The 57671-nt window shown below is 66.7% G+C and carries 43 protein-coding genes (2 of these 43 only partly in view); 20 read left to right on the top strand and 23 right to left on the bottom strand.

Annotated elements, in window-relative coordinates; translation table 11 throughout:
• The 5 genes from BLT19_RS17370 to BLT19_RS18060 form a co-directional block, all read right to left on the bottom strand.
• Positions 1-366 carry the 5' portion of an AMP-binding protein gene (locus BLT19_RS17370; RefSeq protein ID WP_091492951.1) on the bottom strand. Its footprint begins 1365 nt before the window's first position, so 366 of the gene's 1731 nt are visible here — the first part of the coding sequence; the start codon lies at positions 364-366; its stop codon lies off the left edge, out of view.
• 4 nt (positions 367-370) lie between these two features.
• Positions 371-2104: a fatty acyl-AMP ligase gene (locus BLT19_RS17365; RefSeq protein ID WP_091492948.1), complete on the bottom strand. Its 1734-nt coding sequence runs from the start codon at positions 2102-2104 to the stop codon at positions 371-373.
• A 68-nt stretch (positions 2105-2172) separates the two neighbouring features.
• Complete coding sequence (locus BLT19_RS17360; RefSeq protein ID WP_091492946.1) at positions 2173-4449, bottom strand: glycosyltransferase; 2277 nt, start codon at positions 4447-4449, stop codon at positions 2173-2175.
• Positions 4446-4991: an acyltransferase gene (locus tag BLT19_RS17355; protein WP_231917712.1), complete on the bottom strand. Its 546-nt coding sequence runs from the start codon at positions 4989-4991 to the stop codon at positions 4446-4448. Before BLT19_RS17355 ends, BLT19_RS17360 begins: the two co-directional genes overlap by 4 nt.
• The gene (locus BLT19_RS18060) at positions 4988-5977 is read right to left on the bottom strand and encodes a glycosyltransferase family 2 protein (RefSeq protein WP_091492943.1); all 990 of its coding nucleotides are present in this window, start codon (positions 5975-5977) and stop codon (positions 4988-4990) included. Before BLT19_RS18060 ends, BLT19_RS17355 begins: the two co-directional genes overlap by 4 nt.
• A 334-nt stretch (positions 5978-6311) precedes the next feature.
• Here BLT19_RS18060 and BLT19_RS17345 point away from each other — a divergent pair, with 334 nt between their 5' ends.
• From BLT19_RS17345 to BLT19_RS17325, 5 genes are all read left to right on the top strand, one after another.
• Entirely contained in the window at positions 6312-7301 is a 990-nt protein-coding gene (locus tag BLT19_RS17345; RefSeq protein WP_157681899.1) for a hypothetical protein, read from the top strand.
• Between the two features lie 10 nt (positions 7302-7311).
• Positions 7312-8892, top strand: a complete 1581-nt coding sequence (locus tag BLT19_RS17340; RefSeq protein WP_091492938.1) for an O-antigen ligase family protein — start codon at positions 7312-7314, stop codon at positions 8890-8892.
• Entirely contained in the window at positions 8889-9749 is an 861-nt protein-coding gene (locus tag BLT19_RS17335) for a glycosyltransferase (RefSeq protein WP_091492936.1), read from the top strand. Before BLT19_RS17340 ends, BLT19_RS17335 begins: the two co-directional genes overlap by 4 nt.
• Positions 9746-11467, top strand: a complete 1722-nt coding sequence (locus tag BLT19_RS17330; protein WP_091492933.1) for a lipopolysaccharide biosynthesis protein — start codon at positions 9746-9748, stop codon at positions 11465-11467. Before BLT19_RS17335 ends, BLT19_RS17330 begins: the two co-directional genes overlap by 4 nt.
• Before the next feature lie 73 nt (positions 11468-11540).
• The gene (locus BLT19_RS17325; protein WP_091492931.1) at positions 11541-12752 is read left to right on the top strand and encodes a hypothetical protein; all 1212 of its coding nucleotides are present in this window, start codon (positions 11541-11543) and stop codon (positions 12750-12752) included.
• 24 nt (positions 12753-12776) lie between these two features.
• On the opposite strand, the gene BLT19_RS17320 is transcribed toward BLT19_RS17325, so the two are convergent.
• From BLT19_RS17320 to BLT19_RS17295, 6 genes are all read right to left on the bottom strand, one after another.
• Complete coding sequence (locus tag BLT19_RS17320; protein ID WP_091492928.1) at positions 12777-13838, bottom strand: alpha/beta hydrolase family protein; 1062 nt, start codon at positions 13836-13838, stop codon at positions 12777-12779.
• 141 nt (positions 13839-13979) lie between these two features.
• Complete coding sequence (locus BLT19_RS17315; RefSeq protein WP_091492926.1) at positions 13980-15239, bottom strand: hypothetical protein; 1260 nt, start codon at positions 15237-15239, stop codon at positions 13980-13982.
• Positions 15232-16200, bottom strand: coding sequence for a glycosyltransferase (locus BLT19_RS17310; protein WP_091492922.1), 969 nt, complete (start codon positions 16198-16200; stop codon positions 15232-15234). The genes BLT19_RS17315 and BLT19_RS17310 overlap by 8 nt, the downstream gene beginning before the upstream one ends.
• Before the next feature lie 63 nt (positions 16201-16263).
• The gene (locus BLT19_RS17305; RefSeq protein WP_091492920.1) at positions 16264-17454 is read right to left on the bottom strand and encodes a glycosyltransferase; all 1191 of its coding nucleotides are present in this window, start codon (positions 17452-17454) and stop codon (positions 16264-16266) included.
• Complete coding sequence (locus tag BLT19_RS17300; protein ID WP_091492918.1) at positions 17451-18008, bottom strand: acyltransferase; 558 nt, start codon at positions 18006-18008, stop codon at positions 17451-17453. The genes BLT19_RS17305 and BLT19_RS17300 overlap by 4 nt, the downstream gene beginning before the upstream one ends.
• Positions 18005-19168 carry a glycosyltransferase gene (locus BLT19_RS17295; protein WP_091492915.1) on the bottom strand — a complete coding sequence of 388 codons (1164 nt, stop codon included), beginning with the start codon at positions 19166-19168 and terminating at the stop codon, positions 18005-18007. Before BLT19_RS17295 ends, BLT19_RS17300 begins: the two co-directional genes overlap by 4 nt.
• Before the next feature lie 255 nt (positions 19169-19423).
• Between BLT19_RS17295 and BLT19_RS17290 the strand changes: the two genes are divergently transcribed.
• The gene (locus BLT19_RS17290; protein WP_091492913.1) at positions 19424-20848 is read left to right on the top strand and encodes a PqqD family peptide modification chaperone; all 1425 of its coding nucleotides are present in this window, start codon (positions 19424-19426) and stop codon (positions 20846-20848) included.
• 4 nt (positions 20849-20852) lie between these two features.
• On the opposite strand, the gene BLT19_RS17285 is transcribed toward BLT19_RS17290, so the two are convergent.
• The 4 genes from BLT19_RS17285 to BLT19_RS17270 all read right to left on the bottom strand — a co-directional run bounded on the left by BLT19_RS17285 (position 20853) and on the right by BLT19_RS17270 (position 25111).
• Positions 20853-21764 carry a nucleotidyltransferase family protein gene (locus tag BLT19_RS17285; RefSeq protein WP_091492910.1) on the bottom strand — a complete coding sequence of 304 codons (912 nt, stop codon included), beginning with the start codon at positions 21762-21764 and terminating at the stop codon, positions 20853-20855.
• A 223-nt stretch (positions 21765-21987) separates the two neighbouring features.
• Positions 21988-22629 carry a hypothetical protein gene (locus tag BLT19_RS17280; RefSeq protein WP_091492908.1) on the bottom strand — a complete coding sequence of 214 codons (642 nt, stop codon included), beginning with the start codon at positions 22627-22629 and terminating at the stop codon, positions 21988-21990.
• A 138-nt stretch (positions 22630-22767) separates the two neighbouring features.
• A complete protein-coding gene (locus tag BLT19_RS17275; protein ID WP_157681898.1) occupies positions 22768-23571 on the bottom strand; it encodes a helix-turn-helix domain-containing protein in 804 nt (267 codons plus the stop codon).
• Between the two features lie 229 nt (positions 23572-23800).
• Positions 23801-25111 carry a UDP-glucose dehydrogenase family protein gene (locus BLT19_RS17270; protein WP_091492902.1) on the bottom strand — a complete coding sequence of 437 codons (1311 nt, stop codon included), beginning with the start codon at positions 25109-25111 and terminating at the stop codon, positions 23801-23803.
• Positions 25112-25320: 209 nt separating this feature from the next.
• Here BLT19_RS17270 and BLT19_RS17265 point away from each other — a divergent pair, with 209 nt between their 5' ends.
• The 4 genes from BLT19_RS17265 (at position 25321) to BLT19_RS17250 (ending at position 30873) form a co-directional block, all read left to right on the top strand.
• Positions 25321-26433, top strand: a complete 1113-nt coding sequence (locus BLT19_RS17265) for a glycosyltransferase (RefSeq protein WP_231917711.1) — start codon at positions 25321-25323, stop codon at positions 26431-26433.
• 17 nt (positions 26434-26450) lie between these two features.
• Positions 26451-27578: a glycosyltransferase gene (locus tag BLT19_RS17260; protein WP_197672996.1), complete on the top strand. Its 1128-nt coding sequence runs from the start codon at positions 26451-26453 to the stop codon at positions 27576-27578.
• A gap of 101 nt (positions 27579-27679) precedes the next feature.
• Entirely contained in the window at positions 27680-28654 is a 975-nt protein-coding gene (locus BLT19_RS17255) for a glycosyltransferase family 4 protein (protein ID WP_157681714.1), read from the top strand.
• A 944-nt stretch (positions 28655-29598) separates the two neighbouring features.
• A complete protein-coding gene (locus BLT19_RS17250) occupies positions 29599-30873 on the top strand; it encodes an oligosaccharide flippase family protein (protein WP_091484725.1) in 1275 nt (424 codons plus the stop codon).
• Between the two features lie 3 nt (positions 30874-30876).
• On the opposite strand, the gene BLT19_RS17245 is transcribed toward BLT19_RS17250, so the two are convergent.
• The 3 genes from BLT19_RS17245 to BLT19_RS17235 all read right to left on the bottom strand — a co-directional run bounded on the left by BLT19_RS17245 (position 30877) and on the right by BLT19_RS17235 (position 38605).
• Positions 30877-32277, bottom strand: coding sequence for an O-antigen ligase family protein (locus tag BLT19_RS17245; protein ID WP_091484723.1), 1401 nt, complete (start codon positions 32275-32277; stop codon positions 30877-30879).
• Positions 32278-32376: 99 nt separating this feature from the next.
• Positions 32377-33471 carry an acyltransferase family protein gene (locus BLT19_RS17240; protein WP_091492900.1) on the bottom strand — a complete coding sequence of 365 codons (1095 nt, stop codon included), beginning with the start codon at positions 33469-33471 and terminating at the stop codon, positions 32377-32379.
• A gap of 199 nt (positions 33472-33670) precedes the next feature.
• The gene (locus BLT19_RS17235; RefSeq protein ID WP_172825661.1) at positions 33671-38605 is read right to left on the bottom strand and encodes a CBM96 family carbohydrate-binding protein; all 4935 of its coding nucleotides are present in this window, start codon (positions 38603-38605) and stop codon (positions 33671-33673) included.
• Between the two features lie 580 nt (positions 38606-39185).
• Between BLT19_RS17235 and BLT19_RS18295 the strand changes: the two genes are divergently transcribed.
• On the top strand, positions 39186-39620 hold the full coding sequence (locus BLT19_RS18295; RefSeq protein ID WP_407939837.1) for a YdcF family protein: 435 nt from the start codon (positions 39186-39188) through the stop codon (positions 39618-39620).
• Between the two features lie 32 nt (positions 39621-39652).
• On the opposite strand, the gene BLT19_RS17225 is transcribed toward BLT19_RS18295, so the two are convergent.
• From BLT19_RS17225 to BLT19_RS17210, 4 genes are all read right to left on the bottom strand, one after another.
• On the bottom strand, positions 39653-41137 hold the full coding sequence (locus BLT19_RS17225; RefSeq protein ID WP_456237933.1) for a sugar transferase: 1485 nt from the start codon (positions 41135-41137) through the stop codon (positions 39653-39655).
• Positions 41138-41376: 239 nt separating this feature from the next.
• A complete protein-coding gene (locus BLT19_RS17220) occupies positions 41377-43320 on the bottom strand; it encodes a DUF4012 domain-containing protein (protein WP_091492888.1) in 1944 nt (647 codons plus the stop codon).
• 49 nt (positions 43321-43369) lie between these two features.
• Positions 43370-43966 carry an arsenate reductase/protein-tyrosine-phosphatase family protein gene (locus tag BLT19_RS17215; protein WP_091492885.1) on the bottom strand — a complete coding sequence of 199 codons (597 nt, stop codon included), beginning with the start codon at positions 43964-43966 and terminating at the stop codon, positions 43370-43372.
• Position 43967: 1 nt separating this feature from the next.
• On the bottom strand, positions 43968-45509 hold the full coding sequence (locus BLT19_RS17210) for a polysaccharide biosynthesis tyrosine autokinase (protein ID WP_231917709.1): 1542 nt from the start codon (positions 45507-45509) through the stop codon (positions 43968-43970).
• A 39-nt stretch (positions 45510-45548) separates the two neighbouring features.
• Between BLT19_RS17210 and BLT19_RS17205 the strand changes: the two genes are divergently transcribed.
• The 9 genes from BLT19_RS17205 to BLT19_RS17160 all read left to right on the top strand — a co-directional run bounded on the left by BLT19_RS17205 (position 45549) and on the right by BLT19_RS17160 (position 57215).
• Positions 45549-46694, top strand: coding sequence for a hypothetical protein (locus tag BLT19_RS17205; protein WP_091492882.1), 1146 nt, complete (start codon positions 45549-45551; stop codon positions 46692-46694).
• A gap of 98 nt (positions 46695-46792) precedes the next feature.
• Positions 46793-48520 carry a polysaccharide biosynthesis tyrosine autokinase gene (locus BLT19_RS17200; protein WP_091492881.1) on the top strand — a complete coding sequence of 576 codons (1728 nt, stop codon included), beginning with the start codon at positions 46793-46795 and terminating at the stop codon, positions 48518-48520.
• Positions 48521-48546: 26 nt separating this feature from the next.
• Positions 48547-49389: a helix-turn-helix domain-containing protein gene (locus BLT19_RS17195; protein WP_091492880.1), complete on the top strand. Its 843-nt coding sequence runs from the start codon at positions 48547-48549 to the stop codon at positions 49387-49389.
• 338 nt (positions 49390-49727) lie between these two features.
• The gene (locus BLT19_RS17190; RefSeq protein WP_091492878.1) at positions 49728-50339 is read left to right on the top strand and encodes a Clp protease/crotonase-like domain-containing protein; all 612 of its coding nucleotides are present in this window, start codon (positions 49728-49730) and stop codon (positions 50337-50339) included.
• A gap of 693 nt (positions 50340-51032) precedes the next feature.
• A complete protein-coding gene (locus BLT19_RS17185) occupies positions 51033-52526 on the top strand; it encodes an HNH endonuclease signature motif containing protein (RefSeq protein WP_091492876.1) in 1494 nt (497 codons plus the stop codon).
• A gap of 639 nt (positions 52527-53165) precedes the next feature.
• Positions 53166-53612, top strand: a complete 447-nt coding sequence (gene rplM / locus BLT19_RS17175) for a 50S ribosomal protein L13 (RefSeq protein ID WP_091492869.1) — start codon at positions 53166-53168, stop codon at positions 53610-53612.
• A 29-nt stretch (positions 53613-53641) separates the two neighbouring features.
• Complete coding sequence (rpsI, locus tag BLT19_RS17170; RefSeq protein WP_091492866.1) at positions 53642-54121, top strand: 30S ribosomal protein S9; 480 nt, start codon at positions 53642-53644, stop codon at positions 54119-54121.
• A gap of 19 nt (positions 54122-54140) precedes the next feature.
• Positions 54141-55499, top strand: a complete 1359-nt coding sequence (glmM, locus tag BLT19_RS17165) for a phosphoglucosamine mutase (RefSeq protein ID WP_091492863.1) — start codon at positions 54141-54143, stop codon at positions 55497-55499.
• A gap of 102 nt (positions 55500-55601) precedes the next feature.
• Positions 55602-57215, top strand: a complete 1614-nt coding sequence (locus BLT19_RS17160) for a DHA2 family efflux MFS transporter permease subunit (RefSeq protein WP_231917903.1) — start codon at positions 55602-55604, stop codon at positions 57213-57215.
• 394 nt (positions 57216-57609) lie between these two features.
• Here BLT19_RS17160 and BLT19_RS17730 read toward each other — a convergent pair whose 3' ends face one another.
• A protein-coding gene (locus tag BLT19_RS17730; RefSeq protein ID WP_157681895.1) for a hypothetical protein crosses the window boundary here: on the bottom strand, positions 57610-57671 show its end. It continues 88 nt past the right edge of the window; only the last 62 of its 150 coding nucleotides appear in the window; its start codon lies beyond the right edge, outside the window — the gene reads right to left on this strand; the stop codon is at positions 57610-57612.

The following is a 57671-nucleotide window of genomic DNA, read 5'->3' as shown; positions in this document are numbered from 1 at the left end:
CCGATCGGTGAGGAACAGCACCGCCTCGGCCGAACGGCCGATGCCGGCCGCCTTCTCGGCGACGGCGGTGGCAGGGCCGTAGCCCGAGATCGGTGCCGGGACGAACCCGAGACCCGCGTACAGCACGCCGTAGACCGACTCCGTCCAGCCGAGACCGGGCGAGACGGCGATCAGCACCGTCTGGCCGACCTGGTGCCCCGCCGCGACCAGGCTTGTCGCGATGGCGCGGGCGTTGCGGTCGATGTCGGCGTAGCCGAGGTACACCGACGAGTCGGGCGTCGCGTAGTAGCGCACGCCGCGGTCGTTGCCGTGACGCGCGACCGTGGTGCGCAGCGCGTCGACGAGGGTCTCGGGAATGTCGCTCATCGGACTACCGGGCCTCTGCCTCGAGCGCGGCGAAGCCGACCGACAGCACGGCGGGAAGCTCGCCCTGCTCGATCTGGGTGCGGGTGGGCGTGCGTCGCACCTTGCCGGTGGGCGTGCGGGGCAGCGTGCTCTCCTTCACGAAGGCGACCGCAAGCGAGGGCAGCGAGCTGCGCTTGATCAGCGTCTCGCGCACCGAAGCGGCCAGCTCGTCGAGGGTGTCGCCGGACTCGGCCAGCGCCTCCTCGTTGTACTCGAGCACGATGCCGACCACCGACGGGTGACCCTGCAGCTCGAAGGCGGCGCTGATGCCGACGGCGGGGGAGACCTGGCGGGAGGCCGCCTCGAGGTCCTGCGGGTACAGGTTCCTACCGCGGACGATGATCATCTCCTTGAGGCGCCCGGTGACGTACAGCTCGCCGTCCAGGAATGCGGCGAGGTCGCCGGTGCGCATGAACGACTTGTCGGATCCGGGCAGCGACCGGCCGAACGTCTCGGCAGTCGCGTCGGGGCGACGGAAGTAGCCGGGCGAGACCATCGGCGAGGCGACCCAGATCTCGCCGACGGTGCCGTCGGGCACCGGCATGAAGGTGTCGGGGTCGACGATGACGACCGTCGTGTTCTCCTGGGGGCGGCCGCACGAGACCCAGGAGACGCTTCCCTCGCCCTCGGCGGGGATGAGCCTGCCTGCCTCGATGCCGGCGGCGTCGAAGTTGCGCATCACCATGGCCTCGCCGGGGAACTTGCCCGAGATGAGGTTGGCCTCGGTCATGCCCATGACCGGGGCGATCATGTCCTCGCGCACGCCCGCCGGAGCGAAACGGTCGAGGAAGGCGCGCACCGTCTCGGGGCGGACCGGCTCGCTGCCGGAGAACATCACCTGGAGGCTGGAGAGGTCGAGCTCGGCCAGCTGCTCGTCGGTCACGAGCTGGGTCACCAGTGCGAATGCGAAGTTGCCGGCTGCGGTCGAGGTGCCCTTGTGCTTGCTGATGAGCTGCAGCCAGGTGATCGGGCGCCGCTGGAACTGCTCGGTCGAGGTGACCACGGCCTTCGCCCCGCTCACACCCGGGATGATGACCTGCAGCATGAGGCCCATGATGTGGTGCATCGGGCTCCAGCCGACCAGCGTGGCGGTGGGGTCGGTGCCCCACAGCTGCGCGGCGGCGTTCGCCGTGCCCAGGACCGTGCCGTGGGTGGCGATGACGCCCTTCGGGTCGCCGGTCGAACCCGACGTGAACAGCAGGTAGGCGAGCGAGTCGCCGTCGATCGCCGGCGGCGTCCACGTCTCGGGGTCGCCCTCGGCGATGAGGTCTTCCAGCAGGAGCGCCGGCAGGGCCGGGTCGGAGGCGGCGTCGCCCAGCCGTGCGACCACGGCCTTGTCGGTGAGGAACACGGATGCCTCGGCCGAGCGCGCGATCGCCGCGACGCGCTCGCCCAGTGCCGCTCCGGTGCCGTAGCCGGCCACGGGCGCCGGCACGAGGGCGAGGCCCGCGTAGAGCACGCCCCACGCGGCATCCGCCCAATCCAGCCCGCTGGTCAGGCCGATCGTGACGGTCTGGCCGGGGGTGTAGCCGCGCTTGGCGAGCGAGTCGGCGATCGTGCGGGCGCGCAGGTCGAGGTCGGCGAACCCGCGGTACTGCGAGCTGTCCGGTGCGTCGTAGTACAGGATGCCGTTCTCGTTGCCGAGCTCACGGGCGTTCTGACGCAGTGCGTCGACGAGGGTGATGCGCGTGTGTGTCATTCGGTGGATCCTTCCGTGTGCTGTCGAACCTGCGGAGGGTCGACGATGGCGAGGGTGTCGTGCAGGAGTCAGGGGCGCCCGGTGTCGGGCAGTCCGGACATGAGTTCGTAGATGCGGCCGGCGGCGCGGTGCACGTCTCCGGAAGCAGGTGTGGTCGCGCTGACGAAGAGCGAGCGGCCGTAGACGATCGCCGACGAGGAGAGCTCGTCGGTGCCGAGACTGCCCGGGAACGGCACGACGTGCAGCACCTCGGCCCCGGCCCAGTACCTCGCCGACGTGGCGAAGATGAGCATCGTGCTGGTGCCGATCTGCCGACCGGTCGCGGCCTTCCCGACGCGGGGATCCGCACGTTCGGCCAGCTGGCCGCGCACCGAGGTGACGACGCTGCCCAGTTCGTGGTCGGCGTTGCCGGAGATCTCGACGTCGCGCACGTTGTTGCGGATCTGGCGCTCGCCGTCGGTGTGCAGGGAGACCGGGATGCGCAGCGACACTTCACGCTCGGCGCCGTCCCAGGCGCTCATCACGGCCGCGATCTGCAGGTCGCTGAGCGAGCCGCCGAGGCCTCGCGCCCGCTTGTTGGCCGATGAGAGATCGAGCTTGCGGAAGTCGGAGTGGCGCGGCGGCATCAGGCCGTCGCCGGCGAGCCGGCCGCCGTCGTCGAACCGGAACGGCAGCCAGAGGCGCGCCGCCACCCGCCGCGCACGTCGGCGGATCGGCTTGGCGCCGTACGCGCGGAGGGCCGCGAGGCTGCTCGCATGTCGTGCCCGCCATTGCCGCAGTGCCAGCACGGGCAACTCCAGCCGCCGTGCCGGGCGGAATCCGGCGAACGGATCGGTCGGCTCCGGCAGCTCCTCGGCCGGATCCGCCCGCAGCATGACGCTGACCGTCTCCACGCCGGTCTTGCCGTCGACGATCGAGTGGTGGGTGAGCAGCCCGAGCGCCACGCGACCGTCGGCCAGCTCGGTGACCTTCACCCGCCAGAGCGGATGCCGCAGGTCGAAATACGGGTCGCCCTCGCCGCCCAGGCGGCGTACGTCGGCGGTCTTGAAGTCCACGATCTCGGAGGCGAAGCACAGGTGGCGGGACAGGTCGAAGTCGTCGTCCGGCACCCACGCGGGCGGCGTGAGTCCGAGCAGCGGTCGCTGCAGGCGCAGGCGGAACGTGGGGGTGCTCGCCAGTGTCCGCGCCACGTAGTCGCGGATGCGGTCGCGGTCGATCCTGCCCTCGGCGTCGCGCAGGGGCTCGCCGTCCAGCACGAACACGTACGGAAGGTGCATGACCTCGTACGAGCTGCGCCGGGAGAGGTAGCCCTCCTCCCAGATCTGCATGAACTCGGCGGACGGCGCGGGCGAAGAGGAAGCGGCGCTCTGGCTCGGCGACCCGCTCGCCGGTGGCTGCTGGCCGAAGATCGTCTGCCGAGCCTTCGGGTAGCCGTCCCGCCAGGCCTTCCGTGAACGCCAGACGACCGCCCAGGTGCTGTCCGGGCGTTTGCGCAGGATCGCCGGTGCGGCCCGCAGCGCGGCACCGGCCTGCAGCAGACCCACGCCGATCACTGCGGCCGGCCGGCTCCACGCGGTGCGCAGCACCGTCGCCTTGCCCGCCATGACCATCGCCATCTTCCGGCCGCTGGAGGAGGTGGACCCGCCGACAGCGTGGATGATGGTGGCCTCGGGGACGATCACCGGGCGCATCCCGCGCTCGATCGCCCGTGCGGAGAACTCGGCGTCCTCGCCGTAGAGGAAGAAGCGCTCGTCCATCCCGCCGATGCGGTGCCAGTCCTCGCGGGAGGTCAGCAGGAGGCAGCCGGTGATCACCGGCACCTCGCGCACCGTGTCGCGCTGCCAGGTGCCGAGCGACTCCGGATCGAACAGCCGCGATCGCTTGAAGACGGTGCTGAGGCCGAGCGCGAAGCTGGTCAGCGACCACAGGGTCATCCGCCCCCAGCACGAGCTCGGATCGGTCGTGCCGTCCGGGCGCAGCGTGCGCCCGCCGTAGACGCCGTGCGCGGGATTGCGCTCGGCGAACGCCACGATCGCGTCCACCGCGGCCGGCAGCACGACGGTGTCGGGGTTCAGCAGCAGCACCCACGGGGCGGTCGAGGATTCGACGCCGAGGTTCACGCCGGCTGCGAAGCCCAGGTTGGCGCCCGCCTCGACCACGGTGATGTCCGGGAACGCCTCGCGCAGCGCGGTGGCGCTGCCGTCGACCGAGCCGTTGTCGACGACGACGATCTCGAGCGGCCGGGTGGTCGCTGTCCGAAGGCTCTCCACGCAGGTGAGCGTCTCGTCGCGCGTGTTGTAGCTGACGATGATGACAGCGACGCGCTCGCCGGGTGCCACGCTCATGCGGTGCCCTGCTTCGCCAGGGCCGGGTCGCGCCAGGAGATCACCTTGGCGGGCACGCCCCCCACGATGCTGCCGGCAGGAACGTCCTTGGTGACCACGGCCCCCGCCGCGATGATCGCGCCGTCGCCGATGGTCACCCCGGCCAGCACGACGGTGTTCGCGCCGAGCCAGACGTCATCGCCGATGAGGATGTCCTCTTCGATCTTGGGCTGATCCATGACGTAGGCGCCGGGCTCGATGCCGTAGTTGGAGGCCGTGATCGTGACGTGCGGCGCGAGCAGGCACTTCTTGCCGAAGACGATCCGGCCGGTCGAATTGCCCGCCCAGATCAGGCTGTGCTCGCCGATGTGCGAGCCCTCGCCGATCGTGATGCGCTCCGCGTTGCGGAAGGACACGTTGGGGGCGAAGCTCACGTTCGCGCCGCGATTCAGGAGCCGCACCTGCTGCACGTGCGAGTACGACGCGAAGTGCAGCAGACGGAACGCCTGGGCGTAGGTGCGCGGGTCGATCAACGACCGGGCTGCGCCGGCGAGTCTGCTCACGAGAGGGGCCTTCCGGTCGGAGTCGTGGCGGATGCCGCGGCCACCGCCGCGGGCGGCTGCACGTCCTGGAACCGCAGCCCGTCCAGCGGGATGCGGGCGGCCTCGCGGAACCCGTCGGCGAAGCCGCGCAGGTAGGCGGCCTGACCCGCGCGAGTGCGCGCGCTGCGCCAGCGGCGCACGTATCGCACAGCAGCGCGACGCACGGCGAGAGCGGTCAGCGACCTGCCGGGGGCGCCGGTCGAGCGGACCCATTTGCGGGCCATCGCACCGATGCCAAGGCCGTACGCGCGGTTGAGGGTGACGTAGTCGGCGTCGCTGCGCGTGAAGACGTGGCGCACGATCGCGCTCGGCACCTGGACGAGCGTCGAGCCCGAGGCGAGGATGCGGCAGAACGCGTCGAGGTCCTCCGCGCCGCCGAAGCGGCGGCCGGCGCCCAGCAGTGGGTCGAAGCCGCCGAGGCTCCGCAGCAGTGAGACGCGGAAGGCCATGAGGGCGCCGTGTCCGGCATCCAGTCCCTCATTCGTCCGCGAGAGCACCCGATTCGGCGCCGCTTCCGGCGCCGGGCGATCGTCGGCGATGTCGAGGAGGCGGCCGGTCGTGGCTCCGACCCCGTCGGCGGCGAAGGGGGCGACGAGGCGCTCGGCGAAGCCGGGCTGCACGTGGCAGTCGTCATCGGTGTAGATCGCGAACTCGCGCTCGGTGGCGGCGAGCCCCGCGTTGCGGGCGATGGAGAGACCGGGAATGTCGGAGCGGACGTAGCGCACTCCCGCATCGGCGACGACCTGCGCGGTCTCGTCGGAGGTCGACCCGGAGTCGACCACGATGACTTCGATCGCCGCGGGCAGGACCTTCCGGATCGTGGCCAGCGCCTCGGCAAGGTAGGCCGGACGGTCGCGGGTGCACAGGATCAGGCACACGCGCTCCAGCGCAGGACCGCTTGTCGAAGCGGTCCCGTCGTCTTCCCCGTACGACGGAATCACGTCCATGGCCTTTCCCCAAATGCGTGGCACGTACACAGGAGTCACGCGTCAGTGATGCATCCCCAAGACAGCATCCGCGAAGTCAGGCCCCCGACTTCAGAATCCCTTGTCGAGGCGAGTGATGCAAGTCGAGCCCCATTTGTGTCCCCGCTGTTTCGCATACCGTTACACGTCGGCAACAAAACCGTGTGAAGGTAGACTCTTCACAACGGCATCGCCATGCGCTGGACTGCGGGGGAACGTGCGTCACTGGCCCAAGCGTCATGAGCGTGCCGTCCACAGTCGTGAGCCAGCGAAGCCGAACGATTTGGGGAACGTTTCGGATTGGGGAATCTCGACGATGGATCAGCCTGTTTACCTTCGACGCCTTTTGCGTCAGAAGGTCCTTCTCATTATCGGCGCAGTGGTCGCCATCATCGCCGGCCTGCTCGCCGGCTTCACCATCCAGAACGGTGAGATCGTTCCGCGAGCGGACAAGGTCTACACCGCCTCCGGCACCGTGCTGCTGACCTCGCCGAACCCGCAGTACTTCCAGGTCGAGGTGCCCGGCGTCACGCAGGCGCTGCCGGCTGCCGGCGATCCGGCTGCCGCGCAGGAGCTGATCGTGCAGGAGTCCACGCCGATCAACCTCGCCTCGAACGCGATCGTCCTGGCCTACCTGGCCTCGTCCGACCAGATCACCGCCGACGTCGAGTCGGTCGTGGGCGAGCTCAGCGACGGCGAGGCGATCGCCGCCGTGAGCCGCACGACGCAGCCCACCGGTGACGAGACCTTCCCGGGCCGCCTCACGCTGCCCCTTCTGGACATCGCGGCCACCGCGCTGTCGCCGGATCGCGCCGAAGAGCTCGCCACTGCGGCCACCACCGCCTTCGAGACCATGGTCACGACCAGCCAGGACGAGCTCGGCGTCGCCGAGGACATCCGCCTGAACCTCGACGTGCTCAACGTGCCCGTCGCGGACGAGGGCGAAGGCAGCAACCCCGCGATCCCGGTCGTCGTGGTCGCCGTCGGCGTCTTCCTGCTCTTCGTCGCCGCAGCCCTCATCCTCGAGGCCGTCCGCGATCGCCGCCGTACCAGGAACGGCGAGCCCGACGACAGCGACGACGACACGGACTCGGCCGACGAGGACGATGCGGTTGCCTCGGCCCCGGCCGACGCGGACGAGTTCACCGTCGCCGACGACCGCGAGCTCGCGCCGGTCGGTGCATCGGCTCCGCTCGACGAGTCCGCGCCGGCGCGCTCTGCCCGCCGTCGGGCTCGCGCCCCCCGTGTCGATTCATCCGTGAACGCCTTCGCCGGCGCGCCCGCGGACGCTTCGCACAACGACTGAGAGTCGGCTCATGGCCGACCTCTTGACAGTGGATTCGCCGTCGCCGGATCTCGGCGCGCCTGCTGAGCGCGCCGAGACCGTCGACCGCGCCGCGCGCAGAAGGCGTCTGCGCAACGACATCCTGATCGCGCTGGGCCTTGCGGCCGTCGTTCTGCTCGCGGTGATCTTCCTGGATCCGATGATCGCCGGCGGCGTGCTGCTGATCGCGGCAGCCGCCTACGTCTTCCGCGGCATCGTGTTCCGCTGGTCGAGCATGCTGCTCGTGCTGGCCGGGGTGGTCATGTTCGTCCCGATCCGCCGCTACGCGCTGCCGATCGACGTCGGCTTCGCCCTCGAGCCGTATCGCGTGCTGATCAGCGTGCTGCTGGTCGCGATCGTCATCGGCCTGTGGAGCGGGAAGCTCGTCTGGAAGCCGATCGTCTGGGGCTGGCCGTTCGCGATCTTCCTGTGGACCATGTTCGCGTCGTTGATGTACAACGCCGTCTCGGTCACCGAGTCGGGTGCCATCACCGGCGGCTTCTCGAACATGTTCCAGCTGACGTTCTTCCTCTCGGTCGCCGTCATCGTCCGCCAGCTGATCAGCAGCGAGCAGCAGGTGCTGACGCTGCTGACGTTCCTCGTGATCGCCGGCGCCATTGTCGGCATCTTCGCGTTCTTCGAACGCATCAGCCACTTCAACGTCTTCCTGCAGCTGCAGAACTTCCTGCCGCTGGAGCTCCTTCGCGATGACGCCGAATCGGTGCGCGCCGGCGGCAACCGCTCGTACGCCTCGTCGCAGCATCCGATCGCCCTCTCCGTGCTGTTCACGATGCTGGTGCCGATCGGGATCTACCTGATGAAGTTCGGGCCCTGGCCCAAGCACCCGTTCAACCGCAAGGCGCTGTATTCGATCCTGCTCGCGATGATGATGCTGGGGCTGCTGAGCGCCGTCTCGCGCACCGGCGTCGTCGTGCTCGGCGCGATGTTCCTGTACACGCTGCTGCTCAGGCCGCGACTGGCCGGGATCCTGTTCGTGATCGGGCTCCCGTTCGCGCTGATCACGGGTCTGGTGCTGCCGAAGCTGGTCGAGACCACCGTGCTCTCGCTGTTCGACGTGCAGGGGCTGATCGCCGGACAGTTCTCCAGCATCGGGATGGCAGGTCAAGGCCGTCTCGCCGACGTCGAACCCGCCCTGGCCGAACTCTCGCAGCAGCCTTGGTTCGGCAGCGGCCTGGCCACCCGCGTGGTCGTCGGTGAGAATGCCAACGCGCAGATCCTCGACAACCAGTGGCTGGGCACGGCGATGGAGACCGGTGTGGTCGGCGTCATCGGGCTCATCGCGCTGCTGGTCTACCCGGTGTACCGCCTGATCCGCTTCTCGTTCACCTCGACGGCGCCGCAGAGCCGGGTGTTCCTGACCTTCGCGATCGGCGCATCGACGCTCGGCTACGCGGTGGGCGCGTACTTCTACGACGCCTTCTCGTTCATGCAGGCGTTCCTGATGCTCACGATCCTGCTGGGCGTCGCCGCGTGGGCGATGACCGACGGATCCGAGACGTGGCCGAAGTCCAAGATCCCGAAGGCCGAGAAGTCTCCGGCGGGCGTGCGATGAGCGCGATCTCCGTCGTCATCCCGGCGCACGACGAGGCGACCGTCATCGAGCGCGCGCTGACCGCCCTGGTCGACACGCACGCCGAGATCGTCGTGGTCGCCAACGGCTGCAGCGACCGGACCGCGGAGATCGCCCGTGATTTCGATACGGATGCCGTGGCTGCGACCGTCCGGGTGCTCGAACTGGAGCACGGCTCGAAGATCAAGGCGCTCAACGCGGGATCCGCGGACGTCAGTGCCTACCCGGTCGCCTACGTGGACGCCGATGTGATCGTCTCGGGCGCCGTGCTGACCGAGATCGCCGGCCGGATGGACGAGGTCGGCGCCCTGGTCGCCGCGCCGCGCATGATCGTGCTGCCCTCGCGCTCCTGGTGGGTGCGGCAGTACTACCGGGTGTGGGCGCTGACCGACTACCGCGCGTCGGGCCACATCGGCTCGGGCGTGTACATCCTCAGCTCCACCGGTCGGGCCCGCTTCGAGGAGTTTCCCGACGTGATCGCCGACGACCTGTACGTGCAGCGGCTGTTCGCCCCGCACGAGCGCTTCACGCCGGCCGGACTCACCTTCTCGGTGCACGCGCCCGGCACGCTGCGCGCGCTGCTGGGCCGCAACACCCGCATCGCGGCCGGGAACCAGGAGCTCGCGGTGCGCTTCCCCGAGCTCACCCCGCCGGCGACCTCGGTGGGCGGCGCTCGGTCGCTGCTCTCGCGCGTCTGGCGCCGGCCGTCGCTGTGGGCTGGCTTCGCGGTCTACACCGCGGTCTACCTCACGGCCCACCGCAGGGCCGCGCGACTCCTGCGCAGCCGTGCATCGATCTCGTGGAACCGTGACCACACCACGCGGGAGCAGACGACGTGAGCGGTACCCAGAACCTGGCCCACAAGGCATCGCGCGGCGTCGCGGTCACGATGGGCGGACTGTGGGGCCGCGCGCTCCTGCAGATGCTCTCGACCGTGGTGCTCGCCCGCCTGCTGACGCCGGCCGACTTCGGTCTCATCGCGATGGTCGGCTCGATCATGGGCATCGCCGAACTCGTCCGCGACTTCGGCATGACCGGCGCCATCATCCAGGCCAAGAACCTCAGTGACCGGGTGTGGAAGAGCCTGCTGTGGGTGTCGGCCCTCATCGGCATCGTGCTCTCGGTCGCGGTCGCGCTGTCGGCGCCGCTGGTCGCCGCGCTCTACAACGAGCCGCGCCTGGTCGCGATCACCCTCTTCATGGCGCCGGGTGTGTTCCTGAGCGGCCTCGTCATGCCGCTGCAGGCCATGGCCACGAAGAACCTGCGCTTCGGGCTGCTCGCGAGCCTGGACATCTCCACGATGGCCGCCGGCGTGGTCGCCGGCATCGTGGCGGCGCTGCTGGGCGCCGGCTTCTGGTCGCTCGTCATCATGGCCGGTGCGCAGTTCATCATCCGGCTCGTCGTGCTGTGGTCGCTCGTGCGCCCCAAGTGGGGCCCACCGCGCATCGTCAAGGAGACCTGGCCGCTGCTGGGCACCGGCGGCAGCATCTTCGGCGCCGAGCTGCTCGGCTACGCCGAGAAGAACCTCGACAACGTCATCATCGGTGCCACCCTCGGCCCGGCCGCCCTCGGTCAGTATTCACGCGCGTACGCGCTGTTCCTGTTGCCGCTGCAGCAGATGAACGGCCCGCTCGGCCGTGTCGCGCTGCCGGTCCTGAGCGCGCTCCGCGATGAGGGCGATCGCTACCGCCGGTACATCCGCAGCGCCGCCCTGGTGATCGGCTACCTGACGCTGCCCACGTACGCGGTGGCGGCCGGCGTCGCGCAGCCGCTCGTGCGCCTGCTCCTCGGTCCCGGCTGGGAGATGGCGGCGACGCTGTTCAGCCTGCTGGCCATCGCCGGTTTCGCCCAGGCGATCGGCCGGCTCCGCACCTGGCTGTACATCTCGCTCGGGCACTCGCACCGCCAGTTCGTCTACGACCTCGTCGCGCGCCCGATCGTGATCGCCGGATTCTTCTTCGGCATCTGGTGGGGTGGGCTGCCCGGCCTCGTGCTGACCTACGGCGCGCTGAGCCTCATCCTGCTCGTCCCCGGGTTCGGCTTCGCCATGCGCGGCACGTTCGTGCGGCCCGGCGATGTGGCGCTGCCGATCATCCGCCCCGCCATCATGGCCGTGCTCGCCTTCGCCGGATCGTGGGGTGCGTCCCACCTCGTGATCGACACGATCGCGATCGTGCAGGTGATCGTGGGCATGGTCGGATCGCTGGTCATCATCTCGCCCCTGTTCCTGCTCAAGAGCTACCGCGGCGACGTCGGAAAGCTGCTGGGCTTCGTGCGCAGCATCCGTGCTCCGAAAGCGCGTCCGGCGAAGACGGATGCCGCGGCCGACGACGCCGAGACGACCGAGGAGATGGCGGCCGAGCTCGCCAACACCGAGACGTTCTCGGAGACGGCGAACGAGGAGCAGAAGACCGACGAGGACCGTCTGATCGAGACCGAGGAGCTGACTCGCCGCGCACGGCGGGCGGCCGCGGCGGCCGCGGACGCGGGAACCGCGCCGGCATCGACCACGACGAAGACCGCAGATCCGCAGGGCGACGACTCCCGCCATCCTTGAGCCACAGGGCGTCCGCGCTTTGGCGCGTTCTGCGCGCTGAGGCAGGATGGAGGTTCGTCTCTGTGGAGGTTTCATGACGCGTCCGTTCAGTCGCCGGGCGTTCTTCGGTACCTCTATCGTGGCGGCCACCGGGTTCGCCGCGGTCGCGTGCGCCCCCGAAAAGCCGACGCCCACGCCGACGCCCACGCCGACGCCGACGACGAGGCCCGGCACGTCGACGCGTCGCGGGGTCAGCTCGTCGTACGGTCCGAACGGCACGCACTTCCCCGCCGAGGTGCCGTGGCCCGGTGAGGTCGCGGCGCTGGAGATCGACGCACGCTGCGACTGGGTCGACATCGCCCGCCGCGTGCAGACGCTGAGCGCAGAAGAGGTGATGGCGGGGGTGGTCATCCGGGTCGCGCCGGGCACGCTGTCGGGCGGCGGCTGGACCTCGTCGGCCACGCCGGCCCTCGCCCAGGTCGGCAACCAGACGTGGGGCCGCAACGTGCTCATCGTGCCCCGCGACGGCTTCGGCACGGTGCAGATCGCCGACGCCGGCGCGCGCTTCGACCAGTGCGCACGGCTGTCGTTCTTCGGCTTCGAGAGCGCCGGCGGCTTCGCCCTCACCCGCTGCGTCGACATCCAGGTCGGCTGGAGCCGCTTCGACGGCATGAGCATCACGCGCGGCGGTCGCAACCTCGCCCTGTACGAACTCGTGCTCGGATTCCGCCGCAACGCCGACGACACCAGCGCCGTCCGGCCCACCGAGACCTTCGAGATGACGAACCTGAGCCGGCACGGCTGCGTGTTCGGACCGTCGATCAAACCCGAGGGCAGCGACGCGCACTGCGACACGATCCAGCTCGAGGGCACCGGCACCGGTGCGTTCGGCCCGATCATCACCGTCGACTGCGTCGACTACGGCTCGTCGAACGCGACCGAGCTGCTCCAGGACAAGCTGCAGCGGGCCGAGTACCACCACAGCCTGATCCTGGGCGGTCAGCTGCCGTGGCGGATCTACCCGCTCCAGCCGGGCGATTACCAGGGCGACCCGAACGCGTTCGCCGGCGGCTGCCCCGATGTGCGGCTGTACGACTCGGTGGTCTCGGGCGCGATCGGGCGCATGGGCTTCACCGACGTGCAGAACACGCGGATCAGCTACGGGCCGGTCGATGCCCAGTACCCGGCGTCGGGAACGTGGACGGTCGACACCGGCGTGGCCGACTGGAGCGCGGCCGACATCATGGGCGTGCAGACGGTGAACGACTACGAGCGCGCGACGCTGCAGGCCCTCTGGGCCTGGTAGCGCCGGATCGGGCGCGCGAGCCCGTCAGTCGCGCAGCACGGCGTCGAGCGCGGCGATCGTGATGCCGACCTCTTCGTCGCGGCGCGGCTTGAAGTGGTGGTCACCGCCGTCGATGAGCACGATCTCCGCCGGGTTCCCGGTCGCCTGCCATGCGTCGACCGTCTGCTGCGACCACTCGGGGAACGTCGAATCGTCGTCGGTGCCGTGGATCATCAGCAGCGGCTCGGTGACGCGGTCGAAGAACGTCCGAGGGGAGATGTCGGCCCAATACTGGGCAAGCTGCGCCGGATCCGTGTCCTCGCCGAGGAACTCGTCCATCGCGCCGGGGTTCTCGGCCTCGATCGCGTCCATCGCCTCCTTGAAGTCCGACGGTGCCGCGGCCAGGGCCACGACGATGTCGGAGGCGCCGGGGGCGATGACCGCGGCATCCAGCACCAGCAGCCCGCCCAGCGAGTGCCCGACGAGTCCGACGTTCTCGGGATCGACCTCGGGTGCCGCACCGTCGCGCAGCGCGCGAAGCCCGTTGACGACGTCCAGCGCCATTCCCCAATCCAGCACCGTCATCCAGCCGAAGCCGGGGTCGACCTCGAGGCTGTCGGCGTCAGCGGCGTCGGAGTCCGCGTACCCGCGCATGTCGACCGCGAGCACCGCGTAGCCGCTCGAGATGAGCGCGCGCTGCTCGGGGATCAGGTCGGTGCCGGTGTCGTAGTCCTCAGGGTCGACGCTGCCGTGCACGACGACGACGGCCGGGAACGGTCCGTCGCCCTGGGGGGTCCGCAGCACGGCGGTGACGCGCTTGCCGCCGCTCATGTAGGCGACCTGCGTCGCCGTCTCGTCTGCGACCGCCTCGACGGGTCCGATGGTCTCGAAGGTCGGGCTCTCCGCGGGCATCGCGATCATGGATGGGATCGTGAGCGGGCCGGAGGCCGTGGCGGTCGGAGTGGGCGTGGCCGTCTCCTCGACGATCGGGGCGGACGGGGCGGCGCACGCCCCGAGAAGGAGCGTCACCGCCGCGACTGCGGAGACGGATGCGATGCGGATGCTGCGGCGTCGCGTGCGGCGGAATACGGCGGATCGGCTCGACAAGATCGCGCTCTCTCTGTGCGTTCGAAGCCCCAGTCGGACGGACGACCCGGACGGTCGTTCCGCTCTCTTCGAAGTTCTGACGGTATCAAACCGAGATGTCGGTTCCGTGTCGCGAACCTGTGCGGACCCTATCGATCACACTCACCAGGCCCACAGTGCGGTAAGGGTCGCCGGCTCGTAGTCGTCGACGGACTGGCGCGACATGATGTCGTCCCGATCCCAGCTTGCGACCGACGTGTCGACGGTCCAGCTGCCTGACCCGCTCGGCTGCTGCTTGTCCTGCGGCGGGTAGCTGAGGATCGTGTTCTGCACGTCGGTGAAGCCCATGCCGCCGATCGGCCCGGCGATGACCGAGTCGTAGGCGCGCACGTCTTCGCAGCCGCCGGAGAACGCGTTCGGGGTGCCCTCGTAGTCGCCGGGGCGGAGCGGGAAGACCTCCCACGGCAGGGTGTCGCCGAGCACCATGCAGTGACGGAACTCGGCGCGGGTCACCTGCGTGTGCAGGAGCATCGCGGCGTTCGACGACCCGTAGTCGACGCAGTCCACGTTCAGGAACGGACCGAACTCGCCGGTGCCGGTGCCCTCGAGCTGCATCGTGTCGCAGTGCGCGTCGCTGTCGGCGGGCTTGACCGAGGGGCCGAAGACGCAGCCGTAGCGCGAGATCCCGGTCATCGCGTTGGCGTCGGTGGGGCGGATGCCGACGGTGTCCTCCGGGTTGTAGCGGAAGCCGAGCACGAGCTCGTGCATCTCGAGGTCGGTGCCCCCGCGGGTGACGTTCAGGGCATCGAGCCGGCTCCAGCCCAGCTGCATCGACGCGCACTCGGTGAGGGTGAACGAGCCCCCGCTGAGGAAGCCGAACAGCGACAGGCGCGAGCAGGCGTCGAGCCGGATGCCCTCGGCGGCCACCGTGACACTGCCGAATCCGTCGGCCGGACAGATCAGCACGTTGCGCTGCCACGACGGGTCGCCCAGCCCAGCGAGCACCGGGTTCGACGAGGACTTCGCGCCGTTGCCCGGCAGCGTGCCCGGCGAGACCCGGATCACGGCCCCCGCAGCGACCTGCGCGGCGGTCAGGCCCCCGACAGCGGCACCGATCGCCTCCCACGAGCAGTCGACGACGAGGTCGGATGCCGCGGACTCGCCCGGCCAGGGCGTGCTGTCGGGAAAGTGGGTGCCGTTCGGACCGAACGACGGCGAGAGGGTCGGGCGGGCGGATGCTCCCGGCACGGCATCGGCGGATGCCGCGCCCGAGGGCGTCGAGGTCGGCGAAGGAGACGAAGGCGCCGAGTCCGACGAGGGAGCGTCCGAAGGCGCGCACCCGACGAGGACTCCGAGAGCCGCGGTCGTGGTGACCAGGAGTCCGCCGCGAAGGAAGCTGCGCCGATCGATGTCGCTACCCATGCCGCTCCATGACGGGCGTCAGGTGGAACGCCGGCGGCTGCACGGTTCGGACGCTCTGGCGGCTGGCGAAGACGATGTCCTCGGCGGTCAGGTCATCGACCTGGCGGAGCGTGGCGAGCTCGCGCCGGTCGAGCTCGCGCGCGACCTGCACCTGATGGTCGTCGATGTGCTCGCCGTGCTCCTTGGTGCGCGGGATCATGATCGGGTGCTTGCCGAGGCTGAGCGCGGTGAGCGCCCCGCCGACGCCGGCATGCGTGATCACGACGTCGGCGCGGGCGATCGCGGCCTTCAGATCGTCGTGCGGCATGCTCACCACGCCCTCGATCCCGAGGTGCGAGACGTCGGCGTCGCCGGTCTGGTACAGCACCTCGTCGAAGTCGGCCAGGAGCGGCACGACCTTGTCGAACAGGCGTGTGAAGGGGTAGCCCTCCTGCGTGCCGACCGAGACGACCGCGCGACGGGGAGTGCGGTCCGACACCTCGCCGGGCGCGAAGGAGTCGAACACCGAGCCGCGGTACTGCCAGCGGTCATCGGCCCAGGCCGGGTACTGGCAGAAGGTCTGGATGCGCTTGACGCGCGAGATGATCTTGCCCGTCATCGAGGGTCCGTCGGCGCGCGCGGCGCTCTCGATGTAGAACGTCGGGATGCCCTTTCTGGCCGCCAGCGGCAGGAAGGCGACGGCCGGGCTCGAGCCCGTGCTGATCGCCTGCACGAAGGTGTTCTCAGCCAGCACCTTGCGGGCCAGCGGCAGCATCTTGGCGAAGTTGCGCAGATCGCGCGGGGCGGTGAACGGCGCGTAGATGACCCGCCGACCCTCGAGCAGCGACTCGCTCAGCCCGTTGCGGAAGGTCACCCAGACCTGGCGCTCCGGGGCGATGCCCATGCGCTCGGCGAAGCCGGCCAGCTGCCTCAGGTGCCCGCCGCCGGAGCAGACGAGCAGTACGTCTCCATCGTCAGTCATATTCTTTTCCCCCAGTGTTCGTCATGTGCCGCGGTGAGCTCGGGTGCCCGCCGCATGGACGTCTCAGCCGGACCCCTCCAGCAGAGACAGAATTTCGTGGTGCCTGCTCGACCAGGCGTTCGCCAGGACGAAGGCGCGGCGCTCGGACTCGTCCTGCACGCCGAGCGCGAGCGCGGCGTCGGTCAGGTCGGTGAACTCCGCGACGGTCGGGGCGAGCAGCACGCGCTCGCCGAGTCCGTTGACGGGCAGCAGGTCGGTCGCCAGGACCGGTCGGCCCGCGGCCAGGTATTCGTACACCTTCAGTGGGCTCATCGCCTCGGTCAGCGGTGTGCGCCGGTGCGCGAGCAGGGTGAGTTCGGCGTTGCGCAGCACCGCGACGACTTCGCGGCGACCGACGAGGCCCCGGATGTGCACGTTGGGCAGCGCGCGCAGCTGCGCGACGTAGCCGGCGTCCGGTGCGGGCCCGATCAGCACGATGTGCAGGTCGGGCCGGGCCGTGGCCAGCGCCCGCAGTCCCTCCAGGTCGAGCCGGGAGTCGAGGGTTCCGACATAGACGGCCCGCGGGCCGGGGATGCGGGCGAACCATTCGGGAGCGGCGGGCTGGCTGCCCAGCCACTCGTCCGGCTCGATGCCGTTGGGCACCACGCGATGCGGCCCGGTCGGGCCGATGCGGTCGATGATCTCCTGCGAGACCGCCGCGACAGCGTGACCCCGCTCCGAGATGCGCCGGTATGCCTCGCGGTACGCCGGCCAGTACTTGCGGCGTGCCGGCGAGCTCAGCCAGTCATCGCGCGCGTAGTAGAGGCCGCCGCTGGTCCAGCTCAGATCCGAGAAGCCCGCCACCAGCGGGTTCGCGGTGATGAACGCCGGCTTCTGGAGGCCGGCTGCGGCCGCAGCATCCCGGATCTGCTTCTCGTACCCCGCGTAGGCCGCGGCGACCTCGTCGAGATCGGTCGGGTCTGCGCGCGCCCAGCGCATCGGGCTGACGTGGCGGATGTCGGCGGTGTTGCGGCCGCGGTGGCGGACGTCGATCAGCGCGCGCGCCCAGTTGGTCGCCCGCGAACGGTACGGGTCGGCCACGACCAGCTTGCGCACCTCGGGGCTGGTCATCAGCGTCGAGAGCAGGCGGTCCGGCGGGCGCATCATGCCGCGCTTGTGCGCGTCGGCGAACGATTCGTACGAGAACGTGAAGACGTAGTCGGATGCCGCAGGCGTGCGGACCTCGTCGAGGGGGGAGTGGTCGGCCATGGTCATGCGAGCTCCCGCAGGACTCGTGCCGGCACACCGGCGGCGACGGTGCGGGGCGGCACGTCGGCCCGGACGACGCTGTTCGCGCCGATCACACTCCCGGCGCCGATGGTCACGCCCGGCAGCACGACCACGTTCTGGCCGAGCCACGCGCCGCGCTCGATGAGCACCGGCGCGACCCGGCCGATGCCCTGGTCGCGGATCGGCATCGACGGGTCGTCGAAGCTGTGCGAGTGATCGGAGATGTAGCAGCCGCGGGCGATCGCGACTCCCTCTTCGATCTCGACGCGGGCGACCGCAGAGATCGAGGTCGTGTTCATGCGGACCCGGTCGTGCAGGACGATGTTCGGACCCTCCTGGCGCTGCTCGGGCACGATGAGCCACGATCCGGCGCCGATGAGGACCTTCCTGCCGACGCTGATGTGCTGGGCACCCGAGAGCCGGGTGGGCAGCAGGATCCGCGAGCCGTCGCCGAAGGCGGCGAAACCCGGTGCCGCGAGCTTGCTGAAGAGCAGGTCGCGGATGCGCTGCGCGCGAATCATGATGTCGAGTGTGTTCATGCCGGGATGTTCGCCTCGTCGGTCGACGCGGGCGACGCTGCCTGCTTGGTGGGGGGTTCGGTGATGTGGGCGAACGTCTCGACGGCCGGCGCGATCGGCGCGCGTTCGAGCAGCGACAGGGTGAGTGAGGCGAGCCGGGTGACGTAGTCGCTCTCGGACAGGCCGCGCGCCTCGGCGACGCCGGGATCGGCCTGCGGGGGAGCGGCGATGGCGGAGCGGATGGCGGCTTCGAATCCCGCCGCATCGCCGACGGCGACCAGCTGGGTCGCGCCGCCTTCGAGGTACTCCTCGATGCCGCCGGCCTCGGAGGCGACGACGGGCAGGCCGGCTGAGATCGCCTCGATCGCGACGGTGCAGCCGGACGCGTGGTGGTTGCGGATGAGCGGGATCGCCACGACGGTGGCCTCGGCATACGCGTTCTCGAGGATGTCGAGCTGGGTCGTCGATCGCACGACGACGTTCGCCGGCCAGGGCTGCGACTTTGCGTCAGCGGAGAGCGAGATGACGTCGAAGTCGACCTCGGGCATCCGCTTGCTCACCTCGACCAGCAGCGGCCAGTCGCGGTGACGGTCGTTGCCGATGGTGAGCACGCGCGGGGGGACCGGGAGGGCGGTGTCTGCCCCCCGCGCGCGTGCGAAGTGGGTTCCGAACGGCACGCGGATCACGGTGCGACCGGGTACCGACGACCGTGACAGGTCGCGGTTGTCGCTGCTGAGGACGACTTCGACCTCATGCCGGCGCAGCAGACTGCCGAACAGTCGTCGGCGCACCCCGGATATCGAACCCCACTGGTCCCAGAGCCACACCGACTGCGCCACCGTGACCGCGCGGTAGCGGCGCGGCTGCAGGGCCTTGAGGAAGGCGACCGCGAGGTGCTCGCGCTCGGTGTGGGTCCAGACCGCGTCGGCGGCCTGGATGATGCGGCGGTTGCGCCAGACGTGCACGAGATCGAAACCCATGACGCGGCGAACCGTCATGCGCAGCATCCGCGACATCCTTCCCTCGTTGTGATCGGTCGACCACGCCGTGGTGAACCATGCATCTGCGAGGTGGTACGCGTAGGGAGTCTCATCGACGAGTTCGCCGGCGTCGTGGCGCTTGCGCCAGGCTGTCGGATTCAGCCCGTACCGCAGAATGATCGCGACGCGTGGAGTCCCCATCCCCAAGTCCCCATCCCCCGTGTCACAAATCTAGGTGCACCCAGCGTCGAGTTGACGCCCCGTAACGCGATCGACCCGAAACGGATACAACCGCTTCACGTTGCGGTGCGAGCCGCGCTGGCTTCTGCTTCCCCAAGCACCGCGCAAGCTTCGTGAGTCCCCATGACCACGAATGCCCACAGTAGCAGGATCGAACTTCTGGTTGAAGAAGTTGCGCGGTGCGGGTCCGACGCGGTAGGGATCTACGCTGGATCCGTGGCCGCTGAACTGCTCGTCTCCGCCCTGGGCGGCCTGGTGCGGATCGATGCCTCGTCGCTCGGTGATGAGGATCGGTGCGCGGTCGCGGATGCGTGGCGCGACGCCCTGGCCGCGGAGGATGCCGCAGACGTGCATCCGAATGACGACGTACCGATCGTGCGCACGATGCACGACGTGGCGCAGGATGCGATGCTCTCCGATCTGTCTCAGCGGGTGACCCTCGCCGCCATCGAGCAGAGCCGAGGGCGGATGTGGATGCTGCACGCCGCCGGGCTCGCCACGGACGACGGTCGCGTGGTCGCCCTCATCGGCCCCTCGGGCCGGGGGAAGACGACCGCGTCGCGGGTGCTGGGAGCCCACTTCGGCTACGTCAGCGACGAGACCGTGGCGATCGACTCGGACGGCACCGTGCACCCGTACCGCAAACCCCTCTCGGTGATCGCGGACGGGCGTGACTACAAAGAGCAGCGGACGCCGAGCGAGCTGGGATTGCGCGCGCTGCCTGACGCGCCGCTGCGGTTGAGCGCCATCGTGCTGCTCGATCGTCGTCCAGACGGTCCTGACGTGCCGGTCGTGGAGCCCGTCGATCTGGGGGACGCGCTCACCGACCTCGTCGAGCAGACCAGCTATCTCGCCGTGCTCCCGTCGCCGTTGCAAACGATCGCTGCCCATGTCGCGTCGGTCGGCGGCGTCCAGCGTGTCATCTACCGTGAGGCGGAGACGCTGGTGCACACGATCGAGGCCCTCGCGGAGCGGCCGGGAATTGGGGGAGTGCCTCCCGCGCCCGTGGACCTCGAGCCGGCCCCACAGCTTTCCGCCGCTGCCGCGGACGATGCGCTCGCTGCGGTGCGGTACACGCGGACCGACGTGGTGGACGTGCACCCTCTCGCAGGCACTGACCGGCTGGTCCTGCTGCACGTCGGCGACGTGGGGAATGGCACCGTTCGCGTGCTCGGTGAGGTCGCGTCAACGATCTGGCGTGCAGCGAACCAAGCGACCCTCGAGACGCTCGTCGGGGCGACCGTCGCCGAATACGGATCGCCGGCGGGGGCGGACCCCACCGAGCTGGTGAGAAGCGCCGCGGACGAGATGGTCGACACCGGCATCCTGGAGCGGACCTTCGGCGTGGACTGGGCGATTAGAGAGGACGTCGCGTGGGTCGAGAGCGGCGACCGCGTGGTGGTGCTGGGACTCTCCGGCGACCCGCGGAGCCCGCAGAGTCTCGAGGGCTCGGCCGCCCTGATCTGGCTCGCGCTCGTCGACGGCGGCGACACGGCGACGATCGTCCGTTGGGTGGCCGGTGCGGCAGGCATCGTCAACCCCGCAGAAATCGCCGATGACGTGATGGCCTTTCTCGAGCAGCTCCTCGACAACCAGTGGGTGCAGGCTCGGCGCATCAGTGCCGACGCTTCATCGGCTTAGGGCGTCAGCGACGCCGAGAGGTCGCGCGTAGCGCGTCGGGCAGGGAGGCGATGCCTCGACCCCACCGTTGCACGCGTCCCTGCAGCAGACCCCACCGCGTGTCGACGACATCCGGCCGGGACAGCAGGAGATCGGCGCGGGTCGGCCAGATCGCGCGTCCGGTCACTGCGATGCGCTGCCTCCAGTTCGCGCGGCGAAACGCGACGATCCAGAAGTATGCGCCGTGAGAACCCGACCGCACTCGTTCGCGCCACTCCTGCAGTTCGCGGGACGCGAGATCCTCGGCTGGAATGTCGACATCCACGCCGAGTCGAGGCAGGACGGTCTCGAGTGTGCCGGCGCTTCCCGTCGCAAGCGCGAGCGCACCGAGCTGCAGGCGTTCATCGCGCGTCAGTGACACCCGGTACAGGCCGTTCAGCTCATCGGCGTGCCGCTGCTGACGAGCCGTACCGCGCAGAGAATGAAGAGCCAAGACGAGGATCGAGCCGAGACGGTCGGGGACGTCGCACGCGTAATGCGCGAACTCGAGCCGCGTGCGCCGTGCCCAAAGCGCCTCGAACACCTCGGCAGGGGGGCGTAGGAAGCCCGGGTAGTACGCGTGCAGATCGATGTCGCAGGGCCACTCTTGATGCAGGAAGGCACGCGAGTGCAGACTGATGCGCTCCGTGATGAAATCGCCCTCGCGTTGGGTCCATTCCCGCGCGACGAGGGCCGCGGACAAATCGTCCAGTCGACTCGGTTCGACAAGGACGTCCACGTCGGATGACGTGCGGTGCTCCCGCAGGCCGTGGCGATGCAGGGCGGGGCCCTTCAAGAACAGCACGCGGATCCCCGAGCGCTCGGCGACCGACTGCACCCAGGCGTGGCCCAGCTCGACCGCTTCGCCCAGACACAGGACGACGGGTTCGGCGGTCACCGCCCCACCCTATCCAGCCTTCGTGGCGACGTCGCCTCACGTGACGACCCCTCACCTCCCGTCCGAACAGGCGCCGGAACGTCAGCGTTGCCGGTGACGCAAACGAGCCCTCTCGCGCCGATCCGACGATCGGTACGAGCGGGCTCGTTTGCGCCCCCTATTAAGAGGAGTGGTTCGTGTGAAAGAAGGGTGAAAACGCGCTCCTATTAAGAGGAGTGTCCGGCTACAGAAGACCGGCGCCGACCGGAACCGAGATGGTGCTGGTCGCGGTCAGGGTGCGTCCGCCCACGACGACCGTCGCCGTCACCGGGAAGTTCGCCAAGGCCGAAATGTTGATGCCGGTGTTGGTTCCCGCGAGACCCCACACAACAGGAATGCTGAACGTGCCATTCGACGCCACGTTGACGGTGGTCGTGGTCGTGTAGGTCGTCCGCGGGAATCCGACGATCTGATAGGTGGAGGTTCGCGAGCCTGCCGGCGTCGGCGCTCCGTTGAACGAGTACACGCCGAAACCACGAGCCCTGCCGACCGTGATGTTGATACCCCCCGGCCGGTCGACGACGATCGACACGCTCGCCGACTGGTTAGCGATCGCACCTGCGCCGTTAGTGAGGGTGAGCTGCGTGGGCAGGGTCGGGGCCAGCGCAGCCGTCACAACGGTTGCGGAATCGAGCACCCGCAGCGACAGCAGCGAGCCGGTGATACCCGTCCACGTGAGGTTGGCGTTGCTAACCGACGCCGCAGCAAGCGGCATGGCGGCGGTCGCGGCGATGACCGGCACCGACCACGCAGCGGTCTTCATGACGCTGCGGCGGCTGAAGGTCTTGCTGGGCGTGCTCTCGGGTCGGGACTCGAGGTCAGTCATCGGATCTCCTTGAACGATCTTCGGGTGTGGGAGTGGGTCTGCCCATGACTCTGCCGAAGATCCCCTGAGCGCCGGTGGCCTCGTGTCGTCATTCGATCCGAGACCGTCGCGGAATGGACGTCGCGGGGCCGGTGAGGCTCAGCGAGCTCTGATCGCCTGGGGCGCCGGCGCGCCGACCGCCTGCAGCGCGCGGCGCATCGCAGAGGGGTTCGTAAACCCCGCGTGACCCGCAATCTCGGCGATCGTCAACGCGTCGTACTGCGCGTCGCGCAGGAGTGTCTGCGCCAGCTCGGCGCGGAGGTTGCGCAGTTCGGCGGCGGGGGTGGAACCTTCTCGTGCGAACAAGCGCTGCAGATGGCGCGGTGACATGTGGAGATCGCGTGCCAGGTCTTCGCTGCCGTATTCAGGGTCGGCACGGTTGAGGAGCATGAGCATCTTGGCGCGACTCATGGGGCGCTGCGCTTGCTGCGCAGGCACTTCCGTCTCCTTGCGTTCGAGCAGGACTCCGTAGACCATTTCGACGAGCAGGCGTTCCACCAGGTACGCGGAGACTTTCGTACGGACTTCTGCGCGGCGCGTCAGCGACTCGGCGAAGGCCTTCAATCCGCTCACGAGCGAGGTGTCGACCAAGGGCGCTGCATCGATGGAGGCAGGGACGGCCGAGTCGACGACGGAGTCGGTGTCCAGCCAGACGACTGTCGCCAGCGTGCCTGGCGTCCAGTCCAGCTCGGTCCGGTGCGTGCTGTGCAACAGGATGCCGCGTGCCGGCGCGTCGGCGCCGCTCAGCGCAACCCCGCCTTCGGTCGCGAACACGACTGCAGTGGTCGGTGTTGCGCGGCCCGCCGGCGCCCAGAGCCAGCTCGCCGACCGTGGTCGATGCGACGTGACGAGGGCAGACCGATACTCCTGCAAGCCGACGAGCCCGCTGGCCATCGCGTCCATACCGAGACAGTCGGCTATCGCCTTCCGTAGTGATCCCGCTGGCATTGCTTTGCTCCTCGCGCCTGAGTCCGTGAGACCGCGGCCGCGATGCGGCAGTCACGAAGATCATAAGCGAGCCGCGTTGCTGAAACTTGCAGACCGCCCTCGTGCGCTGCCTTGACGTCGCTGATGATGCGAGAAATGCAGGGACACAGAAGGCAATCTGCGGACCGAGCGGCGGATGCGGGGGTTAGGGGCGTCCCATGCCGTGGTAGGTCCAGCCGGCGGTTCGCCATGCGGTGGCGTCGAGGCAGTTGCGGCCGTCGATGATGATGCGACCGGTGGTGAGGGTGGAGGCGTGTTGGGGGGTGAGGTCTTTGCGGTATTCGTCCCATTCGGTGACGACCACGACTGCTTCCGCGTCGGCGATCGCGTCGTCGCGGTGGGGGGTGTAGTCGAGTTGCGGGTGGATGCGGCGGGAGTTGTCGATCGCTTCGGGGTCGGTGACGATGACGTCGGCGCCGAGGCCTTTGAGGCGGACGGCGACATCGAGGGCGGGGGAGTCGCGGATGTCGTCGGAGTGGGGTTTGAACGCGGCGCCGAGGACGGCGACGCGTTTGCCGTAGACGGTGCCGCCCAGGGACTGGACGACGAGGTCCACGGCACGGTCGCGGCGGCGCATGTTGATCGCGTCGATCTCGCGGAGGAACGCGACGGACTCGCCACGGCCGAGTTCTTCGGCGCGGGCGGAGAACGCACGGATGTCTTTGGGCAGGCACCCGCCGCCGAACCCGATCCCGGCGCCCAGGAACCGGCGGCCGATGCGGGCGTCGTGGCCGATCGCGTCGGCGAGCTGGGTGACATCAGCGCCGGTGACTTCAGCGATCTCGGCCATCGCGTTGATGAACGAGATCTTCGTGGCGAGGAACGCGTTGGCGGCGACTTTGACCAGTTCCGCGGTGGCCAGATCGGTGACCAGGAACGGGGTCCCCTTCCCCACCGCCGGGTGATACACATCCCGCAGGATGTCCGCCGCCCGCGCACCCTCGTCGCCCGCGGGCACGCCGACCACGAGCCGGTCCGGGTCGATGGTGTCTTGCACCGCCCACCCCTCCCGCAGGAACTCCGGGTTCCACACCAACGTCGCACCCGTCGCCGCCACCCGGGGGGTCAAATCCGCCGCGGTCCCCACCGGGACCGTCGATTTGCCCGCGACCACATCACCCGGCGACAGGAACGGGACCAGCGCATCGACCGCCGCGTGCACATACGTCAGGTCGGCGGCGTACCCGTCTTTCTGCTGCGGGGTCCCCACCCCCACGAAATGCACGGCCGCGCCCTTCGCAGCAGCCATATCGGTCGTGAACGACAACCGGCCAGACGCGATCCCCTCCGACAGGATCTCCCCCAACCCAGGCTCGAAGAACGGCGCACGACCCTCCGCCAACGCAGCCACCTTCACCGCATCAACATCAATCCCGACAACCTCATGACCAATCGAAGCCATCGCCGCCGCATGCACCGCACCCAAATACCCACAACCAACAACAGACAAACGCATGAGAACTCCTCGAGCCTTCAGAGATGATTTTCGCCGGCGACCGGTGGCGACGAAGAGTACGGATCACCATTATCGCCAGACCCAGGAGGCCTCATTTCGCCCCTCCGCGTCACGACCTTGAAACAGAGTGTTACGAGATCGCAGGTAGGGTGGGTGCCAGCATCTCGATGGCGCGGTGCTTTCCAGTCGACGTTGGAGAGCAGACCGTAGTGACAAAATCCGTGGCAATCATCGGCACGCGCGGCTATCCGAGCTACTACGGTGGCTTCGAGACCGCGGTCCGATACTTGGCCCCATACCTGGTCGATCAGGGGTGGGATGTTGACGTTTACTCTCGTCGCGGCGCCACGAAGCCTGAAGATGCCCGCTTGGACCCGCGAGTGAACGTTCGGTACACGCGCGGAGTCGAGATGAAGTCCGTCAGCACACTGACCTACGGATTGACGGCGAGCCTCGACGCAGCGCGGAGACGGCCCGATGTCGCTCTCGTGATGAATGTCGCCAATGGCTACTGGCTGCCGATTCTGCGCGCGGCAGGCATCCCGAGCCTCGTGAACGTGGATGGCATTGAGTGGGAGCGCGCCAAGTGGAGCGGGCTTGGGAAAGCCGTCTTCCGACGAGGGGCGCAACTCACGGCGCGCTACGGGTCCAACCTTGTGTTCGATGCTCACGCGATCGGTGACCGGTGGAAGCGGGACTTCAATCGCGATGGATTCTTCATCCCGTACGGCGGCGATGCGATGACGCCCGGCGACCTCGATCCCGGCTTGGTGCCGGGTGATTACGTCTTGATCGTTGCTCGCTTCGTTCCCGAGAACACGGTTCCCGAGTTTCTCGAGGCCGCTAAGATCATCGCTCGAAAGCATGACGTGGTCATCGTCGGCTCATCCGGCTACGGCGGCCCCATCGATGACGCGGCGAAGCTACTCGACGAGCAGGAGCCGCGGGTGCGTTGGCTTGGACACCTGAGCGATGACAAGCGGCTGGCCGCGCTTTGGCAAAACGCTGGCGCGTATTTCCACGGCCACAGCGTCGGCGGAACCAATCCTGCCCTCGTGCAAGCTATGGCAAACAAGGCTCCTGTGGTGGCCCGTGACACTGTCTACAACCGCGAGGTCTTGGAGGACGCAGGCGTGTTCGTGCAGCCGGATCCGGCTGCAATCGCGTCAGCCGTGATCGATCTCATCAGTGACTCCGCCAAGCGGCAACGATTGATTGAGCGTGGGTCGGAGCGTGCTGAAAGCATCTACTCCTGGGAGCGGGTGTGCGCGTCTTACGCAGAGGCGTTGGATGTGACGCGTCAAGCGGTTGCAGTTCGTTGAGCGAAACGAGGACGGTCATGGATCGCAAGACAGCGCTCATCGCGTTCCCCATGCACGGTCAGCACAAGCTGTCAAATGAGGGCTATCGCACCCGAGACGGACACTTCATCGAGTGGTTCGGGCGCAAGCTCGTTGGGAGCGGTGAAGTTCGTGTCGTTTCTCGACCGGAACCGCGTGCATTGGCGCCCTTGAGGCGATACCGAGCGACGTCAGTCGCGGCGAATACCGCTCCAGTCTCATCCTTCGTCTGGAAGTTGCCGTCGCTCAGAGATAGGCAGAGATGGTGGGTGGACTCGCTGCCGATGTACCACCGCGCGTTGCCTTCGGTGTCTGCGCCTGTTGTGACATGGAATCCTTTCCTCTCCCTCTCCTCTGCTTGGCCGTCGATCGTCGAGTCCGGTCAAGCCGTCGGCTTCGATCTCCTTGATGACTGGACGATTCATTATGCGTTCGAAGGCGTCAACCAAGAGGTTGACCGCGCATACCGCAAACTCTTCGACCAAGCCACGGTCGTCACCGCCAATGCGGAAGGCACAGTCGAACTCGCCAAACGTTACGGCCGAGACGACGTTGTATTTCTGCCGAACGGTTGCGACCCGGAACGCTTTGACCACACTTCGATCGCCGCCGGGCCGATGACGGTCGGATACGTGGGAAAGATCGGTAAGCGCCTGAACCTCGAGCTCATCGTCGCAGCAGCACAGGCGCTACCTGACGTGTCATTTGTATTCGCGGGTCCCGTCCTTGACCAGGAGTACAAGCGTCCGATGAGCGATCAGCCGAACATCACGATGCTCGGCGATGTGCACTATGACGATGTTCCGGCGTTGCTGCGGAAGTTCGACATCGGGTGGGTGCCTCACCGTGTTGGCGAAGGCGAGGTGGGCGGCGACGTGATCAAGACTTACGAGTATCGTGCCGCCGGGTTGCCTGTACTCAGTACCCCAGTCACCGGGGCGTCGAGCCGAGGTCTGGATGAAGTAGCAGTGCTGTCGGCTGACGAACAGATCGACTGGCTCGGCAAGAAGGCAAAGTCTGGCCCAAGAATCGCACGTGTTGTGACAACTCTTCCGGGCGAAGTGCGCTGGGAAGGCAAGGCGGATTTCATTCTTAGCCGGCTTGGTATCGGGGAGCTTCGAGCGTGACCGCGAATCCAACGGTCACCCTGTTGGCAATGCCTCTGATGGCCCGCAGTGGGGTCTACCGCTCGACTCACGATCTCGTTCGCGCTGCTCAGGACTCAGGAATGGACTGGAAGGCAGTCATCGGCATCCGCCCGACGGCGTCCGGCGCGCCGCTGAAGACGAGCGGTGTGCGGGAACTCGAGTTCACTTGGCACGGGCGTGATAGCGTCCGCCGCATCCGTGAGATCGCCGAGGTGTCGCCGGAGATCGCCTCGTCCGACGTTGTGATCTCACTGATATCCCAGAGCGACATCGCTTTTTCTCGATCTCGCGCTCGCGCCTCCGCGAAATGGGTGGCATGGGTACGCGGAAAGCCTTGGCCGGCGGCCGGCGAGCAAAGCCTTCTCCGCCGGCTGCCACTCCGATGGCTAGAGACGCGCGCACTTCGATCCGCGGATGAGGTCTGGGCCACAACCCCGGTACTCGCTTCCGAGTTCGCGGCCGCGCGCGCCGCCGAGATCGTGCCGGCAGGGATCGGAGGTGTCAGCCGAACCTCTTGGGGCACGGAGGGCGCCGGCCCACTGGTGTGGGCGGGCCGCGTCGATGTAGACAAGCGACCTGGACTCTTCATCGACATTGTCGAGAAGACCCGCCACCCCGGTCGTTTGTTCGGGGAGGGGCCGCTGACAGTAGACCTGCAGAAGCGACATGCTGACGGGCTGACTTGGGCTGGCTGGGCGGACGCCGATGAACTTTGGAACGGCGCTTCCGTGTTCGTCGGGACGTCCGCACGAGAAGCCTTCGGACGAAGTGCTGTCGAGGCGGCGGCTGCAGGGCTTCCGATCGTTATCGCGCGCGATTACGGTGCGGCGCCGCTCCTGGTCACATCGGATGAGATGCGCCGAGCATGCGTAGTGGAGTCTGACGACCCCGAGGTGTGGGCGAATGCCGTCCGTCGCATCTTGGACGATCAGGATCTACGAAGAGCGGTTTCCGATCACGTGTATGCCAACGCAAAGCAACTGACGATTGCAGCATCGGTGAAGATCGCGGCAGAGCGTGCGATGACGTTAGTTGATGGAGTGCGGTCGATATGAGCACGCAAATCGTTGGCCGGGCACAGCGTCGTCTTGCGAAACTGCGCCGCGGCATGAAGGCGAGTCTGATAACCCCAGTTTTGAGGTCTCGCGCCGCCCGATCGAACCGATCGCTTGTAGATGAGTCAAATGATGTGGTCATCTGCCTCACGAGCTACGGTGACCGGCTCGGCACGGTGCACCTCACCGTCGAGTCGATCGGTTCGGGCAGAACGCTACCTGGAAGGCTCATTCTGTGGACCGACCCTGGCGTGGACATCGATGAGTTGCCGAGCCCCCTGCGACGAATGCAAGCGAGGGGTCTCGAGATTCGCCCAAGTGCAGCTCGCGTCGGATCACATACAAAGTACTTCCCATACGTCATGTCGGAGGTCGCACACATGCGTCCACTTGTGACGGCCGACGACGATTCGATCTACCCGCGGTATTGGCTAGCGCGTCTGCAACAAGCTGGCGCATCTCACGCCGGGGAGATCGTCTGCTACCGAGCGCACCGGGTCGGGATAACGCCTGAAGGGGTGTTGAAGCCCTACAACTCGTGGCAACCCGCGCGTGATACTGAGGCGAGCGTTCTGAACTTCGCGACGGGCGTCTCAGGGGTCTACTATCCGGCGGATTTCTTGGATGAGTTGCGTCTGGCCGGGGACAAGTTCTTGGCGACATCTCCAAAGGCCGATGACGTGTGGTTGCACTATTGCGCAGTGGCAAACGGACGCGTGATTCGACAGCTGGGTCGTACCCCTGAGAAGTATCCGGAGTTGCGGGCAACGCAGGAGACCGCATTGCACAGGTACAACACTGGTCTGAGTGCGAATGATTCTCAGATCGCTGACACCTACAGCCCGGAAGTCCTCTCTGTGCTTCGTTCGCGGGCTTCGGTGTGATGATGTCGTCAACGACAGCGCCAGGAGGTGGAAGTGGGGCGTCGGTCGGGTAACGATTCGATGTTCGCTGGCGCCGCCAAGAACTTTCTAGGCAACGTCGTTGGCCCGCTTGCGGGTTTGATCAGCGCGCCGATTCTTGCCCACGTTCTTGGCGCGGAGGGACGAGGTGAAGTCGCTGGTGCAACCGCTCCGCTTCTCCTCTTCGCGACGTTGGCGGCGTTCGGCATCCCAGAGGCAGTAACCTACTTCGTCGCGAGAGACCTCACCCATCGGCTCGTCATCCTCCGCCGCGCCACGATCATCACGGCACTGGTGGGGCTAGCTGCAACGGGTGCAGCGATCGCGCTAGCGCCGTTCCTCTCGGGCGGAAGTCAGGAGCTGACCTCTCTCATCGTGATGGCTTCTCTTGCCATCCTTCCAACCATCTTCGTGGGCATTCTGCGGGCGACTGCAGCTGGACTCGGAAGATGGTCGTTAGTTGCATCGGAACGTGCCGCTGGGCCTTTGATTCGCTTGATTGCGATCATAATCCTGGCCCTCCTGGCACAACTGGATGTATTTTCGGCGACCCTCGCGATCGCATACTCTCCGGTCATCGCGGGCCTGATCTACCTCGCCTTGCCGTGGCGTTCGGGGCGATCGGAAGAGCCACCGCCTTCATACGCAGATGTCACCGGCTACAGTGCTCGCGCGTGGCTTGGGTCAATTGCGGGCGTCATCCTCATGCGCATCGACCAAGTGCTGATGGTTCCGCTGAGTTCGACAACCGAACTCGGGCTCTATGTCGTCGCGGTCACTGTCAGCGAGCTGCCCCTTGTCGTGAATACCGCCATCCGCGAGGTGGTTTTCGCCACCGATGCGAGAAGCTCGTCGGACGAGGCCTTGACGCGAGCAGCGCGCGTGTCCCTGCTTGTGTGTTTGATGATGGGGCTCGCGCTCGGGCTCACCTGCTACTGGTGGCTTCCTGTCCTCTTCGGCGCTGAATTCGGAGCGGCTGTGCCGGTGGCGATGATTCTTCTCCTAGCGGTGGTGATCGGGATACCCGGGTCGGTCGCGGGTGCGGGACTCAGCGCGCGGGGTCTGCCGCAATTGAGGAGCTACTCGCTCGTACTTGCATGCGTGATCAACCTCGTCATCGTGATCACCACGGTTCCGCTGATCGGCGCGGTCGGGGCAGCGCTGGCAACGCTCGCCGGGAACCTTATCTCCAGCAATTTCAATGTGCTGCAAATGCGGCTTCGATTCGGCACACCATTCTGGTCGTTCTACGCTGTTAGGCGATCAGATGTGTCCACGCTCGCGGCGCGTGTCCTACGACTCTTCCGACGAGGCTGAGCGTCAGTTGGATCGAGTAGATTCGCTTCGTGCGGAGTGAACCCTCCGATGTGATCCAGCGGTTGCGTAGTCCCGGCTATTGAGAGTCGGGCGCTTCTCGGAATCGAATCTGCCCGCGGTGAGCATGAGCGCCGCCAGGACGGCAAGGAACGCGAGTGCCGGCGGCTCGCCATACAATGCGCTGTTGTCTCCGAGACCGTGAATCGCGACCCACAGAAATCCCGAACCAGACATCGCCATGGCGAACTTTGCGTGACCGCTGCGCGCGTCGTTGACGGCGCGCAATTGCATGATGAGTATCACGACAACGAACACTATGGAGATGGCGACATACGCGATGCCGGCGTCGAGCCAGGCCTGGAGAAACCAATTGTGCGCAGGTCGCATGGAGAACGCTATGGCGACGCCCCCGGATTCCCACCTCTCGTACCACCCTCCGAACCCAAGGCCCAGGAGCAAATTCTCGCCGATCGCCCGGATCGCCTCACCCCATAGCTGAAGCCGAGGTAGGAGGGTCGCCTCGGAAGCATTCACATAGTCGTCGGCTGTAGCAAAGAAGACCTGAACCCCCACGACTGCGATCACCAGGCCGCCTACCACTACACCCATCCGTGCGGCCGGGTTACCGCTCCGCGCTGCGACGGCAAGGATGAGTGAAAAAAGTGGAAGAAGCACCAAGAGTGCGAGTCCTGTTTTCGACCCGCCCAGCACAATCGCGGCAGCAAGTGGTGCGACGGCGAGCCACACCCATCGTTTGCGCGCCAGATACCCGTATGCGACAAACGCCACGAGCATGACACCCATGGCCATCGAGGCGCGATTCAAGTTGACGAACAGGAACCCGCCCGCACGATCTGGATTGAGTACGTTATTCACCGCGTCCGTGGTGTACAGATCCTGCCCTAGCCGACCGATGAAGAGCGTCGAGAGCGAGGAACGATAGTAGCTCTCCTCGACCGCGGGAGCGAAGCGAAATACCACTGTTGAGAGCGCCTGCACGACGGCCACCGGTGCCAAGGCAGCGAGAAACTTTCCCAACGACGGCAATCCGTCGTCGAGAAGCATGTTCACCACGAACAACGTTAGGAGCGGCAAAGCGAGCCACGTCAGCCCAGCCTCGATTGCGGAGTCGCCCCGGACAGACCAGGCAATCGACATGAAGCAGAGTAGACCGGCGACTACCGATGTCGTCACGAACATTCGCGTCGAACGAAGAGGTACCGCGGGTCTCTTCGTGCGGAATAAGGTCAAGACGACCGCCGCAACCAGGTACACCGGCGTGGCTAGGACCGAGAAGCCACGGAACAGGGCTGCGAAGGCCGCAATGCCAGCAAGGTAAAGCCACTTTGGAAGAGCGATCGCTAGCGCGATGGCGAATGGAGCGATCACGCCCAAGATGAGCAAACGTTCGATGCTACGGGTCCAATCTGAAGAGCTGGCGACTGTTGTCCAGTTTACGACCGGTGGGTTGGCTCGATTTCTGCCGTTCAGTCTTCGACTGGATCACGCAGCGGCGGCCGGAACTTTGCTCGGTTGGGGAAGCCGCCCAGCGAAGGGCAGTTTCCGAGCCCCGCGCGTGATCGGTTTCTCGACCCACACGTATATGAGGGCGCTCCCCACGAGCGCAGCGGTAATCGACCCAATTACAGAAAGCCAACCGACCTCTAACCCGATCAGCGCCAAGATTGCTGGTACGAGAGGGGCAAGCAGGGGGTGGAAGAGATAAAGAGAATACGACGCGTCGCCGAAGAAGAGAACGGGGCGAGGAATCCGACCCGTGAGTAGTCGATCCGATGCAACCGCCGCGAGAACGATGAACGTGACGACAACGGTCCGCAACCATGCGTTTCTAGACCAGTCGAGTTGACCAAGGATGATCAGGACGCCGGCGATCGCGACAAGCCCTCCCAACATGTAAGGGACGAACCGACGTAACCGGTTGCTGCTCACGATCTTCGCAATCGTCATGCCGATAACGAAGTACAGGACCACTTTGTCGAAGTAGAACGCCCAAACCGGCCAATCGCCGTCTCCGCGCAACAGGTGTCCGGCGGCTGCCAAACACATGATGATTGTTGCAAATATGTAGGGATTCGCCCGCAACAGCAGGCCGACCGCGAATACTGCGTAGAAGAACATCTCAAAGGTTAATGTCCAGCCGACACCGAGAACCGGCTCGACAGATCCTGACTCGTTCCTCGTGGGAAGGAAGAGGTAGGACGATATGACATGGCCCGGGGTGAGCGCGCTATTTATTGCTGCGCCGGGCAGGATGAGAATCATTGCGATCTTGGCGGTAGTCGCTATCCAATACATAGGTACGATGCGCGTAACACGTCGCATCGCGAAGTAGCGCCAACCTCCGCTCACCTTCTGAAATGGCGGAGCAGTGATCATCATCACGAAACCCGATATCACGAAGAAGATGTCAACGCCTACCGTTCCGCCCTTCCAGACGAAAAGGTCCGGGTCGAGCCTCTCAGAGGCGTAGAACGTCGAATGCGTGATCACGACCAGCAGTGCAGCCACGAATCGAAGTGCTTGGACAGTGTCATAGCGCTGCACGTTTGGTGCCAGATCGAGGGGGGCTCCGGCCATGCGTTCGACGCTAGCAGTCGGATGTGTCGCGCCTGTTAACACGAACGAACGTGGCGGCAGGCGCACCCTCTACGACGCGGATTGAGCCGACGCGTAGGCGCCAGGTGCTGCAGACGGGCACGCACCATGTGCGCGATCGTCGAAGCCAGGCGGACGTCCCACCGCATGGTTCAAGGCCTGTCACAGACAGGGTGTAGCCCTACTGTTCGAGGGTGATGTCGATGTAGGGGGGCTTGTTGTAGTCGCGGGATGACACGTAGACCATCACGTTATTGGCGCCCACGTTGTCTTGCGTGAGGCCGAGAGAGAGTCGACTCGTGCGGTTGGCGGCGAGTGATGCGACATAGTCGGTGATGTCGGCGGACGTGTATTTCCGGGTGCGATCGGTGAGGAAGCTTCCGACGGTCGCGCCCAGAGCTGGCTTGTTCGTATAAGTCACAGCTGACTCGCTCCAGCTGCCAGCGACCGAGTGTGCGTCGACGCGCGCCGTGTCCAGGGCGCCGTCGGTGATCATGTTCTCCGTCGATAGTACGGCGGAGGTCACTGTCTTACCGGCCAGTGAAGACAGGTTGAAACCGAGGTACGTGATCCGGTCAGGGCCGCTGTTCCACGAAGGCTTTGACAGCAAACCCATCTGCGTCCCGAAGTTCGTATCCGGGGTTGTGCTCTGCACGTACGAATCGGCGTCCGCATAGATCCGCACCCGCGTCGAATCCACGACCGTCACCGACACCGAGGACGAAACCGCAATACCATCCGCCGTCGCGGTGACGACGATCGATGTCGAACCCGGCGCCACCGCGTTAATCACTCCTGAAGGAGTGACCGTTGCAACTCCCGGTTGTGTAGAAGAGTACGCAACCGTTGCTCGGGTGAAAGCACCGCCGATGCTGTCCTTAACGGACGTGACGGATGTCGCTGATTCGCCGATCTCAATCGACGATGGAACATCCGACAACGACACCGAATGGATCAAGCGCGCAGGTAGTTCCGCAGCGGGCGAAGGTGAAAGGGTGATGTCGATGTAGGGGGGCTTGTTGTAGTCGCGGGATGACACGTAGACCATCACGTTATTGGCGCCCACGTTGTCTTGCGTGAGGCCGAGAGAGAGTCGACTCGTGCGGTTGGCGGCGAGTGATGCGACATAGTCGGTGATGTCGGCGGACGTGTATTTCCGGGTGCGATCGGTGAGGAAGCTTCCGACGGTCGCGCCCAGAGCTGGCTTGTTCGTATAAGTCACAGCTGACTCGCTCCAGCTGCCAGCGACCGAGTGTGCGTCGACGCGCGCCGTGTCCAGGGCGCCGTCGGTGATCATGTTCTCCGTCGATAGTACGGCGGAGGTCACTGTCTTACCGGCCAGTGAAGACAGGTTGAAACCGAGGTACGTGATCCGGTCAGGGCCGCTGTTCCACGAAGGCTTTGACAGCAAACCCATCTGCGTCCCGAAGTTCGTATCCGGGGTTGTGCTCTGCACGTACGAATCGGCGTCCGCATAGATCCGCACCCGCGTCGAATCCACGACCGTCACCGACACCGAGGACGAAACCGCAATACCATCCGCCGTCGCGGTGACGACGATCGATGTCGAACCCGGCGCCACCGCGTTAATCACTCCTGAAGGAGTGACCGTTGCAACTCCCGGTTGTGTAGAAGAGTACGCAACCGTTGCTCGGGTGAAAGCACCGCCGATGCTGTCCTTAACGGACGTGACGGATGTCGCTGATTCGCCGATCTCAATCGACGATGGAACATCCGACAACGACACCGAATGGATCAAGCGCGCAGGTAGTTCCGCAGCGGGCGAAGGTGAAAGGGTGATGTCGATGTAGGGGGGCTTGTTGTAGTCGCGGGATGACACGTAGACCATCACGTTATTGGCGCCCACGTTGTCTTGCGTGAGGCCGAGAGAGAGTCGACTCGTGCGGTTGGCGGCGAGTGATGCGACATAGTCGGTGATGTCGGCGGACGTGTATTTCCGGGTGCGATCGGTGAGGAAGCTTCCGACGGTCGCGCCCAGAGCTGGCTTGTTCGTATAAGTCACAGCTGACTCGCTCCAGCTGCCAGCGACCGAGTGTGCGTCGACGCGCGCCGTGTCCAGGGCGCCGTCGGTGATCATGTTCTCCGTCGATAGTACGGCGGAGGTCACTGTCTTACCGGCCAGTGAAGACAGGTTGAAACCGAGGTACGTGATCCGGTCAGGGCCGCTGTTCCACGAAGGCTTTGACAGCAAACCCATCTGCGTCCCGAAGTTCGTATCCGGGGTTGTGCTCTGCACGTACGAATCGGCGTCCGCATAGATCCGCACCCGCGTCGAATCCACGACCGTCACCGACACCGAGGACGAAACCGCAATACCATCCGCCGTCGCGAGAGCGCCGATGCGTACGACCCCGCCCTTCAGGGCCCGGACCTTCCCGGTCGCGTCGACCGAAGCGACAGCTGGGTCGCTACTCATGAAACGAATTTCGGCCTCAGAATCGTCAGTTGGGACGTTCCATTTGAGAACACGCGTGGCCGTGCCTGTCGCGCCGACCGGCATGGAGGATGGCAGCCCACTTACCTCGATGGATTTGAGGGCTCTAGCAGGAGCATCCGGTAGTTCGGCGGCCGCGTCGTAGCGGTATATCTCAACTTCGTTGATTTTTCCACTGTCGAGAATTGTCAATCGTAGGAACTTGGCCGCCGCTGCGTTTGACAACTTCACTATTTGCGAACCAGACGGCCCGCGATACTCGCCATTAAACCTCAGGGTCCACGCGGTCTTATCGTTCGAAGACTCGATCTTGTACTTCGTGAGCTTCTCTGCGTTCGCAGTCCAGGTGATCTTCATGGACTTCGCCGAAATGGGTTCGCTCAGTTCCCACCGTGCCCAGCCGCCAGCGGTTGATGTTCCCCAGTAGGACTCCGGCTTCCTGTCATATGTCGCTGACGACCAACCGGAGTCCCCCCCAGTGGTTATCACTCCCGCAATCGTGACCGCGTCGTTGGCAAAAATTACGCTATAGGTCGTGGGACTCAGGCCAGGCTGCTGAACCGTGACTCGAGCGGCACGTGTTGTCCCCGTGGCCTGAACAACTGAGACCGAACTACCCGCTGAGGCCGACGCCGACACGGATGGAAAGTTCGACTGATCGCGATGAACGACCTGATACCAAGGCGTGTCAGCAGAGAATCCGCCAACCGTTACCCCGTCCACTTTGAGCGCGGTCAATTTGCTCGACGGTGCAGCGGACCACGTGGACAGTGGCATCGCAGACACCGCGGCGCCAGCGTCGGTTGATCCTTTCGGTAAAGGCGTGAATTGGACCGCTAGCGTCGTTGTCCCGCGCGCGGTGAACTCGATCGCAAGCTTACGGACGCCATCATTGGCTTCCTGGGCGGGAATGGGAGAGGTCGGCAGCGGCACTGCGTCCATCACCTGGAAGCGTGCGTCGCCCGCTGAGATGATTCGTGCTGCGAGCCGTTGGCCGTTCTGAAACAGGGTGGCGGTTCGACCGTCGGTATCCAGAACAATTTCTGCAGATGTGTGCATAGACCACAGAGCAGGGACGGGCTGGCTGACGGAGATCTCGTCTTGCACCAGAACTTGGTTACGCGAATCGAATAGCTTTACTCCGCGCTTCCACTGGTTAGCGACGGATGAGAACTGCGCCGTGAGATCTGAGATCGCGAAGGCTGAGTCCAGGTTCGCCCCGCGAGATATCAGGGTAGTCGCTTCAGTAGTCGCCACTTCCGGGCGGAACGCATCGAGAAGAAGCGTGTTGTGCCCCTCCGGCGAGGTCCGGTAATACTGCCAACGCTTAGTCTGCCGATCCTCGTTCATCGAGTCATAGGTCGCATCCTCGTTCCCTAAGTCGATCGCCCACTCTTGACCAAGAGCTTGGAGGTTGAAATCGCCACCGTCGATGTGCTGATGATGGCCAAGCGGGTTGCTCGCCGACCTGAATCCGACGTATGTGCCCAAAGGGTCGCTCTCTGACGCGCGCATGCTGACAATTCCGGCCGCGTAGGACGCATCGCGTGGCGGCATACGTGGGCTTTGTGCCGAGATCGTCGGATCACGCCAAAGCAACTGGAGAGCCGCCCAGGCTGTCGGAGGAGACTGTGCGGCGAGGGCCATCAGGGATCCGTCATTGAGAATCGCGCCCAGGCCGGCGTACGCGGCGTCGGGGTCCGGTCGGAGTTCACTATCGGCAAAGCCGAAGACGATGTCATCTGTGCCCGAAAGCGACATCATGAACCCCGCGGTCTGCGCCAACCCGGTTGCGCCCGCCAGCAGTCCGAAGTCCGACCCTGTACTTGTCTGCAGCGACCTGATGCCAGTCACAGCGAAACGCGTCGCGTATTCCCAGTAGGTCGGTCCTTCGTCGAAGCTGCCGTCGTCCCTATACGATGTTAGGCCGATTGCGAGACTCGAGTGCGCATTCCCTAACACCTCGTCGACAACAGGGGACGTCGTGTCGCCAGCGATTGCGAGGGCGCCAACGATCATCGCGGAGTTCACGATCACATTGATGTTGTCCGCTCTCGAACTCCAGTTCCCGAGCGTCTTGTATGGACCCGCTGAGTTGGGGCCTGCTGCGTATACAGCGCGAGAAGGGGTGAGGCCCAGACTGAGAATCGCTGTTCTTATTGTGTTCCGACGGCTGGACGACCAATACGAGTATCCCCAGTCGTACGCGATTGCGAAGGCATTCGTCATCTCCGCAGTGTCCAGGAAGTGGTCCGGATTCCAGTTAGGAAAGTTTGCAGCCGCTTGCAATTCCGCCCACGCCTTCTCGATGTAGCTGGACTTCGAGGTCAGACGCCAGGCGAGCATCAAGTTGTAAACGCGGTCCTGGACAGCTCGGCTGGTGTCTTGTAGGGCTACTGGAGTCTTGGTGGGAAAGCGCACTGTTGCGAGAGCGAGTTGGGCATCCGCTCGCTGAATGACTTTGGACAGCAAGAGTTCAGAAGTGCTATCCGCGCTCGTCTGACGTTTCAGGTCAGCGAATCGGGATTCGTCCGCCATCAAGCGCGGGTGCGCTGTGCTGACGTCGCCAACCGTAGGAGCCCCGGTTGGCGCGGCTGAAGCGCTACGGGCCGGCAGCAATGCCATCAATAGAGATGTCAGGATGACGAAGACGATGATCATGCGCGAGGGAGCTGTGCGCCGTCGATCGAATGGCAAGGCCCGGTACATTGCAAAACCTTCCTAGAGGTCGTGCTGGAACGACTTCGCTGGACATAGCAGATGTTTCGGGTGGTGCCAACGTATCTGGCAACGCGTCTTGAAAGTTCGGCTGGTGAGGGAAGGGCGTGAAACGGCACACAGAGGACGCTGAGCGTACGGCGACCGCGATGGGATAACGCGGCAACCCGTGGGTGCGGTCATACCGACCGTGTTGTCCACACACATCGACGTAGGCGACAACAACGCCGCGAGCGCGTGGCAGCAGGCGTCCTCAGCGAACGGACGGGTTGGCCAGGAAGGCTCAGCAGCCGCCCGGTGACGACAACCTCAACCCCGTCGACACATCCGTCCAGCCGCAGTTCCTCTATTTCGCGGGGCTTCCGCCATCCCGTTAAGATCGCCCTATGGACTCTCCGAATCGGCGGAGCATCGCCGATGGCTCGCCGGATTGGTAGCCACTCTGCTGGGAGTTGCGTTATTCGCGGTAGCCGGACTTCCGTTGTTTGTCTTCCCGCGCATCGACGCCCCCGCCCGCGCCGACGTGATCATCGTTCTTGGACCCCCGACTTCTCACCGGATTTCCGCCGCGCAAGAATTGCTAGAAGCCGAAGTCTCGGACCAGGTTCTATTGACTGTCGGGCGGGCAGGGTCAGGGCGGTGGTCAGCCGAGCGCCTGAGTGTGTGCGGGGACGACCGCTTCACGTGCGTAGTGCCGATTCCCATGACGACGAAAGGGGAAGCGAGGATGTTGCGCTGGTGGGCTCGAGACCACGGAGCGCGTTCCGCGGTCGTCGTAACGTTCACGCCGCACGTCGAACGAGCTCGCTACGTGTTCAGTCGCTGTTTCGCTGGTGACGTCGCGGTGGTTGGTGTTGGCGAACCTCTGACTTTCATCGACTGGATATACCAGTACGTCTATCAATCGATGGCGTTCGCCAAAGCTCTGTCCACGCCATGTACTGTGCCAGGCGAATAAGATCAGCGCGCCGCGGGTGAACGCGATAAGCCTCAGTGGGCAGTTGAGCCTGGAGCGAACACGGCCCGACCCGTCTTCAGCACGATGATGAGGTCGCCGAGCAGCGTCCAGTTCTCCACGTAAGAGAGGTCGAGCCGCACAGAGTCTTCCCACGAGAGCGTCGATCGGCCACTGACCTGCCAAGCGCCCGTGATGCCCGGCTTGGCCAGGAAGCGGCGGTGGACGTGGTCAGCGTACTGCTCGACCTCGCTGGGCAAGGGCGGCCGCGGGCCCACGAGCGACATCGATCCGCCGATCACGTTGAAGAGCTGCGGCAGCTCATCGAGGCTGAATTTGCGCATGATCCGGCCGATCGGCGTGATGCGCGGGTCGTTGGTCATCTTGAAGAGGACCTCGTTGCCGGCATCGCGCTGCTGCGCTGCGAGCTCGGGCAGCAGGTCTTCGGCGTTCTGGACCATCGACCGGAACTTCAGCATGGTGAACTCGCGACCGCGAAGCCCGATTCGCTTCTGCCGGAACAAGACAGGGCCGTCGCTCGACAGTCGCACTGACATCGCGAGAAACGCGAACACCGGGCTGAGAACGAGTACGCCGAGCGACGCAGCGACCAGGTCGGTAGCCCGCTTCAAGAAGCGCTGACCCTTGCTGAAGTTTGGCGTCTCCACGTGGATCAGTGGAAGGCCCGACACCGGCCGAGTGTGCAGACGGGGACCGGCGATGTCGACGATGCTCGGTGCGAGCACCAGGTGCTGGCGGCCCGCTTCGAGTCCCCACGAGATCTGCTTCACCTTGAACGGCGGCAACTCGTCGGTGCTGGTCACGACGACCGTGTCCGCACCGACTGCGCGCATCGCGCCACTCACGTCGTTGACGTTGCCCATGATCGGAATATCCGAATCATCGAGCGTGGCGCCGACCTGCCCAGTCGGAACGCATGCGCCGACGACGAAGTACCCCGCGCCAGGCGTGCGCCGCAGCTCTCTAGCGATCTGCGCGACCGACGAGTGCGAGCCGACGAGCAGCACCCGCGACGAGTACTCGCCGCGGGCTCTGCGGCGCAGCAGCCACTTGCGCCAGATGTAGCGCTCGAGGATAAGGAGCAGGGCCCCGAGTGGCAAGGCGATGAGCAGGTAGCCGCGGGCGACATCGATGCGGGCCAGGAAGCACGCGATGATCACGACGCTGAAGACCACGAAACTTGCGTTCGCCACCCGGGCGTACTCGGTCGCCCCGTTGCCGATCATGCGCGTGCTGCGCGAGTCGGCCATGGTCAGACCGACCATCCAGACGATCACCAGCACCGCCGAGAAGAACCAGTACGAGAGGTCGCTCAGTCGGCTGTCTTCGCGGATCGCCACCTGGGCGCTGCCGGTTCCGAACCAGACAAGCTGCGCGGCGTAGACGACCGCGATCAGGACGACGAGGTCGCTCAGCCAGAGGCGGCGTGCATACCGCAGTGTCCACGGCCGGCCGGAAGGCGCCTGACGCTCGGGGCCGGCAGCATCACCGGCCGACAGAACGCCCACGCTCGACGTGTCGGGTGCGCCGAAGGTTGCTGACTGGCTCCCGCGAAAGAAGGCGGGGCCGACGTTTACTTCAGTCGTCACGGAGTCCCTTTCCTGCTGATCCACAGAGAGGGGGCTCGTGGGTACGAAAACGCCGGTGCACCTACGAGTCACCGGCGATCTCTTCCTTGCTAGAGGAGGCTACATGAGCCATGTTACGAACGGAACGCCCGATAGCCGATGGCGCGATCTCAGCCGGCGCATGTCGCTTTGTGGATGGAAATGGGCGTTTCCCCGACTAGTGGCGTGTGCCGCACGTCCACCGTCGCCGGGGCTCCGGCTGCTCCCACAGTCGCGCGTGGCAGCGTGCTGGTGAAGGTGAACGACCGCGTCTGACCGGGCTCGAGACCGATCGCGATGCTGCGCGCCGAGCGCCCCTGCTCGACTCCTGAACGGTCGAGGCCGAAGTCGCCCTCGGCGGGATCGACCGTGATGCTGTCGGCTCCCGGGGGAGCGAAAAAGGCCACGTCGAGGATCATCGTTTCGCGGCTTACACCGAGTCGAGGGCCGCGCCCGTTGAGCGTGTAGGCACTCAGGCCCGACACGGGGACGGCGGAAGTGAGCGTGAGCGTCGTGCTGATGGTCGCAGGGCCATCTCCGGTCGCGCAGGTGTCTGCCGTCACATCGATGGACTGCGACAGGTAGTACTCGAGCTTGCTGTAGCCCGCGTCGTTGACGAAGACGCCGACCTGCGCGGTCTGCGAGTTGTCGGGGACGAAGCGACCGTCGGCGCCGAGTTCTGCTGCCATCGCCTGCTCGTTCTCCCGCGCCATCCACAGCAGAATGCGGTGATCGTCGACGCCCCTTGTCAGGGCTGCCAGAAGGTCTTCGGGCTTGCCTGAACCAGACGATAGCTTGTCGAATACGGACGATGCGGCCGCCGCGAAGTAGCCGTCTAAGAACGTTCCTGGCAGGTCGCCATACCTGTCGTACGCGTCCTTCAAGAGCACGGTCGCCGCGTTTTCCGCGTTCATCTCGACGCCGTCGGCCAATGTCACCGAACCAACGGCAGAAAGAAGATACCCGAGCGCCGTGGGATCGACGGAGATCACTCCGTCGACGACATCCCCAGTGCTTTGCTGCCAGATGTCGGCGAGCATCATCGCGGCAGTCGGATAGTCAGGAGTGCGCGTGTAGTTCTGCATGTAGGGAACAAAGTCGGACTCGTAAAAGTCCAGCATCTCCTCCGGTAACGGCAACCTGGACGCAACGCCTTGCTCGTACGCGAGTTCGAAGGAGTCGCTCTGTTCCGGAAGCGCAATCGTTCCATTATCGACGGTCAGCAGAGCGAGGGAAGCCGGGTTGCCGCCGAGCGCGCGCACCTCGGCGGTGTTCTGGAAGACCAGCAGATACTTCCGCTGCCCGGCCTGGCCGAGCACGTCGAGGCCGACGGGAAGCAGGTGCTCGGCGGTGTCGAGCGCCGGCGCGGCCTGGTCGAGTACGTCGAGCAACTCGCCGATCGCCTCGTCGACCTGGGGGATCAGGTCGGCACGGTTGATGTCGCTCACCTGGCGCTGAGCCGATGACACCGCCTCCCGCAGCGCGGGGATCAGTGGGAGAGCCGCCTTGTACGGCTCGAGGTCGATACGGCCATCGACCACGGCGAGATGGTCGAGATCCACCGACTGCAGCAGCTGTACGGCGGTGGGCATCGCCTGCTCCACAAGGATGTCGGCGGCGGCCGTCGTCTTTCGGACGGCCGCCAGGTTCTGCCCGACGACGGGCACCCGCTCGACGAACGACCACAGCGGGTCATCCGTGGCGGTGAGGGCGGCGGCGGTGTGGGACCGGATCTCGGTGGCCGCGGCATCCAGCCCCTCCACGTTCTGCTCTCGCGCCAGCTGCGGAATGGTGGCGACGACCTTCTTCGCGGCCGTCAGGTTGTCACGCACATCGACGGCGCTGTCGGCCAACCGGAGGCCGGCGACGGCCAGCGCTGCGGCGAGCAGGATGAGCGCGCCGACGATGCCGAGCGTCCACCACAACCAGCGTCGGCGTCGGCGCGGCTTCTGCTCCGGCATCAATTCCGGTTCGTCGGCAGAGAACTCGGTACGGCGACGGCTGCGGCGCGTGGGTGCGTCTGCGTCGAGGCCGCCGAAGGCGGGGTGAAGCGGCGACGTGTCGTCGGGGGTCACAGGGTCAACCTCTGGTCGTGGCGGCGGCGGGCGCGCCCGTCGGGGCGGATCAGCTTGCGAGGAGGGCGGCGCGCTCGAGCAGCACGGCGGTGGCCTCGACCGCGGGAACGAGCTGACCGGCCGATCGTTCGTAGACAGCAGTGCTCTGACCGTACGGATCGACGACGTCGAGTTCGTCGGGAGAGGCGGGCGGGGCAACGATTCCGCGGAAGCTTGCGGCCATCAGCACCGCTGCGCGGAGTGCGTCGTCGGTGGAGGCGGCGCCGGCGACGTCCTGTCGCAGGTCGTCGTCGGTCACCTCGCCGGCGATGCGTGCGAGCTCGCGCACGGTGAACGTCTTTCGCGTCGCGGCAGGTAACAGCTCGACGATCGCGCGTCGGTGATCGCGCGCCATGGCGAGGATCAAGTCGGCCTCGCGCAGATGGTCCGCCGTCAGCTGGCGGCCCAGGTGGTCGGTAGCGTCGGTCACCCCGAGCCGCTCGGCGATCTGTCGTGCGGGTGCGGGCATCCCTTCACCCGCCAGCGCGCCGACGCCGGCCGACTCGACGATCACTCCGAGCGGCGCGAGGCGAGCGCGCAGCAGCTGCGCGGCGAGGGGCGACCGGCAAATGTTGCCGGTGCACACCGTCAGGATGCGGAATGCCATCTCAGGCGTCCTGCCCGACCTCGAGGGGCTCGTCGCGAACGGCCGTCTTGTCGCGGACGCTGTGCGTCGCGCTGTACGCGTAGCTGCCGTAGCCGTAGCTGTCGGGCCCCTTGGTCGGGAGCATCGTCACGATGACGCCGAGCAGGCGGCTGCCGATCGCGTCGAGCGCCTTGACCGCGCCCTCGAGTTGGGGCTTCTTCGTGGCGCCGGATGCGGCGACGAGGATCGCGCCGCTGGTGTACTTCGAGACGACCGCTGCATCGGTGACCAGCAGGAGCGGCGGGGCATCGATGAGCACGTAGTCGAAGGCTTCGTGCAGCGAGTCGAGCATGCGCTGCATCGCCTGACTGCCGAGCAGTTCGGACGGGTTGGGCGGGATCCGACCAGAGGGGAGCACGAAGAGCTTCGCCCGGCCCCACTGCTGAATGACGTCTGCGAGCGCGGCCTTGCCGATCAGCACGTCGGTCAGGCCGACGCCGCCCTCGACGCCCATGTATTCGGCGATCTTCGGCAGGCGCAGGTCGCCGTCGATCAGCGCGACGCGTGCTCCGGTTTCAGCCAGAGCGATCGCGAGATTCGCGGTCGTCGTGGACTTGCCCTCGCTGGGCCCGGCGCTCGTGATGACGAACGACTTCGACTCGCGCTCGTGATCGATGTCGATGAACTGCAGGTTGGTGCGCAGCGTTCGGAACGATTCCGCACGCGGATTCTGCGGGTCGGCATGCACGATGAGCGGACGTTTCTTCGTGTCGGGGTCGAACGCGATGCCACCGAGGACGGGCTTGTCGGTCACCTGTTCGATGTCGTGCGTCGAGTGGATGCGCGTGTCGAGCACAGTCCGCAACACGGCGAACGCGACGCCGACAGCCAGACCGAGCAGCGCGCCGAGGATCGTGTTGAGCGGGATGTTCGGGCTTGCGGTCGAGGTCGGCACGAGGGCCGGCTCGATCGTCTCGATGCGCACCAGGCTGGGCGCGTCGCCCTCGGGCTTCTCGAGCTGATTGACGACAACATCAGCGAAGTTGGTCCCGACGGAATTGGCGATCGCCGCCGCCTGGGCCGGATCCTCATCGACGACGGTCGCCGAGATGATCACCGTATTCGCGGGCACCGACGCGCTGACGTGCCCGGCGAGCTGAGATGAGGACATGTCGAGATCGAGGTCTTCGATCACCCGATCAAGCACCACGGCACTGTTGACGACATCGACGAAGCTCGTCACGGCCTGGCGGGCGTAGTTCGTGCCCTGAGCCAGCTCGCCGACCAGCGCGCTGTCACCCGATCGCACCGAGACGTACAGCTGCGTTGTGGCCTCATAGGTCGGCGCCTTCAGCAGCGACCAGCCGAACCCCGCGGCGCCGCCGAGCACGGTCAGCGCCAGAATGAAGATCCAATTGCGATGCAGGATTCGCAGATAGTCGCGCAGTTCCAACCGACACTCCGTCCCCGTGGACCGTGCGACCGAACCCGAATGCCAGCCGCCGGAGCGCCCACGGCTCGTTCGGAAGATTGTAACCTTGCCTCTGACCCGGGCCGAACGCACCACATGGCCCCTCAGTGAACGCAAGCCCCTGAGGGAGTAATGACCGTGACAACGCTTCGAGAACTCGTCGGTGACGCTGATCCCGGTTCGGGAATCGCGCGGCTCTCGCCGGAATCGGCGGAACGGCGGCTGTCGGACATCGTCGGCGCCGGTGCATCCGAACCGGTCGTGCAGGATGACGCAAACCGGCTGGCCGACCTCGTCGGCGCTCCGATGCGTTCGGGAATCGCGATCGGCGCGTCGGGCATCGACTACGACGAATCGGCGACGACCAGGGAACGGCCGTTCTCGATCGATTGGCTGAGCGCGGCCGTTGCGGTCATCGCGATCGTGGCGGTCGTGATCGTCGTCGCCGCGGCCGTATGGACGCGCGCGTCAGCGGGATCCGTCGACGATGCGACCCGGAGTCTGCGGGCGGAAGAGGCGACGCTGCAGGGCCGGCTCATGACGCTCGCCACCGCGATCGACCGTTTGGAGGGTGATGTCGAGCGGGCGGTGCTGCTGGCGGGCAGAGCGGATGCCGCGGTCGGTGCGCTGGCCGGCAAGAGCGATGAGGGCGCACGGCTGCAGGCGGCATCGGGGATCGCGGCCTACCGCGACCAGGTCCAGACGCTCGGTGAGATCACGCCGCCCCCGCCCTACTCGCGTTCGGCAGTGACCTCGGGGGAGCTTGCCGACATCGCCGCGGCCCTCGACAGTGTCCGCACCGCAACGCTCGAGGTCGAGACGGTGCTCGCCGACACACACGATGCGCGATCCGCCGTGGCGGACGAACGCGGGAGGCTGCTCACCACCCTCACCGGCCTGGGCGGGAGCCTGGCGGCCACCGGGCCGGCGATCGTCGCCGAGAACGCCGCGGCGACCGAGCCGTTCCGGGCCGCGGTCTCCGACTCCCTGACCCGACTGTCCACCGCGCAGGCTGCGGGAGCCGACGGCATCGACGAGATGCTCGCCTACGCGGCATCCGTCGACGCGCTCCGCGCCGAGAACCAGCGCGTGCTCGCCCAACCGGTCGAGCCGGAGCCTGAGGAACAGACCGAGTACTACTGGGAGCCCGACTACTCCTGGGAGCCTGCCCCGACGCCGGATCCGGTGATCGTGGACCCGCCGGTCGAACCGCCGGTCATCGAACAGCCGCCGGTGACGCCGGTGGAACCGGAACAGCCGCCGACACCGGCGCCGTGAGCAGCGTTCAAAAAGCGACATCGCGATTTAGCCGGTTTCGGGTCGCCAGGTAGATTCGGACGGCGCGGGGGCGCTTCAGATCGAACGATAGGCGTCACATGGAGTTGAGGAACTACCTGCGCATCCTGCGTGCGCACTGGGTAGGCATCGTGCTCTTCGTCATCCTCGGTGTCGCCGTCGCGTTCGTGTGGTCGCTCGTTCAACCGCGCGTGTACACCGCCGACGCGAGCGGATACGTCGCCGCGATCCGCGCGGAGGGTGCGAACGACGCCGGCTCGGCCCTCGTCGCCGAGAACCTCGCGCAGGCCAAGGTCACGTCGTTCCTCGACCTCGGGACGTGGCGCTCGGTCGCCGAGCACGCCATCGACGAGCTCGGACTCACCACGGCGCCCGAAGCGCTCGTGAATCGCGTCAGTGTGACCAACCCGGTGGGCACCGTGAACATCAAGGTCTCGGCATCCGCATCCACCCCCGAGGGCGCACGCGATCTCGCCCAGGCATGGATCCGGGGAATGGCGACCGAGATCGCCGACCTGGAAGGCGGCGACCCGGCCAACGCGACGGTGCAGCTCGTCCCGGGCGACTCGGCACGGCTGCCGTCCTCTCCCAGCTCACCGAACACGCGCCTTGCTCTCGCGCTCGGCGGCCTCATCGGTCTTGCCCTCGGCATCGGATACGCCGTGCTGCGGTACACGCTGGACCGCCGCATCCGCTCGGCCGACGCCGTCGAACGCGAAACCGGCATCGCGGTGGTCGGCACCATCCCCGACGAGAAGTCGTTCACCGCCGACAGCCGCCTGCTGCCCCTCGACGGCGAGGGCTCGAGTGCCGCGAACGCCAAGCTGTTCGCCGTGTCGGAGGCGATGCGCGAGCTGCGCACCAACATCCAGTTCATGGACGTCGACAACCCGCCGCGCGTGATCGTCGTGACCAGCCCACTGCCCGGTGAGGGCAAGTCGACCACGAGCGCGAACCTGGCGATCACGCTCGCCGCGAGCGGGCAGAAGGTCGTGCTCATCGACGGCGACCTGCGCCGGCCGATGGTGGCGACGATCTTCCACCTCGTCGACGGTGTCGGTCTGACGGATGTCCTCGCCAACCGCGCCACCGTGGAAGACGTCGCGCAGCGCGTCGGGCGCAAGGGCAACCTGCTCGTGCTCGGTGCGGGAAAGCTGCCGCCGAACCCCAGCGAGGTGCTCGGCTCAGAGCGGATGCGGTCGCTTCTGCGCGACCTGTCGGCCGACTACACCGTGATCATCGATGCCCCGCCTCTGCTTCCGGTGACGGATGCTGCGGTGCTGACGCACAGCGCCGACGGCGCCGTCGTCGTGTGCAGCGTCGGAAGCACCACGTTCGAGGCGCTCGGCAAGGCGCTGCAGAACCTCGATCGCGCTGGCGGCCGAGCGCTCGGCGTCGTGCTCAATCGCGTGCCCCGCAAGGGCCGCGGCGCCGCGTACCGCGATTACCGCTACGCCGGCGACTACTACCGGGCCGAGGATGCCACCGCGGACGCGGACATCGAGGTGAACGTGGCTGGGCCGCGGCGGAGTCCGGCGCCTGCGCTGGTTGCTGCTCCTCCTGGGCCGGTTGCTGGTCCTGCTGGTCCTGCGCCGGTTGCTGCTCCTCCTGCGTCTGCTGGCGTTGCCGCTGCGCCCGTCAATGAGGTCATCACGGCGGTGCCCCCTGCGCCTGTCAAGGCGTCGGCCGCCGCCGCGGCGAAAGTCGCACCGAACGCGTCGACACCGCTGCCGGCCGGTGCCGGTGCGTCGGTCGCAAGCACTGCGGGTCCGCCGTCGACCCGACGATCCCGACGCGTCGCCAGCTGACGCCACTCAGGGCTTGGGGGAGCACCGTGACGATCGAGACCAGCAGGGCACGCACGCTCGCCGTGTTCGGCAGCGTCCGGATCGGCGAGTACGTCGTGCCTGCCGGGGCGCCGCGTCCGCCGTTCGCTGGCCCGCGGGATGGGGTCGGGCTGCACATCGTGCGTTCCGGCGAGATCGCCATCGACACCAAGCGGGGTCGCCACGTCTTCCGTGCCGGGGATGTCTATGTCTCGGTCTTCGAGCCGCAGATGACCTTCTCGCTGACCGGGAACGTCCGCCTGCTGTCGCTGATCGTGCCGTCCGCCGTGCTGGAAGGGGTGGGCGCGCCCCCGGCCGGGCAGGTGCGTCATCTTCCATCGAACGGTCCGCTGCTCGCGCCGACGGTGGATTTCATCCGTCGCGCCGCCGAGGTGGAGTCCGCGTCGCTGACCGGGTTCGCCACGTACTACTTCGAACGGCTGCTGCAGGAGATGCTGATCGGGGTATTGATCGGCGGAACGTCGCGCGTATCCATCCCGCAGGAGCCGGGTGTCTTCGCACATTCGATCGCGATCATCACCGCGCAGCTGTCGGATCACAGCCTGTCGCCGCGCTCGGTGGCCGATGAGGTCAAGATCTCGCTGCGTCAGCTGCAGCGCATGCACAGCGCCCGCGGCACGACGGTCGAGCGCGAGATCCGGAGAGCACGCGTCGAGCACGCGATGGGACTGCTGCGCGATCGCACCTACGACGCGATGAGCGTCGAGCAGATCGGGCGCTATTCGGGCTTCTCAGGAGGCTCGAGCCTCGCCCGCGCGATGGCGGCGGAAGGCAAGATGTCGCCCGCGCGCGAGCGGCGCCATGCACGAACCGCCGAGCGAGTGGCCTGATCGCACGCGGAACGTCACGTTCCACGCGCCAGACGACAACGCATCGCGTCTGTGATCCGCCCGAGAGTGTGACTGGGAGGCTGGACTCGGCACAGCGCGCTATGAGAGCGTGAATTCCACTTGACGTCGGAATCCGACTGACGTCGATGATGCAGCATCCGTGAGCCCGAATCTCGCGACTGCTGTGTGGTGAGCCCGCGTGAGTTCTCTGGGGCGCGGGCAGAAGCAGAACCGGTGCCGCAGTGTCGTCGCGCCGCCACGGTCGACATCCCGCTGCGGTTCCCGGTGACGTCTCCGCGCCTGGGCCGCGTCACTCGCAGACAAGAAAGGGAACCACAATGAGCAACGAAGAGACATTCGGCGCCGAGGGCAGCGAATCCAACCCCGGACGCCGCCGCGTCCTGAAGGCCGCCGCCTGGTCGGCGCCGGTCATCGCGCTTGCTGTCGCGACGCCGATGGCAGCAGCCAGCATCACCAACACGCAGACCGGCCTGACCATCGCCAACGCCGGCAACATCGCCATCGCGAGCAACACCATCGGTGCGGCTGTGACCGGCACGTTCTCCGGTTCGGCGACAGTTGCCAATGTGGGTATCGGCTGGAACCTGGACGGCGCGACGGTCACTTACGAGCTGAGCGGTCCGATCGTGGCGACGTCGCTGTTGTTCAACAACGCGCCCATCACCGCGTCGACCATCACCAGCAACGGACGCGTCTGGGCTGTGCTGGCCAACGAGGCGAACTATCTCGAGCTCGCACTTCTCAGCCCGCTCCCGATCGCGGTTCCCGCTGACGGTGCGACGCAGGTCCCGTTCCCGACGATCACCTACGCCACAACTCTCACCAGTGTGGCGTCGAGGGCGAACCGCGTACGCGCGGAGTCGACCGGCACCGTCACGAGCAACGGAGCCAGCCTGCAGGACGGCAACTTCAAGCTCTTCCCGGCCTGATTCGTTTCGCGCTGAGAGCCCTCTCGCTTCCGAGCGAGGGGGCTCTTGTGGTTCAGCCCCGCTGCGTCGGTGACTGCGTCAGGGGCTGTCGGCCCAGGCATCCATCTCGTTCTCGCGTTCCGAGTCGGTGCGGGATGCGCGAGCAAGTGCTGCGACGGCTGCTGCGGTGATTGCGGCGACTAGCGCGGCAATCAGGACGATCGGAATGCCGCGTGCTCGGCGATCACCACTGGAATGCATAGTGACGACTGGATCTCTGATCGTTCGATGGTGCGTGTGCGGAGCGGTGCTGTGAGGCGAACCTCAACAGCGCCGGGAAAAGCCTAACCCGGGTGCGACCGTGTCTCGAATTGCGACGGATCCGTCGTCGGAGGCGACCGACAGCCGACTTTTAACACGACCGTAACGTCTCGTTCGAGGCCGCCGTTCTGCGGGTCGCGCCGAGCGGTCTAGCCTTGGGATGTCAGATCGTGAAAGCCCCTCGCTTCCACGAACGCGATCCCCGACGCGGTTTCTGGCCCCGGTTCCCTCGACTGTGCGTCCCCCCAGTGCGCCGTCGAGGGAACCGTTCACTTTCTGGCGTGCTTGGGTCGTTGATTCCGTCGATTCCTCCCCAGGTCTCGCGCCCCGCTGGGTTTTCACGTTCGCGTCGAACAAAGATGTGAATGTCAGTGGTCGGTGCAATCATGATTCATGGCCATTTTGTCCGAGTTGCGAGAAGCGGTCGACGCCTTCGCCGCCCGCTCCGCGCTTGACGTGGAGCGCGATGAGCTGCTGGCTGCGGTGCGCGTCCTCAGCGGCGATGACCTGATCGACATTGCCGCGCGTGCGTATGCCGTGATTCACACCGCGCAGTGCGTAGCCACGGTCGCCGCAGCCGTCATCGCGGAGAGGTCGACGCGCGAGCAAGGCCATGGCGGACTCGCCGCAGTGAAAGGTCATAAGACTGCGCGCGACCTCGTCCAGGCGATCTCGGGTGGCACGAAGGCCGACGCGGCGCGGACGGTACGGCTGGGTGAGTCACTGCTCGACGGTGAGCCGGCAGGCGACGCCGGTGTCGGCGCTCGCCCTGCCGTCGTCACACCGTGGCACGATCCGCTGCGGCGCGCGATGCTTTCGGGTGGGCTGACGGCCGCGCAGCACGACGGCATCTACCGAGGATTGGGCGAGCCGCCGGCGGCGGAATCGTCGGCTGTCGACTCCGTTCTTCTCCGCGAGGCGTGGACGCTCGCTGCGACGCAGCTGATCGCAGAGGCGGCACATCTGTCCGTCGAAGAACTCGCTCGCCGAGCCCGGCAGGTGCGGGACGCGCTCGATCCCGCAGGACTCGAGGAACGCTTCGCGAGGCGGTACGAGGCGAGGTCGTTCGTCCGCTGGACCGACGCCGAGGGTGGGCGGCATGCGCGCATCGACTTCGACGACGACGGCGGAGAGCTGATCGAGGCCATCATCGCCGCCGCGCTGCGCCCGCGGCGAGGAGGCCCGAGGTTCGTGGCCGAAGACGAACGGCGAGCCGCCGATGACCTCGTTGCCGATCCGCGGACCAACGATCAGCTGACATACGACCTGATGATGGGTGTTCTCCGGGCGGGAGCGTTGGCGGATGCCGCGGACGTGTTCGGGGCGCGACAGCCGGGCGTGCGGATGGTCGTCGTGAAGGATGCTGTGGGTCCGCGCGACCCGTTCGGTCGGCTGATCGCGGCGGGCAACGTCGAAGACGGTGGAAACGCGATTCCCGGGTCGATGATCGAGCGGGCGATCTGCGAGTCCGGAACGGTGCAGATCACGGTCGATTCGTGCGGAAACCCGCTCGATGTGGGGCGAGAGCAGCGTCTCTTCACTCCGCGACAGCGCATTGCGCTGGCGGCGCGGGATGGCGGATGCCGCTGGCCAGGGTGCGACGTGCCCGCGTCCTATTGCGAAGCGCATCATTGCGACGAGTGGTCAGCCGATCATGGGCGGACCGACATCGACCGGGGCATCTTGCTCTGCCGGCATCACCACATGATGCTCCACAACAACGGGTGGCGGATTGCGCGAGAAGGCAAGGGCGAGTTCATGCTGCATCCGCCGGGGAGCGGAGCCGCTGGGCTGGAGAGCCGAGTGATGGCGTCACGGTCCGCGGTGCGGTGGGCGTGGGATCCGCCACCGAAACGTGCATCGTGGCGGGAGCGACCGGCGGCGTGAGGGGTGCCGGGGGGCGGTGGCTTTCGGTGGTTGGTGGTCGGTGCCGGAGATCGGTGATCGTGGCCGGTGGCCGGTGGCCGGTGGCCGGTGGCCGGTGGCCGGTGGCCGGTGGCCGGTGGCCGGTGGTCGGTGGTCGGTGTGAGGGGGACCGGCGTCTGGGCCGTGGGCCTCGGTCGGTGATCGGTGTGAGGGGGACCGGCGTCTGGGCCGTGGGCCTCGGTCGGTGATCGGTGTGAGGGGGACCGGCGTCTGGGCCGTGGGCCTCGGTCGGTGATCGGTGTGAGGGGGACCGGCGGTCTGGGGCGTGGGCTTCGGTCGGTGATCGGTGTGAGGGGGATCGGCGGTCTGGGGCGTGGGCTGTGGTCGGTGATACGCCGACGCGGAAGTGGGGTGTCGCGGGGCGGGGTGGGATCGGTCGCGATGCGATGGTGGTTTGGCCGCGGCATCCGCGTGTCGTATGATTGATCTTTGGTGCCTGCGTCTTGCTGGCGAGGCACTGCGAACGTGAGCCCTCCACTGGCGTGTTCCATCGCATCTCGGCCCCTCGACTCGCTCGGGGACCAGATCGAGAGATGCGGAGAACCACCCCGGAGCGGGATTCACGAACCTCTCCGTTCGAATCAAGAAAGCAGCACTATTGTGACGCGCACGTACACCCCCAAGGCTGGCGAAGCCCAGCGCGAGTGGCTCATCATCGACGCAACCGACGTCGTCCTGGGCCGTCTCGCCACCCACGCCGCCACGCTCCTCCGCGGCAAGCACAAGGCGACCTTCGCCCCCCACATGGACATGGGCGACTTCGTCATCATCATCAACGCCGACAAGGTCGCGCTGACGGGCCAGAAGCTCCAGAAGAAGAAGGCCTACCGCCACTCCGGTTACCCGGGCGGCCTCAAGTCGGTCACCTACGAAGAGCTCCTCGCGAAGAACCCCGAGCGTGCGGTCGAGAAGGCCGTCCGCGGCATGCTGCCCAAGAACAGCATCGGCGCGCAGCAGCTTCGCAAGCTCAAGGTCTACCGCGGCGCCGAGCACCCCCACGGTGCCCAGCTGCCCAAGACCTACACCCTCGACCAGGTCGCCCAGTAGCGCCTCCCAGATTGATTAAGGACACACTCGTGGCGAACATCGAAGAATCCACCGAAACCAACTACTCGACCGAGACCGTGGTCGACCAGACGGCCGTTGCCGCCGAGCGCCCCGTGCTCAGCGTCCCCGGTGCCGCAGTCGGTCGTCGCAAGCAGGCCATCGCCCGCGTGCGCATCGTTCCCGGTTCGGGCGTCATCACCGTCAACGGCCGCACGTTCGAGGACTACTTCCCGAACAAGCTGCACCAGCAGCTCGTGACCGACCCCTTCACGGTGCTCAACCTCACCGACGCGTACGACGTCATCGCGCGCATCTCCGGCGGCGGCCCCTCGGGTCAGGCCGGCGCGCTGCGCCTCGGCATCGCCCGTTCGCTGAACGGCATCGACGAAGAGAACAACCGCGCCACCCTGAAGAAGGCCGGCTTCCTCTCGCGCGACGCGCGCGTCAAGGAGCGCAAGAAGGCCGGTCTCAAGAAGGCCCGCAAGGCTCCTCAGTACTCGAAGCGCTAAACCCTCCGGGTTCTGCTCGATGCCGCTTTTTGGCACGGACGGGGTGCGGGGGCTGGCCAACGGCCCCCTCACCGCCGACCTCGCACTGACCCTGGCCCAGGCGACTGCTGTCGTCCTGGGCCAGGGCCGTACGGCCGACGCACGCCGGGCCGCAGGCAAGCGCCTGACTGCCGTCGTCGCCCGCGACCCGCGCGTCTCGGGTGAGTTCCTCGCCGCCGCGGTCGCGGCCGGTCTCGCATCTTCGGGTGTCGACGTCCTCGAGGCCGGCGTGCTGCCGACCCCGGCCGCCGCGTACCTGATCGCCGACATGGACGCCGACTTCGGCGTCATGGTCTCGGCCTCGCACAACCCCGCTCCCGACAACGGGATCAAGATCTTCGCCCGCGGCGGTGTCAAGCTCCCCGATGTGGTCGAGCAGCGCATCGAAGCCGCGATGACCGCGCCGAAGCTGCAGCCGACCGGTGCCGGCGTCGGTCGCATCCGCCGGTTCGCCGACGCTGAAGACCGATACGTCATCCACCTCCTGGCCTCCATGCCCAACCGCCTGGATGGGCTGCACGTCGTGCTCGACTGCGCGCACGGCGCAGCATCCGGAGTCTCTCCCGAAACGTTCCGCGACGCGGGCGCTCGCGTGACCGTGATCGGCGCGGATCCCGACGGCCTGAACATCAACGACGGCGTGGGCTCGACCCACCTCGACCAGCTGGCCGTCGCGGTGCTGCGACACGGCGCCGATGTCGGCATCGCGCACGACGGCGACGCCGATCGGTGCCTCGCGGTCGACGCGAACGGACGCATCGTCGACGGCGACCAGATCATGGCGATCCTCGCGGTGGCGATGAAGAACCGCGGGCACCTCGTGTCGGACACGCTGGTGGCCACGGTCATGAGCAACCTCGGCCTGCACCGGGCGATGTCCGACCACGGAATCACCGTGGTGCAGACCTCGGTCGGCGACCGTTACGTGCTCGAAGCCATGAACGAGCACGGATACTCGCTCGGCGGCGAGCAGTCCGGGCACGTCATCATGAGCGAATACGCGACCACCGGCGACGGTCTGCTGACCGGGCTGCACCTGATGGCCGAGATGGCCTCGTCGGGCAAGTCGCTGGCCGAGCTGGCGTCGATCATGACGGTGTATCCGCAGGTGCTCATCAATGTGCGGGGCGTGGATCGCACGTTGGCGGCCTCGGATGAAGGCGTGGCCGCTGCTGTCGCCGCGGTGTCGGCTGAGCTCGGTGACTCGGGGCGCGTGCTGCTGCGCCCGTCGGGCACCGAGGAGATGGTTCGCGTGATGGTCGAGGCATCCTCGGCCGAAGTCGCCGAGCACTACGCCGAGCGTCTTGCAGATGTCGTGCGTGAGCGGCTCGCGCTGTAACTTTCTCGACTGCCGTTTCACCCGGGTGTTCGTTTGACCCGGTGGACGCCCGTACGGGAGCATGAAAATCATGCATCCCGTTTCCGTGATCGCAAGGCCGTGATGCGCTCGGGGGCGCAGAACTCCGCGCGCGCGACGAATCTCACGCTCGTGGTCGTCGCGATGACGATCGGGAACGCCCTCATCCTGGTCAGCCAGACCGCCATACCGTTGGCGCTGCCCTCCGTCATGCAGGAACTCGGCGTCGGCTCATCGACGGCGCAGTGGGTGCTGACGGCCGGCCTTCTGCCGCTCGCAGGCCTCATGGTCCTCGGCGGTCGGCTCGCTGATCTCTTCGGGCTGCGACGCATCTTCGTGATCGGGACGTTCGTCTTCGCGCTCGCGTCCCTCGGCGCGGGCCTGGCCCCGACGTTCGAGATCCTGGTGCTGGCGCGAGCGGTGCAGGGCGTCGGCGGGGCGCTGCTGCTGCCGACCTCAGTGGCGATCGTGTCGTCGGTCGCCGGCGCCGCACGAGCCGGACGAGCGCTCGGGCTGCTCGGCGGAGCCGCGGCCGTGGCGGGCGCATGCGGACCGATCATCGGCGGCGCGCTCACCAGCGCGTTCGGCTGGCGAGCAGTCATGCTGATCAACCTCCCGCTGGCGGCGCTGGCGCTCGTGGTCACGCTGATCGTCGTGCCCCGAGACCGCCGACCCGCTGAGCGGCCGCGAGTGGACATCCTCGGTGCTGCGCTGCTGTGCGTCGCCCTGGTCGGCGTGGTGTTCGGCTTGACCCAATCGCAGGTGTGGGGATGGTCGTCCCCAGGGGTGTACCTGCCGCTTGCCGCAGCGGTACTATCGGCGATCGCCTTCGTCGTGGTCGAGCGACGCATCAGCAATCCACTCATGAACTTCGCGCTGCTCCGCGAACATCGGGATTACGCCGGGGCGACGATCAGCCAGGGCCTTGGCGGAATGCTCGAGATGGGGCTGGGCATGATCTTCCCGCTGATCCTCATCCTCAGCATCGGCCTGGATCCCGCCGCCGCGGGACTCGCGCTTCTTCCGACGACCCTGCCGATGGTCATCGTCGCTCCGCTCGCCGGGCGATGGTACGACAGATCGGGCGGCCGGACGCCGCTCGTCGTCGGGTTCGCACTGCTCGCGCTCGCGGCGATCGCGCTGATGTTCGGCGTATGGGCGGGTGGCCTCATGCCCCTCATTCCCGGACTGGTGCTGTACGGGATCGGGCTCGCGATCGTCCTCACCGTCAACGACCCGGTGTCGCTCGACTCGGTGCCCGAGAGGTCTCGCGGCGAAGTGTCGGGGGTGTCCGCGACGGCGGAGCAGTTCGGAGGAGCGCTGGGCATCACCCTGCTGTTCGTCGTGTTGCAGACCTCGTATGTGGCGCGACTTCACTCGCTCATCGACGAATCCTCGCTCACCGATCTCACCGACGCCCAGTACGCGCAGCTCCACGAAGCGATGGACAAGGCCGAGCAGACCGGGCTGAACGCCCAGAACTTCGACCCCAGTCTCCAGCCGTACCTCGAGAGCGCGTACAACGCGGGCACCTTCGGCTACGTCGTCACCTTCGCCGCGACGGCAGTCATCGCCGTGCTGGGCGTCGCGTCTGCGCTGCTGCTGGTTCGCCGGTCGCGCGTCGATGCGCCGACCGACATGTCCAGCCCGGAGTCGGTGTTCGGGGCATCCGCGTCCGTGGGCAGTGGGCAACGCTGAGCAACGGGCAACTCAGGTTCGGTCGGCTGCGCTGTGGCCCTGATGGACTCCGGCCTACTGGACTCCGGCCTTGCTGAGCTTCGGCGGACGCGCTTCGGCCCGCTGAGTCAGCGGTCGAGCCTGCGCTGCCGCGACGGCCAGTGATACAGAAAGAAACCGAAGACCAGCACCACGAGCAGAATGGTCTGCTCGAGCAGCCATCCTCCCGCCGTACGGACGGTACGACCTATCGCCATCGACATCGATCTCCCCAGATCTCGGTGTGGTCCCAGAACCACGCCGCGCCTCAGTGTACGCGTTTCGCGACTGCCCGTTCGATAACGATTCGAACATGTGCCATACTGCGCGCCCGGCGCGTGAGCGCGTCAGCGCATCAGCGCCTTAGTGTCAGCGGTCAGGCGTGATGCGGGCGGGTGCGTGCGCCGTGCGCGTGGTGCACCGGCAGCAGCGCCAGCG

Source organism: Microbacterium pygmaeum, from assembly GCF_900100885.1.
Classification (GTDB): domain Bacteria; phylum Actinomycetota; class Actinomycetes; order Actinomycetales; family Microbacteriaceae; genus Microbacterium; species Microbacterium pygmaeum.
This window is presented reverse-complemented; position numbering and strand designations above follow the sequence as displayed.

Bases quoted from the DNA above. Each gene is read 5' to 3' on its own strand.
- BLT19_RS17365 (WP_091492948.1), bottom strand. From the start codon at position 2,104: ATGACACACACGCGCATCACCCTCGTCGACGCACTGCGTCAGAACGCC.
- BLT19_RS17360 (WP_091492946.1), bottom strand. From the start codon at position 4,449: ATGAGCGTGGCACCCGGCGAGCGCGTCGCTGTCATCATCGTCAGCTAC.
- BLT19_RS18060 (WP_091492943.1), bottom strand. From the start codon at position 5,977: ATGGACGTGATTCCGTCGTACGGGGAAGACGACGGGACCGCTTCGACA.
- BLT19_RS17345 (WP_157681899.1), top strand. From the start codon at position 6,312: ATGGATCAGCCTGTTTACCTTCGACGCCTTTTGCGTCAGAAGGTCCTT.
- BLT19_RS17340 (WP_091492938.1), top strand. From the start codon at position 7,312: ATGGCCGACCTCTTGACAGTGGATTCGCCGTCGCCGGATCTCGGCGCG.
- BLT19_RS17335 (WP_091492936.1), top strand. From the start codon at position 8,889: ATGAGCGCGATCTCCGTCGTCATCCCGGCGCACGACGAGGCGACCGTC.
- BLT19_RS17325 (WP_091492931.1), top strand. From the start codon at position 11,541: ATGACGCGTCCGTTCAGTCGCCGGGCGTTCTTCGGTACCTCTATCGTG.
- BLT19_RS17315 (WP_091492926.1), bottom strand. From the start codon at position 15,239: ATGGGTAGCGACATCGATCGGCGCAGCTTCCTTCGCGGCGGACTCCTG.
- BLT19_RS17310 (WP_091492922.1), bottom strand. From the start codon at position 16,200: ATGACTGACGATGGAGACGTACTGCTCGTCTGCTCCGGCGGCGGGCAC.
- BLT19_RS17305 (WP_091492920.1), bottom strand. From the start codon at position 17,454: ATGACCATGGCCGACCACTCCCCCCTCGACGAGGTCCGCACGCCTGCG.
- BLT19_RS17300 (WP_091492918.1), bottom strand. From the start codon at position 18,008: ATGAACACACTCGACATCATGATTCGCGCGCAGCGCATCCGCGACCTG.
- BLT19_RS17295 (WP_091492915.1), bottom strand. From the start codon at position 19,168: ATGGGGACTCCACGCGTCGCGATCATTCTGCGGTACGGGCTGAATCCG.
- BLT19_RS17280 (WP_091492908.1), bottom strand. From the start codon at position 22,629: ATGACTGACCTCGAGTCCCGACCCGAGAGCACGCCCAGCAAGACCTTC.
- BLT19_RS17275 (WP_157681898.1), bottom strand. From the start codon at position 23,571: ATGGACGCGATGGCCAGCGGGCTCGTCGGCTTGCAGGAGTATCGGTCT.
- BLT19_RS17270 (WP_091492902.1), bottom strand. From the start codon at position 25,111: ATGCGTTTGTCTGTTGTTGGTTGTGGGTATTTGGGTGCGGTGCATGCG.
- BLT19_RS17260 (WP_197672996.1), top strand. From the start codon at position 26,451: ATGGATCGCAAGACAGCGCTCATCGCGTTCCCCATGCACGGTCAGCAC.
- BLT19_RS17255 (WP_157681714.1), top strand. From the start codon at position 27,680: ATGGACTGGAAGGCAGTCATCGGCATCCGCCCGACGGCGTCCGGCGCG.
- BLT19_RS17250 (WP_091484725.1), top strand. From the start codon at position 29,599: ATGTTCGCTGGCGCCGCCAAGAACTTTCTAGGCAACGTCGTTGGCCCG.
- BLT19_RS17240 (WP_091492900.1), bottom strand. From the start codon at position 33,471: ATGGCCGGAGCCCCCCTCGATCTGGCACCAAACGTGCAGCGCTATGAC.
- BLT19_RS17235 (WP_172825661.1), bottom strand. From the start codon at position 38,605: ATGATCATCGTCTTCGTCATCCTGACATCTCTATTGATGGCATTGCTG.
- BLT19_RS17215 (WP_091492885.1), bottom strand. From the start codon at position 43,966: ATGGCATTCCGCATCCTGACGGTGTGCACCGGCAACATTTGCCGGTCG.
- BLT19_RS17205 (WP_091492882.1), top strand. From the start codon at position 45,549: ATGACCGTGACAACGCTTCGAGAACTCGTCGGTGACGCTGATCCCGGT.
- BLT19_RS17200 (WP_091492881.1), top strand. From the start codon at position 46,793: ATGGAGTTGAGGAACTACCTGCGCATCCTGCGTGCGCACTGGGTAGGC.
- BLT19_RS17190 (WP_091492878.1), top strand. From the start codon at position 49,728: ATGAGCAACGAAGAGACATTCGGCGCCGAGGGCAGCGAATCCAACCCC.
- BLT19_RS17185 (WP_091492876.1), top strand. From the start codon at position 51,033: ATGGCCATTTTGTCCGAGTTGCGAGAAGCGGTCGACGCCTTCGCCGCC.
- glmM (WP_091492863.1), top strand. From the start codon at position 54,141: ATGCCGCTTTTTGGCACGGACGGGGTGCGGGGGCTGGCCAACGGCCCC.
- BLT19_RS17160 (WP_231917903.1), top strand. From the start codon at position 55,602: ATGCGCTCGGGGGCGCAGAACTCCGCGCGCGCGACGAATCTCACGCTC.